General features: G+C 59.8%; 54 protein-coding genes (2 of these 54 running past the window's edge). 18 read left to right on the top strand and 36 right to left on the bottom strand.

Annotated features, from left to right (window positions below):
• The 3 genes from htpG to ACOYXG_RS07775 all read right to left on the bottom strand — a co-directional run.
• On the bottom strand, positions 1-1,370 hold the 5' portion of the coding sequence (htpG, locus tag ACOYXG_RS07785) for a molecular chaperone HtpG (protein ID WP_027614043.1). 535 nt of this gene lie to the left of the window's left edge; the window shows 1,370 of its 1,905 coding nt (coding positions 1-1,370); the start codon lies at positions 1,368-1,370; the stop codon falls past the left edge of the window.
• A gap of 82 nt (positions 1,371-1,452) precedes the next feature.
• Positions 1,453-1,905 carry a PaaI family thioesterase gene (locus tag ACOYXG_RS07780; RefSeq protein ID WP_460356867.1) on the bottom strand — a complete coding sequence of 151 codons (453 nt, stop codon included), beginning with the start codon at positions 1,903-1,905 and terminating at the stop codon, positions 1,453-1,455.
• Positions 1,902-2,378: a PaaI family thioesterase gene (locus ACOYXG_RS07775; RefSeq protein WP_460356865.1), complete on the bottom strand. Its 477-nt coding sequence runs from the start codon at positions 2,376-2,378 to the stop codon at positions 1,902-1,904. Before ACOYXG_RS07775 ends, ACOYXG_RS07780 begins: the two co-directional genes overlap by 4 nt.
• A 158-nt stretch (positions 2,379-2,536) precedes the next feature.
• On the opposite strand from ACOYXG_RS07775, the gene ACOYXG_RS07770 reads away from it, so the two are divergent.
• Positions 2,537-2,773, top strand: coding sequence for a hypothetical protein (locus ACOYXG_RS07770; protein WP_007962865.1), 237 nt, complete (start codon positions 2,537-2,539; stop codon positions 2,771-2,773).
• A gap of 88 nt (positions 2,774-2,861) precedes the next feature.
• Here the strand turns inward: ACOYXG_RS07770 and ACOYXG_RS07765 are convergent, their stop codons facing one another.
• From ACOYXG_RS07765 to sdhC, 12 genes are all read right to left on the bottom strand, one after another.
• Positions 2,862-3,263: an MAPEG family protein gene (locus ACOYXG_RS07765; protein WP_007962864.1), complete on the bottom strand. Its 402-nt coding sequence runs from the start codon at positions 3,261-3,263 to the stop codon at positions 2,862-2,864.
• Positions 3,263-4,000: a DUF599 domain-containing protein gene (locus ACOYXG_RS07760; RefSeq protein WP_027614039.1), complete on the bottom strand. Its 738-nt coding sequence runs from the start codon at positions 3,998-4,000 to the stop codon at positions 3,263-3,265. The genes ACOYXG_RS07765 and ACOYXG_RS07760 overlap by 1 nt, the downstream gene beginning before the upstream one ends.
• A 257-nt stretch (positions 4,001-4,257) precedes the next feature.
• Entirely contained in the window at positions 4,258-5,571 is a 1,314-nt protein-coding gene (gene brnQ / locus ACOYXG_RS07755; RefSeq protein ID WP_027614038.1) for a branched-chain amino acid transport system II carrier protein, read from the bottom strand.
• A 388-nt stretch (positions 5,572-5,959) separates the two neighbouring features.
• A complete protein-coding gene (sucD, locus tag ACOYXG_RS07750; RefSeq protein ID WP_003223019.1) occupies positions 5,960-6,841 on the bottom strand; it encodes a succinate--CoA ligase subunit alpha in 882 nt (293 codons plus the stop codon).
• On the bottom strand, positions 6,841-8,007 hold the full coding sequence (gene sucC, locus ACOYXG_RS07745) for an ADP-forming succinate--CoA ligase subunit beta (protein WP_003223015.1): 1,167 nt from the start codon (positions 8,005-8,007) through the stop codon (positions 6,841-6,843). Before sucC ends, sucD begins: the two co-directional genes overlap by 1 nt.
• Positions 8,008-8,207: 200 nt before the next feature.
• Positions 8,208-9,644 carry a dihydrolipoyl dehydrogenase gene (gene lpdA / locus ACOYXG_RS07740; protein ID WP_007962860.1) on the bottom strand — a complete coding sequence of 479 codons (1,437 nt, stop codon included), beginning with the start codon at positions 9,642-9,644 and terminating at the stop codon, positions 8,208-8,210.
• Positions 9,645-9,741: 97 nt separating this feature from the next.
• On the bottom strand, positions 9,742-10,965 hold the full coding sequence (gene odhB / locus ACOYXG_RS07735; protein ID WP_003223011.1) for a 2-oxoglutarate dehydrogenase complex dihydrolipoyllysine-residue succinyltransferase: 1,224 nt from the start codon (positions 10,963-10,965) through the stop codon (positions 9,742-9,744).
• Between the two features lie 42 nt (positions 10,966-11,007).
• Positions 11,008-13,839, bottom strand: coding sequence for a 2-oxoglutarate dehydrogenase E1 component (locus ACOYXG_RS07730; RefSeq protein WP_027614036.1), 2,832 nt, complete (start codon positions 13,837-13,839; stop codon positions 11,008-11,010).
• Between the two features lie 259 nt (positions 13,840-14,098).
• Entirely contained in the window at positions 14,099-14,803 is a 705-nt protein-coding gene (locus ACOYXG_RS07725) for a succinate dehydrogenase iron-sulfur subunit (protein WP_003223007.1), read from the bottom strand.
• Positions 14,804-14,814: 11 nt separating this feature from the next.
• Positions 14,815-16,587 carry a succinate dehydrogenase flavoprotein subunit gene (sdhA, locus tag ACOYXG_RS07720; RefSeq protein ID WP_007962857.1) on the bottom strand — a complete coding sequence of 591 codons (1,773 nt, stop codon included), beginning with the start codon at positions 16,585-16,587 and terminating at the stop codon, positions 14,815-14,817.
• Positions 16,588-16,590: 3 nt separating this feature from the next.
• Entirely contained in the window at positions 16,591-16,959 is a 369-nt protein-coding gene (sdhD, locus tag ACOYXG_RS07715; RefSeq protein WP_047292833.1) for a succinate dehydrogenase, hydrophobic membrane anchor protein, read from the bottom strand.
• A complete protein-coding gene (gene sdhC / locus ACOYXG_RS07710; protein ID WP_047292829.1) occupies positions 16,953-17,327 on the bottom strand; it encodes a succinate dehydrogenase, cytochrome b556 subunit in 375 nt (124 codons plus the stop codon). Before sdhC ends, sdhD begins: the two co-directional genes overlap by 7 nt.
• A gap of 363 nt (positions 17,328-17,690) precedes the next feature.
• Between sdhC and gltA the strand changes: the two genes are divergently transcribed.
• Positions 17,691-18,980, top strand: a complete 1,290-nt coding sequence (gene gltA, locus ACOYXG_RS07705; RefSeq protein WP_003222994.1) for a citrate synthase — start codon at positions 17,691-17,693, stop codon at positions 18,978-18,980.
• A 1,043-nt stretch (positions 18,981-20,023) separates the two neighbouring features.
• On the opposite strand, the gene ACOYXG_RS07700 is transcribed toward gltA, so the two are convergent.
• From ACOYXG_RS07700 to ACOYXG_RS07690, 3 genes are all read right to left on the bottom strand, one after another.
• Positions 20,024-21,682, bottom strand: a complete 1,659-nt coding sequence (locus tag ACOYXG_RS07700) for a cation acetate symporter (RefSeq protein ID WP_460356855.1) — start codon at positions 21,680-21,682, stop codon at positions 20,024-20,026.
• Positions 21,679-21,990 (bottom strand): DUF485 domain-containing protein, encoded by a 312-nt coding sequence (locus ACOYXG_RS07695; RefSeq protein ID WP_027613950.1) that lies wholly within the window; start codon positions 21,988-21,990, stop codon positions 21,679-21,681. Before ACOYXG_RS07695 ends, ACOYXG_RS07700 begins: the two co-directional genes overlap by 4 nt.
• 243 nt (positions 21,991-22,233) lie before the next feature.
• Positions 22,234-23,085 carry a glycine betaine ABC transporter substrate-binding protein gene (locus ACOYXG_RS07690; RefSeq protein WP_027613949.1) on the bottom strand — a complete coding sequence of 284 codons (852 nt, stop codon included), beginning with the start codon at positions 23,083-23,085 and terminating at the stop codon, positions 22,234-22,236.
• A gap of 288 nt (positions 23,086-23,373) precedes the next feature.
• Here ACOYXG_RS07690 and ACOYXG_RS07685 point away from each other — a divergent pair, with 288 nt between their 5' ends.
• A complete protein-coding gene (locus tag ACOYXG_RS07685) occupies positions 23,374-24,969 on the top strand; it encodes a glycoside hydrolase family 17 protein (RefSeq protein ID WP_460356851.1) in 1,596 nt (531 codons plus the stop codon).
• Positions 24,970-25,084: 115 nt separating this feature from the next.
• Here ACOYXG_RS07685 and ACOYXG_RS07680 read toward each other — a convergent pair whose 3' ends face one another.
• Positions 25,085-25,453 carry a hypothetical protein gene (locus ACOYXG_RS07680; RefSeq protein ID WP_150367869.1) on the bottom strand — a complete coding sequence of 123 codons (369 nt, stop codon included), beginning with the start codon at positions 25,451-25,453 and terminating at the stop codon, positions 25,085-25,087.
• 223 nt (positions 25,454-25,676) lie between these two features.
• Here ACOYXG_RS07680 and ACOYXG_RS07675 point away from each other — a divergent pair, with 223 nt between their 5' ends.
• Positions 25,677-26,975, top strand: coding sequence for a serine/threonine protein kinase (locus tag ACOYXG_RS07675; RefSeq protein ID WP_027613946.1), 1,299 nt, complete (start codon positions 25,677-25,679; stop codon positions 26,973-26,975).
• The gene (locus ACOYXG_RS07670; RefSeq protein ID WP_007969640.1) at positions 26,968-27,756 is read left to right on the top strand and encodes an MlaA family lipoprotein; all 789 of its coding nucleotides are present in this window, start codon (positions 26,968-26,970) and stop codon (positions 27,754-27,756) included. Before ACOYXG_RS07675 ends, ACOYXG_RS07670 begins: the two co-directional genes overlap by 8 nt.
• 176 nt (positions 27,757-27,932) lie before the next feature.
• Here ACOYXG_RS07670 and ACOYXG_RS07665 read toward each other — a convergent pair whose 3' ends face one another.
• Positions 27,933-28,847: a DUF808 domain-containing protein gene (locus ACOYXG_RS07665; protein WP_097090118.1), complete on the bottom strand. Its 915-nt coding sequence runs from the start codon at positions 28,845-28,847 to the stop codon at positions 27,933-27,935.
• A gap of 134 nt (positions 28,848-28,981) precedes the next feature.
• Between ACOYXG_RS07665 and ACOYXG_RS07660 the strand changes: the two genes are divergently transcribed.
• Positions 28,982-29,590 carry a TetR/AcrR family transcriptional regulator gene (locus ACOYXG_RS07660; protein WP_034151540.1) on the top strand — a complete coding sequence of 203 codons (609 nt, stop codon included), beginning with the start codon at positions 28,982-28,984 and terminating at the stop codon, positions 29,588-29,590.
• Between the two features lie 100 nt (positions 29,591-29,690).
• On the opposite strand, the gene ACOYXG_RS07655 is transcribed toward ACOYXG_RS07660, so the two are convergent.
• Positions 29,691-30,149 (bottom strand): REP-associated tyrosine transposase, encoded by a 459-nt coding sequence (locus tag ACOYXG_RS07655; RefSeq protein WP_097090186.1) that lies wholly within the window; start codon positions 30,147-30,149, stop codon positions 29,691-29,693.
• 211 nt (positions 30,150-30,360) lie between these two features.
• Positions 30,361-30,801: a GlcG/HbpS family heme-binding protein gene (locus ACOYXG_RS07650; RefSeq protein ID WP_027613943.1), complete on the bottom strand. Its 441-nt coding sequence runs from the start codon at positions 30,799-30,801 to the stop codon at positions 30,361-30,363.
• 269 nt (positions 30,802-31,070) lie between these two features.
• Here ACOYXG_RS07650 and gcl point away from each other — a divergent pair, with 269 nt between their 5' ends.
• From gcl to ACOYXG_RS07610, 8 genes are all read left to right on the top strand, one after another.
• Positions 31,071-32,846 carry a glyoxylate carboligase gene (gcl, locus tag ACOYXG_RS07645; RefSeq protein WP_096796234.1) on the top strand — a complete coding sequence of 592 codons (1,776 nt, stop codon included), beginning with the start codon at positions 31,071-31,073 and terminating at the stop codon, positions 32,844-32,846.
• Positions 32,847-32,987: 141 nt separating this feature from the next.
• Positions 32,988-33,770: a hydroxypyruvate isomerase gene (gene hyi / locus ACOYXG_RS07640; protein WP_096796235.1), complete on the top strand. Its 783-nt coding sequence runs from the start codon at positions 32,988-32,990 to the stop codon at positions 33,768-33,770.
• A gap of 162 nt (positions 33,771-33,932) precedes the next feature.
• Positions 33,933-34,826 carry a 2-hydroxy-3-oxopropionate reductase gene (locus tag ACOYXG_RS07635; RefSeq protein ID WP_003222962.1) on the top strand — a complete coding sequence of 298 codons (894 nt, stop codon included), beginning with the start codon at positions 33,933-33,935 and terminating at the stop codon, positions 34,824-34,826.
• 154 nt (positions 34,827-34,980) lie between these two features.
• On the top strand, positions 34,981-36,255 hold the full coding sequence (locus ACOYXG_RS07630; RefSeq protein ID WP_183781977.1) for a glycerate kinase type-2 family protein: 1,275 nt from the start codon (positions 34,981-34,983) through the stop codon (positions 36,253-36,255).
• Complete coding sequence (gene pyk / locus ACOYXG_RS07625; protein WP_204895399.1) at positions 36,252-37,667, top strand: pyruvate kinase; 1,416 nt, start codon at positions 36,252-36,254, stop codon at positions 37,665-37,667. The genes ACOYXG_RS07630 and pyk overlap by 4 nt, the downstream gene beginning before the upstream one ends.
• 147 nt (positions 37,668-37,814) lie before the next feature.
• Complete coding sequence (locus ACOYXG_RS07620; protein ID WP_150367865.1) at positions 37,815-38,729, top strand: urea transporter; 915 nt, start codon at positions 37,815-37,817, stop codon at positions 38,727-38,729.
• 21 nt (positions 38,730-38,750) lie between these two features.
• Positions 38,751-39,575, top strand: coding sequence for an ion transporter (locus ACOYXG_RS07615; protein ID WP_096796239.1), 825 nt, complete (start codon positions 38,751-38,753; stop codon positions 39,573-39,575).
• Between the two features lie 105 nt (positions 39,576-39,680).
• Positions 39,681-40,679, top strand: coding sequence for a sulfate ABC transporter substrate-binding protein (locus tag ACOYXG_RS07610; RefSeq protein ID WP_027613937.1), 999 nt, complete (start codon positions 39,681-39,683; stop codon positions 40,677-40,679).
• Positions 40,680-40,804: 125 nt separating this feature from the next.
• On the opposite strand, the gene ACOYXG_RS07605 is transcribed toward ACOYXG_RS07610, so the two are convergent.
• Positions 40,805-41,425, bottom strand: a complete 621-nt coding sequence (locus ACOYXG_RS07605) for a DUF5666 domain-containing protein (RefSeq protein ID WP_097090122.1) — start codon at positions 41,423-41,425, stop codon at positions 40,805-40,807.
• A gap of 243 nt (positions 41,426-41,668) precedes the next feature.
• Between ACOYXG_RS07605 and ACOYXG_RS07600 the strand changes: the two genes are divergently transcribed.
• The gene (locus ACOYXG_RS07600; protein WP_460356838.1) at positions 41,669-42,856 is read left to right on the top strand and encodes an MFS transporter; all 1,188 of its coding nucleotides are present in this window, start codon (positions 41,669-41,671) and stop codon (positions 42,854-42,856) included.
• Positions 42,857-42,914: 58 nt separating this feature from the next.
• Here the strand turns inward: ACOYXG_RS07600 and ACOYXG_RS07595 are convergent, their stop codons facing one another.
• Together ACOYXG_RS07595 and ACOYXG_RS07590 are read right to left on the bottom strand one after the other, a co-directional pair.
• Positions 42,915-43,319 (bottom strand): type II toxin-antitoxin system HicB family antitoxin, encoded by a 405-nt coding sequence (locus ACOYXG_RS07595; RefSeq protein ID WP_007961664.1) that lies wholly within the window; start codon positions 43,317-43,319, stop codon positions 42,915-42,917.
• A complete protein-coding gene (locus ACOYXG_RS07590) occupies positions 43,319-43,531 on the bottom strand; it encodes a type II toxin-antitoxin system HicA family toxin (RefSeq protein ID WP_027613935.1) in 213 nt (70 codons plus the stop codon). The genes ACOYXG_RS07595 and ACOYXG_RS07590 overlap by 1 nt, the downstream gene beginning before the upstream one ends.
• Positions 43,532-43,798: 267 nt before the next feature.
• On the opposite strand from ACOYXG_RS07590, the gene ACOYXG_RS07585 reads away from it, so the two are divergent.
• Positions 43,799-44,686: a LysR family transcriptional regulator gene (locus ACOYXG_RS07585; protein ID WP_097090123.1), complete on the top strand. Its 888-nt coding sequence runs from the start codon at positions 43,799-43,801 to the stop codon at positions 44,684-44,686.
• A gap of 104 nt (positions 44,687-44,790) precedes the next feature.
• Here the strand turns inward: ACOYXG_RS07585 and ACOYXG_RS07580 are convergent, their stop codons facing one another.
• The 10 genes from ACOYXG_RS07580 to ccmA all read right to left on the bottom strand — a co-directional run bounded on the left by ACOYXG_RS07580 (position 44,791) and on the right by ccmA (position 52,173).
• On the bottom strand, positions 44,791-45,195 hold the full coding sequence (locus ACOYXG_RS07580; RefSeq protein ID WP_097090124.1) for a hypothetical protein: 405 nt from the start codon (positions 45,193-45,195) through the stop codon (positions 44,791-44,793).
• Positions 45,196-45,222: 27 nt separating this feature from the next.
• Positions 45,223-46,425, bottom strand: a complete 1,203-nt coding sequence (ccmI, locus tag ACOYXG_RS07575) for a c-type cytochrome biogenesis protein CcmI (protein ID WP_097090125.1) — start codon at positions 46,423-46,425, stop codon at positions 45,223-45,225.
• A complete protein-coding gene (locus ACOYXG_RS07570; RefSeq protein ID WP_097090126.1) occupies positions 46,422-46,892 on the bottom strand; it encodes a cytochrome c-type biogenesis protein in 471 nt (156 codons plus the stop codon). The genes ccmI and ACOYXG_RS07570 overlap by 4 nt, the downstream gene beginning before the upstream one ends.
• Complete coding sequence (locus tag ACOYXG_RS07565) at positions 46,889-47,425, bottom strand: DsbE family thiol:disulfide interchange protein (protein ID WP_097090127.1); 537 nt, start codon at positions 47,423-47,425, stop codon at positions 46,889-46,891. Before ACOYXG_RS07565 ends, ACOYXG_RS07570 begins: the two co-directional genes overlap by 4 nt.
• Positions 47,422-49,410 carry a heme lyase CcmF/NrfE family subunit gene (locus ACOYXG_RS07560; protein WP_097090128.1) on the bottom strand — a complete coding sequence of 663 codons (1,989 nt, stop codon included), beginning with the start codon at positions 49,408-49,410 and terminating at the stop codon, positions 47,422-47,424. Before ACOYXG_RS07560 ends, ACOYXG_RS07565 begins: the two co-directional genes overlap by 4 nt.
• Before the next feature lie 3 nt (positions 49,411-49,413).
• Positions 49,414-49,869, bottom strand: a complete 456-nt coding sequence (gene ccmE, locus ACOYXG_RS07555; RefSeq protein ID WP_096796249.1) for a cytochrome c maturation protein CcmE — start codon at positions 49,867-49,869, stop codon at positions 49,414-49,416.
• Positions 49,866-50,042, bottom strand: a complete 177-nt coding sequence (ccmD, locus tag ACOYXG_RS07550) for a heme exporter protein CcmD (RefSeq protein WP_097090129.1) — start codon at positions 50,040-50,042, stop codon at positions 49,866-49,868. The genes ccmE and ccmD overlap by 4 nt, the downstream gene beginning before the upstream one ends.
• A complete protein-coding gene (locus ACOYXG_RS07545) occupies positions 50,039-50,794 on the bottom strand; it encodes a heme ABC transporter permease (RefSeq protein ID WP_047599963.1) in 756 nt (251 codons plus the stop codon). Before ACOYXG_RS07545 ends, ccmD begins: the two co-directional genes overlap by 4 nt.
• Before the next feature lie 78 nt (positions 50,795-50,872).
• Positions 50,873-51,541, bottom strand: a complete 669-nt coding sequence (ccmB, locus tag ACOYXG_RS07540) for a heme exporter protein CcmB (RefSeq protein ID WP_003222942.1) — start codon at positions 51,539-51,541, stop codon at positions 50,873-50,875.
• On the bottom strand, positions 51,538-52,173 hold the full coding sequence (gene ccmA / locus ACOYXG_RS07535; RefSeq protein ID WP_460356827.1) for a cytochrome c biogenesis heme-transporting ATPase CcmA: 636 nt from the start codon (positions 52,171-52,173) through the stop codon (positions 51,538-51,540). The genes ccmB and ccmA overlap by 4 nt, the downstream gene beginning before the upstream one ends.
• A 197-nt stretch (positions 52,174-52,370) precedes the next feature.
• Here ccmA and fliK point away from each other — a divergent pair, with 197 nt between their 5' ends.
• Positions 52,371-53,951, top strand: coding sequence for a flagellar hook-length control protein FliK (gene fliK / locus ACOYXG_RS07530; RefSeq protein ID WP_460356824.1), 1,581 nt, complete (start codon positions 52,371-52,373; stop codon positions 53,949-53,951).
• Positions 53,948-54,277, top strand: coding sequence for an EscU/YscU/HrcU family type III secretion system export apparatus switch protein (locus ACOYXG_RS07525; protein WP_460356821.1), 330 nt, complete (start codon positions 53,948-53,950; stop codon positions 54,275-54,277). The genes fliK and ACOYXG_RS07525 overlap by 4 nt, the downstream gene beginning before the upstream one ends.
• Before the next feature lie 45 nt (positions 54,278-54,322).
• Here the strand turns inward: ACOYXG_RS07525 and ACOYXG_RS07520 are convergent, their stop codons facing one another.
• Positions 54,323-56,634, bottom strand: partial view of a carbohydrate-binding protein gene (locus ACOYXG_RS07520; protein ID WP_460356818.1) — the 3' portion only. It continues 130 nt past the right edge of the window; 2,312 of the gene's 2,442 nt are visible here — the last part of the coding sequence; its start codon lies beyond the right edge, outside the window — the gene reads right to left on this strand; the stop codon is at positions 54,323-54,325.

Below are 56,634 nucleotides of genomic sequence, written 5' to 3'. Positions count from 1 at the left end.
CGGAAGACTTCCAGGTGCGGGCTGTTCTTGACCTGCGCGTAGGTTTCTCCGGTGAGGTAGTAGATCTTGTCCTGACCTTCCTTGGCGCGCGCCAGGTAGTCAGCCAGACCGACAACTTGCTCGCCGTCGTCGCCTTGGGTCGATGCGAAACGCAGCAGACCGGCAATTTTTTCCTTGTTGGCGAAATCTTCTGCCGGGCCTTCTTTCATGACCTGACCGAAGTTTTTCCAGAAGCCCTTGTATTGCTCAGGCTCGTTCTTCGCCAGTTTTTCCAGCATGTCCAGCACGCGCTTGGTCAGCGCCGACTTCATCGAGTCGATGATCGGATCTTTCTGCAGGATTTCCCGCGACACGTTCAGCGACAGGTCGTTGGAATCGACCACGCCCTTGATGAAGCGCAGGTACAGCGGCAGGAACGACTCGGCCTGATCCATCACGAACACGCGCTGCACGTACAGCTTCAAGCCTTTCGGCGCTTCACGCTGGTACAGGTCGAACGGCGCGCGGGCCGGCACGTACAGCAGCGAGCTGTATTCGAGCTTGCCTTCGACCTTGTTGTGGCTCCAGGCCAGCGGGTTTTCGAAGTCGTGAGCGATGTGCTTGTAGAACTCCTGATATTCCTCGTCCTTCACTTCAGTGCGCGGACGGGTCCACAGGGCGCTGGCGCGGTTGACGGTTTCCCATTCAACGGCAGGCTGCTCTTCGCCTTCAGCGGCAGTGACTTCTTTCGGCAGCTCGATCGGCAGCGCGATATGGTCGGAGTATTTCTTGATGATGTTGCGCAGACGCCAGCCGTCGGCGAACTCGTCTTCAGCGGACTTCAGGTGCAGGACGATACGGGTGCCGCGCTCTGGCTTGTCGATGGTGGCGACTTCGAACTCGCCCTCGCCTTTCGACGACCAGTGCACGCCTTCGCTGGCAGGAGTGCCGGCGCGACGGGAATACACATCAACCTGGTCGGCAACGATGAACGCCGAGTAGAAGCCGACACCGAATTGGCCGATCAGGTGCGAATCTTTCTTCTGATCGCCCGAGAGATTCTTCATGAAATCGGCGGTGCCCGACTTGGCGATGGTCCCCAGGTGGGTGATCACATCGTCACGGTTCATGCCGATACCGTTGTCTTCGAGGGTGACGGTCTTGGCGTCCTTGTCGAAGCTCACACGGATTTTCAGTTCAGCGCCACCTTCGAGCAACTCAGGCTTGGCCAGGGCTTCGAAGCGCAGCTTGTCGACAGCGTCAGAGGCGTTCGAGATCAATTCGCGAAGGAAGATTTCCTTGTTGGAATACAGCGAATGGATCATGAGGTGCAGCAGCTGCTTTACCTCGGTCTGGAAGCCCAGGGTTTCCTTTTGAGTTTCCACACTCATGGTCATCAAACTCCAATCAGATGGCAGTGGCCGCGATCCAGAGGGGTCGGCGGCGGGTTGTTCACTGAGTTGGGGGCAGCGTTCAGGATTTCAAGGGCTCATCGATTTTGAAATGTGCGCGGGCGGTGGCAATCGGTTCGCTCTCGGTGCTTTGCCAGGCCGTGATGGCGACGTTGGCCACGCGCCGCCCCTGGCGACAGACCTGACATTTGGCCCAAGTGTCGCGAAACTGCCCGGCGCGCAGATAATCCAGAGAAAAGTCGATGATCTTCGGCACCCCGGGCGAACCGGTGAAGATCAGCAAATGCAACGCGGCTGCCAGCTCCATGAACCCGGCAATCACCCCGCCATGGATCGCCGGCAATAAAGGGTTACCAATGTTGTCCTTGTTCGCCGGCAGCTTGAACAGCAATTCATCGCCGACCCGGGAACATTCGACGCCGATCAGCCCGGCGTAAGGAATTATCCGCAGCAACGGCGCGTAATCGCCCTGAGCGTGAGCCAGCAGCAGCTGTTGCTTCCAGTCATCGCTCATCGATTCTCTCCTTTGACCTTGCCGGCAAATCCCTGGGTGCCTTTCAGGTTTTTGCCCATGCGCATGAAAGTGCCGACGACATGGGCGATCGGCTGATTCGGGTCATCCTGATAAGCAAAGCCACGAGCGAAGATCACATCGGTGGTGACCCGGTAACACTGGGCAAAGCCATAGACGTCCTTGTTCGGCTCGGCGGCGTGCATGTAGTCGATACGCAGGTCCAGGGTCGGGCAGACTTCGAACTCCGCCAGCACGCACAACGTGGACATGCCGCACGCGGTGTCCATCAGCGAGGTAATGGCGCCGCCGTGGATGACCCCGGTCTGTGGATTGCCGACGATTTGCGCGTTGTACGGCAACCTCACCGTCAGCCCTTCGCTGCTGGCGCTGTGTACCGTCAAACCGAGCACCTGACAATGGCGCAGGGCCGAAAGAAATCGTGTCGCGCGCTCAAAAACGGGGTTTTCAGCCATTTGATAATTACTCTCGTCAGAGCCTTTTGCCAGTAGTAGGAAATGCTGCAAAAGTTCCACTAAAAAACAAACTTATATATCTGAACGAAATGAGGAACTTAACCTTTGGCGCTGCGCTCTTAAGGCCAGTAGTTATTTTCCATAAGGAGAAACACCCCATGCGTAAGACTTTAGCTATTGCCTTGATGTTGACCGCTTCCCTCGGTCTCGCTGCCTGCGATAAAAAATCCGAGGACAAAGCTCAAGATGCAAACCAACATGCTGAGCAAGCTCAGCAAGACATGAACAAAGCTCAGGATAAAGTGAACGACGCAGCAAAAGAAAACGCCGAAGCTGCCAAAGCTCAGGCTGAATCGAATCAAGCTGCTCAGGAAGAAGCTGCCAAGAAGCAATAATTGCGACTTGATGCAGAAAAAGAAAACCCGCCAAGTGCGGGTTTTCTTTTGCCTGTGATTTTTTGTCAGTCTTGGCTTAGAGGCTTTCTTAGAGCAATACGGTTCTAAAAGTCGGACTAATCATCAGCAACAAACTGCAGATCAGGCCGACCAGCCACACCAGGCTGCGCAGGGATGGCTTATCCGCCAGGTATAACCACACGTAAAGAATTCGCGCGATCACAAAGATGATCGCCAGCGCATCGATCAACCAGCCTTGGGTTTGCGTGGTGTGCGCCATCAGCACACCCACGGCGAACAGGATGAACGCTTCGATGCAGTTCTGGTGTGCCGCCAGCGCCCGCGCGCCATAGCCAGTGAGTTGCGCCTGCTGTTGGCGCGGTAGATGGTTGTTGTAACCACCCTGCTCTTTCATGGCTTTACCCACCGGCATGCGCGCGATGTAGATCAACAATGCACTGATAAACACACACCAGAACGGAATACTCATCAAGCGGCCTCTTTATTGGTTTCGGGCAATGGCGCCTCTGTAGGGGTATAGACCATCACATCGAGCACGTCGGAATGAAACTCGCGACGGTACAACACGATGACCACCCCGGCACTCATCAACATGAACAGCCACGGGCTGACAAACCACGCCAGCATGCTCATGCCGAAGTAATAAGAACGCAGACCGAAGTTGAACTGGTTCGCCGCCATCGAAATCACTCGCGCCGCCCGCAGTGCGAACGCCTTGCGCTCCTGCTCCGAGACCTGACGCTCACCGATCATCGGCGCGGAACCGACCAGCACCGCAGCAAAGTTGTACTGACGCATGCACCAGCTGAACGTGAAGAACGCATAGACGAACACCAGCGCCAGACAGAGCAACTTGATCTCCGACATGCCCTGCGATGCCTGCTGCACCATCGGGATATCCGCCAGCAACGACACGGCGCGCTCGGATGCACCGAGCACGGTGAGAATGCCGGCGAGGATGATCAGGGTGCTGGAGGCGAAGAACGAGGCGTTGCGCTCAAGATTGCCGATCACGCTGGCGTCGGCGATACGGTTGTCACGCAGGAGCATGCGGCGCATCCAGTCTTCGCGGTACAGGTGCAGCACACTGGCCAGACACGCGGTATCGCGGGCCTTCCACGACGCATAACGGGTGTAGCCGCCCCAGCAAATGACAAACCAGAGCGCGGCCAGCAGGTGGATCAGATTGGCTTGGATGAACGACATGCAATTCCCTGTGGAGTATGGATGCTACCTGTGGTAGCGAGCCTGCTCGCGAAAGCGGCGTATCACACAACATTGATTGCGGCTGACACAACGCTTTCGCGAGCAGGCTCGCTCCCACATTAGGAGTTCGGCAGTGCTTCGACGTTAGCTCGCGAAAAAAGACACTGCCTGACACCCATAAAAAATGCCCCGTATCGATTGATACGGGGCATTTCTGTTTAAGCGCTGAAGACCCGCTTGTGGCGGGTCAGGCAACGTCAGGCAACGGCTTCGCTGCGCTTGCCCAGCAGGCGATCGCAGACCACGGCGACCACCAGGGTCATCACGCATGGCACCAGCCACGCCAGACCCTGCTCACTCAGCGGCAGGTGCGACAGCTGCGACGGCATCCAGTCAGCCAGACCGGCGCCCTTGAGCGCGTCGATGGTGCCGAACAGGAACGATACCAGCATGACCGGGCCGAGGATCCGACCGTGTTCATGCCAGAAGTCCTTGCAGAAGCTCAGAGCTACCAGAACGATGCATGGCGGGTAGATCGCGGTCAGCACCGGGATCGAGAACGCGATCAGCTTGGTCAGGCCCAGGTTCGACACCAGCAGCGAAAACGCGGCAAGGATGATCACCAGGGTCTTGTAGGACAGTGGCAGCACGCGGCTGAAGTATTCGGCGCAGGCGCAGGTCAGACCGACCGCCGTCACCAGGCACGCCAGCGAGATCAGCACCGCGAGGAAACCGCTGCCCAGCGAACCGAAGGTGTGTTGCACGTAAGCATGCAGCACCGCCGCACCGTTGGTGGCACCGACCGCGACTTCGTGGCTGCCGGAGCCGAGGCGGAACAGGCTGATGTACACCAGCGCCAGACCGACACCGGCGATGAGGCCGGCAATGATCGCGTAACGGGTGATCAGCGCAGGCGACTCGACGCCACGGGAGCGGATCGCGTTGACGATGACGATACCGAACACCAGCGCGCCGAGGGTATCCATGGTCAGGTAACCATTGATGAAGCCCTGGGAGAACGGTGCCGCGACGTATTCAGGTGTGGCCTGACCGATATCACCGGCCGGCAAGGCGAACGCGGCGATGCCGAGTACCGCCAGGGCGATGATCTTCAATGGCGCGAGGAAACGCCCCACGGTATCGAGCAGACGGCCCGGATACAGCGAGATGAAGAACACCAGCAGGAAGTACACCGAGCTGTAGAGGAACAGCGCCAGAGGGCTTTCGCCGGTCAGCGGCGCCAGACCCACTTCGAACGACACGGTCGCGGTCCGCGGGGTGGCGAACAGCGGGCCGACCGCCAGGTAGCATGCCGCGGCGAGCACACCACCGGCGATCTTGCCGATCGGGCTGCTCAGCGCATCCATCGCACCACCGACCTTGGCCAGGGCGACGACGGTGACCACCGGCAGACCGACGGCCGTGATCAGGAAGCCCAGCGCCGCCATCCAGACATTAGGTCCGGACTGCAGGCCGACGATAGGCGGGAAAATGATGTTGCCGGCCCCGACGAACAGGGCAAATGTCATAAAGCCCAGTGCCAGGATGTCCTGACCTTTCAAAACTTTCATTAAGGAAATACCACACTACTGAATCGGAATTTAGAGGGGGATTTCCCTGTGGGGTTAGGGAAATGCTGTCAGTCCGTATAAGACTGACCCGTTTAGCGCGTTGCATGCCTTGTGGGCGGCAGACGCAAAAATGGCTGCTAGCCTAACGAATTTGTCTGACAAACGCACTGTTTGAGGGCGAACTATCCGATACACGACGTGTCCGTGTCGCGTTTACGCATTTAAATTTCATAAACAAAGCAAAGATCAAAAGATCGCAGCCTTCGGCAGCTCCTGCACAGGATCATCTGTAGGAGCTGCCGAAGGCTGCGATCTTTTGATCTTCAGAAACAACAAAGGCCACCCGAAGGTGGCCTTTGTCTGGTGAAGCGTCAGTCAAGCACGAGGCTTACTTGACAGCCCAACCGGTCAGCTCGGCCAGGGCCTTGCCGATGTCTGCCAGCGAACGCACGGTTTTTACGCCTGCGTCTTGCAGCGCAGCGAATTTCTCGTCTGCAGTGCCTTTGCCGCCAGAGATGATTGCGCCAGCATGGCCCATGCGCTTGCCCGGAGGAGCAGTCACACCAGCGATGTAGGAAACAACCGGCTTGGTCACGTGTGCCTTGATGTAGGCAGCCGCTTCTTCTTCAGCCGAACCGCCGATCTCGCCGATCATCACGATCGCTTCGGTCTTCGGGTCTTCCTGGAACAGCTTCAGGATGTCGATGAAGTTCGAACCCGGGATCGGGTCACCACCGATGCCGACGCAAGTCGACTGACCGAAACCGGCGTCAGTGGTCTGCTTCACAGCTTCGTAGGTCAGGGTGCCGGAACGCGAAACGATACCGACCTTGCCTGGCAAGTGAATGTGACCTGGCATGATGCCGATCTTGCATTCGCCTGGGGTGATCACGCCTGGGCAGTTAGGGCCGATCAGGGTAACACCCAGCTCGTCGCACTTAACTTTAGCGTCCAGCATGTCCAGGGTAGGAATGCCTTCGGTGATGCAGACGATCAGCTTGATGCCGCCGAACGCTGCTTCCAGGATCGAGTCCTTGCAGAAAGGAGCCGGAACGTAGATCACGCTGGCGGTAGCGCCAGTGGCAGCTACTGCGTCTTTGACGGTGTTGAACACTGGCAGACCCAGGTGCTCGGTACCGCCTTTGCCCGGAGTTACGCCACCAACCATCTTGGTGCCGTATTCGATGGCTTGCTGGGTGTGGAAACTACCTTGCGAACCGGTAATACCCTGGCAGATAACTTTGGTGTCTTTATTGATCAGGACGCTCATTATTTGCCCTCCGCAGCTTTGACAACTTGTTGAGCAGCGTCGGTCAGGCTGGTAGCAGCGATGATATTCAAACCGCTTTCTGCCAGTACTTTAGCGCCCAGCTCAGCGTTGTTGCCTTCAAGGCGAACAACAACCGGGATTTTCACGCCGACTTCTTTCACGGCGCCGATGATGCCTTCGGCAATCATGTCGCAACGAACGATGCCGCCGAAGATGTTAACCAGTACTGCAGCGACGTTGGTGTCGGACAGAATGATTTTGAATGCTTCGGTCACGCGCTCTTTGGTAGCACCACCACCTACGTCGAGGAAGTTGGCTGGCTTGCCGCCGTGCAGGTTGACGATGTCCATGGTACCCATGGCCAGGCCGGCACCGTTGACCATGCAGCCGATGTTGCCTTCCAGGGCTACGTAGTTCAGTTCGAACTTGGCAGCGTGCGCTTCGCGCGGATCGTCTTGCGACGGATCGTGGAAAGTCTTCAGCTTAGGCTGACGGTACATGGCGTTGGCGTCGATGTTGATCTTGGCGTCCAGGCAGTGCAGATCGCCGTCAGCCTTGATCACCAGCGGGTTCACTTCCAGCAGGGCCAGATCGTGATCCTGGAACAGTTTGGCCAGACCAACGAAGATCTTGGCGAACTGGGCAACTTGCTTGCCTTCCAGACCCAGTTGGAACGCCAGCTCGCGACCCTGGAATGGCTGAGCGCCAACCAGTGGATCGATAGTGGCCTTCAGAATTTTTTCTGGAGTGTCGTGAGCGATTTTCTCGATGTCCACGCCACCTTCGGTGGAAGCCATGAACACGATGCGACGGCTCGAACGGTCAACGACAGCGCCCAGGTACAGCTCTTTAGCGATATCAGTGCACGATTCAACCAGGATCTTGGTGACTGGCTGACCATTGGCGTCAGTCTGGTAAGTCACCAGACGCTTGCCCAGCCACTGCTGTGCGAAGGCCTTGGCGTCTTCTTTGTTGCGAACCAGCTTGACGCCGCCCGCTTTACCGCGACCACCGGCGTGGACCTGGGCTTTGACAACCCACTCGCTGCCGCCGATTTTGTCGCAAGCTTCTGCTGCTGCTTCCGGGGTGTCTACTGCGTAACCAGTGGAAACTGGCAGGCCGTATTCAGCGAACAGCTGCTTACCCTGATACTCGTGAAGATTCATGCTTTTTACCGTCTTCGTTAGGTACTGCGCATTCGGCGCTGCGCTCTTGATGAGTGCCGCGCCACCTGTGACTGCTGCTTGCGTAGCCTTTCCGGATACCCGGTGCAGCTACGCAAGACTGCGTCCAGCGGACATTCCGCGGTGAGACTTGCTCGCAAGGCTCACGACGGGCCGTTACCGCCGTGGTTTCTTATTGTGTCTTAACGCTTCTTGCGGTTGGCAATGTGGATGGCGCCGCCATTCACAGCCAGAGCAGCTTCGTGCAAGGCTTCAGACAGGGTCGGATGGGAGAAAACCATCATGCCCAGGTCTTCAGCGCTGGTGCCGAATTCCATACCGATCGCGCCCTGCTGAACCAGTTCTGCAGCGCTCGGGCCAATCACGTGCACGCCCAATACGCGGTCAGTCTTGGCATCGGCGATGACCTTGACGAAACCACCGGTATCGTTGGCGGCCATGGCACGGCCGGAAGCGGCGAACGGGAAGGTGCCGACGTTAACTTCAACGCCTTCGGCTTTCAAGGCCTGCTCGGTTTTGCCAACCCACGCGATTTCCGGGTGAGTATAAATAACCGAAGGGATCAGGTCATAGTTCATCTGAGCCTTGTGGCCCTTGATGCGCTCGACAACCATGATGCCCTCTTCCGAGGCCTTGTGCGCCAGCATCATGCCGCGGACCACGTCACCGATGGCGTAAACGCCCGGTACGGTGGTGGCGCAGTGATCGTCAACGTGCACAAAACCGCGCTCGTCCAGAGTCACGCCGCTGTCGGCAGCCAGCAGATCAGTGGTCACCGGACGGCGACCAACGGCTACGATCAGCTTGTCGAAAGTGATGGACTGTTCGCCGTTGGCATCGGTGTAGTTAACAACGACTTCGTCGCCGTTCACTTTCGAACCGGTTACGCGAGCACCCAGCTTGATGTCCAGACCTTGTTTGGTCAGGGTTTTCAGCGCTTCCTTGGAAACAGCGGTGTCCGCTGCCATCAGGAAGGTGTCCAGTGCTTCGAGGACAACCACTTCGGAACCCAGACGCGACCAGACCGAACCCAGTTCCAGACCGATCACGCCAGCGCCGATCACGCCCAGACGTTTAGGTACGGACTGGAATTCCAGAGCGCCAGTCGAATCAACGATGACTTTCTGATCGACCGGAGCCGGTGGAATGTCGATCGGACGCGAACCTGGAGCCAGGATGACGTTTTCGGCTTCGATGACTTCAACCGAACCGTCCGGCTTGGTGACTTCGACTTTCTTGCCGGCCAGCAGCTTGCCGTGGCCCTGGATCGAAGTAACGCCGTTGGCCTTGAACAGGGTGGCAACGCCGCCAGTCAGGTTCTTGACGATGCCAGCCTTGCGGCCAACCATCGCAGCGACGTCCATTTTGACTTCGCCGGTCGAGATACCGTGAACGTTGAAGCTCTCTTTGGCTTCCTTGTACTTCCAGGAGCTGTCCAGCAGCGCCTTGGACGGAATGCAGCCGACGTTCAGGCAAGTACCGCCGAGGGCTTGCTTGCCTTCAGCGTCGGTGTACTTCTCGATGCAGGCAGTGGTGAGCCCCAGCTGCGCGGCCTTGATGGCAGCTACATAGCCGCCAGGGCCGGCACCGATCACTACTACGTCAAATTTCTGCGACATTCAAAAAATCCTCTTTAGCGAAAAGCTTCAAGCCGCGCGCTCCAAGCCAAGCTGCCTATTCTTGCAGCTTGAAACTTGAAGCCCGCAGCTGCTTCTATCAGATATCCAGCAACAGACGAGCCGGATCTTCCAGCAGGTTCTTGATGGTCACCAGGAAGGTTACAGCTTCTTTGCCATCGATCAGACGGTGATCGTAGGACAGTGCCAGATACATCATCGGACGGATCACGACCTGACCGTTGATGGCCATTGGACGCTGGATGATGTTGTGCATGCCCAGAATCGCTGCCTGCGGCGGGTTGACGATCGGGGTCGACATCATCGAACCGAAGGTACCACCGTTGGTGATGGTGAAGGTACCGCCGGTCATCTCTTCCATCGACAGTTTGCCGTCACGGGCTTTCTTGCCGAACGTGGCGATGCCGCCTTCGATTTCAGCCAGGCTCATCAGCTCAGCGTTACGCAGAACCGGAACGACCAGACCACGGTCGCTGGAAACGGCAACACCGATGTCGGCGTAGCCGTGGTAAACGATGTCCGCACCGTCGATCGAAGCGTTGACTGCCGGGAAGCGCTTCAGCGCTTCGGTAGCAGCCTTGACGAAGAACGACATGAAGCCCAGGCGCACGCCGTTGTGGGACTTCTCGAACAGGTCTTTGTACTTCGAACGCAGGGCCATGACTTCAGTCATGTCGACTTCGTTAAAAGTGGTCAGCATCGCCATGTTCGACTGGGCTTCAACCAGACGCTCGGCAACTTTGGCACGCAGACGGGTCATCGGTACGCGCTTCTCAACGCGGTCACCGGCAGCGAATACCGGAGCAGCAGCGGCTGGAGCAGCGGCTTTTGCAGGAGCAGCAGCCGGAGCGGCTTTCTTCGCGGCTACAGCAGCCACCACGTCTTCCTTGGTCACACGACCGCCTTTGCCGGTGCCGGCAACGGAAGCGATGTTGATGCCGTTCTCTTCAGCCAGCTTGCGCGCAGCCGGAGCAGCAACAGGATCGTCTTCGCCTTCGGCAGCCGCCGGGGCAGCGGCAGCAGCGGCCGGAGCAGCAGCGGCGGCTGGAGCAGCGGCAGCAGCGCCACCCGCTTCGATGGAGCCCAGGACTTCGTCGGACAGAACGGTGTCGCCTTCGTTCTTGACGATTGCGCCCAGTACGCCGTCGGCGGTAGCCAGCACTTCCAGTACGACCTTGTCGGTTTCGATGTCGACGATCAGGTCGTCACGCTTGACGGCGTCGCCCGGTTTTTTGTGCCAGGTGGCAACGGTGCCATCGGCAACCGATTCCGGGAAAGTGGGGGCTTTGATCTCGATAGCCATTATCTGTGGTTCCTTAAATTCGGTTTCAGGTGCGCGAAGGCGTTAAACGGTAAACGCGTCTTGCAGCAGTTTTTCCTGCTGCTCGGCGTGCATCGATGCGTAACCACATGCTGGGGCAGCAGAAGCCTCACGGCCCGCGTACTCGAGTACGAGAGACTTGTCGAGGTTACCGATGCTGCGACGCAGGTGATGCTGGCTGCAGTACCAGGCGCCCTGGTTCATCGGCTCTTCCTGACACCAGACGGCATGCTTGACGTTGGTGTAAGGCGCCAGGACTTCTTTCAAGTCGTCCTCAGGGAATGGATACAGCTGCTCGATACGCACGATGGCGATATCGTCACGGCCTTCGGCACGGCGTTTTTCCAGCAGGTCGTAGTAGACCTTGCCGCTGCACAGAACAACGCGCTCGACCTTTTTCGGGTCCAGGGCGTCGATTTCCGGGATCACGGTCTGGAACGAACCTTCAGCAAGATCTTCCAGGGTCGAGACGGCCAGCTTGTGGCGCAGCAGCGACTTAGGCGTCAGCACTACCAGAGGTTTGCGCAGCGGGCGAATCACCTGACGACGCAGCAAGTGGTAGATCTGGGCCGGGGTGGTCGGCATGCACACCTGAATGTTGTGCTCGGCGCACAGCTGCAGGTAACGCTCAAGACGAGCCGAGCTGTGCTCAGGGCCCTGACCTTCGTAGCCGTGTGGCAACAGCATGGTCAGACCGCAGAGACGGCCCCACTTGTGTTCGCCGCTGGTGATGAACTGGTCGATAACAACCTGTGCACCGTTGGCGAAGTCGCCGAACTGGGCTTCCCAGATCACCAGCGCGTTTGGCGTGGTGGTCGAGTAACCATATTCGAAGGCCAATACCGCTTCTTCCGAGAGGAACGAGTCGTACAGGTCAAAGCGTGGCTGACCGTCGTACAGGTTCTGCAGCGGAATGTAGGTGCCCGCGTCTTTCTGGTTGTGCAGTACGGCGTGACGGTGCGAGAACGTACCGCGGCCGATGTCCTGACCGGTCATGCGGATCGGGTGACCTTCGAACGCCAGGGTTGCGTACGCCATGGTTTCGGCGTAACCCCAGTTGATCGGCAGGCCGCCGGCTTGCATCTTCTGACGGTCTTCGTAGATCTTCGCGACCTGACGCTGAACCACGAAGCCTTCCGGAATTTCCAGCAGCTTGGCGGACAGTTCCTGCAGGGTTTTCAGGTCGAAACGCGTGTCGTGACGCGCAGTCCAGGCGTGGCCCAGATACGGACGCCAGTCCACGAACAGCTCTTTGTTCGGCTCCTTGACCAGCGACTTCACTACGTGCAGACCGTTGTCCAGCGCGTTGCGGTACTCGTCGACCTTGGCCTGAACACGTTCAGCGTCCAGCACACCGGCCTGAGTCAGGCGATCAGCGTACAGCTCACGGGTGGTGCGCTGCTTGGTGATCTGCTGATACATCAGCGGCTGGGTGCCGCTTGGCTCGTCGGCCTCGTTGTGGCCGCGACGACGGTAGCAGACCAGGTCGATCACCACGTCACGCTTGAACTGCATGCGGTAGTCGATGGCCAGCTGGGTCACGAACAGCACGGCTTCCGGATCATCACCATTCACATGGAGGATCGGCGCCTGGATCATCTTCGCAACGTCGGTGGCGTACTCGGTGGAACGCGAGTCCAGCGGGTTGCTGATGGTGAAACCAACCTGGTTGTTGATCACGATGTGCACGGTACCGCCGGTCTTGAAACCGCGGGTCTGCGACATCTGGAAGGTTTCCATGACCACGCCCTGACCTGCGAATGCAGCGTCACCGTGGATGGAGATCGGCAGCACCTTCTCACCGGTCGGGTCGTTACGACGATCCTGACGGGCGCGAACCGAACCTTCTACCACCGGGGAAACGATTTCCAGGTGGGACGGGTTGAACGCCATGGCCAGGTGAACTTCACCGCCGGTGGTCATCACGTTGGACGAGAAGCCCTGGTGGTATTTGACGTCACCGGAACCCAGCTCGACCTTCTTCTTGCCTTCGAACTCGTCGAACAGCTCGCGCGGGTTCTTGCCGAAGGTGTTGACCAGCACGTTCAGACGGCCACGGTGGGCCATGCCGATGACGACTTCCTTGGTGCCGTAGGAACCGGAACGCTGGATCAGTTCGTCGAGCATCGGAATCAGGCTTTCGCCGCCTTCCAGACCGAAACGCTTGGTGCCCGGGTATTTGGTGCCCAGGTATTTTTCCAGGCCTTCACCGGCAGTCACGCGCTCGAGCAGGTGGCTCTTGATGTCAGCGGAGTACGTTGGACGACCGCGCACGCTTTCCAGACGCTGCTGGAACCACTGGCGCTGCTCGGAATCGGTGATGTGCGTAAATTCAGCGCCGATGGTGCGGCAATATGTCTGCTGCAACGCTTCGTGAATTTCGCGTAGGCTCGCTTCCTCTTTGCCGATGAACAGGTCGCCGGCACGGAAGGTCGTATCAAGATCGGCATTGGTCAAGCCGTAATGATTGATTGACAGGTCTGCAGGTGCAGGACGCTGCCACAGCCCCAGCGGGTCAAGCTGGGCTGCCTGGTGGCCACGCATACGGTAGGCCTGGATCAATCGCAGCACTTCAACTTGCTTCTTCTCGTGCTCACTGCTCACGCTACCGGCGGAAACCGGTTGGGCGCGGCGCTGGTTCTTTGCCAGCAGCACGAAATGATCGCGAATTGTGGAGTGCGAAACATCAGTGGCAGAGCTGCCGTCGGCAGGCAGCTTCTGAAAGTAGGTGCGCCACTCTTCTGGCACAGCGTTAGGGTCGTGCAGGTAGAGCTCATAAAGCTCTTCCACATAGGCAGCGTTTCCACCTGAAAGGTAGGCGCTGTTCCACATGCGCTGCATCACGCTTTCTTGCATGCTTGGTCACCCTCGGTTAGGGGAACACCATCGGCGTCAATACCGAGCAAACTTGCAGAAGTCCGAATGCAGCGACCAAAACAAGCCACTTAGGATCACGCTGATAGTCCGGGTACCAGCCCGGATGCCCCTGCTTGTCTCATTTCTTCAAAATAAGAGCTGCAGCTTGTGGCTACTGCTCTGGTTATAGCCATGACGCAGGTTGAAGCCCGCGCCACAGCCTCTTCGTTACAGCGGTTCTACGGTTACAGCAGCTGAATCACACGCCGCTCGAAAGCAACATGTTACGGATGTGACCGATGGCCTTAGTCGGGTTCAGGCCTTTCGGACATACGTTGACGCAGTTCATGATGCCCCGGCAGCGGAAAACGCTGAACGGGTCATCCAGCGAAGCCAGACGCTCGGACGTCTTGGTGTCACGACTGTCTGCGAGGAAGCGGTACGCTTGCAGCAGGGCAGCTGGACCCAGGAACTTGTCCGGGTTCCACCAGAAGGACGGGCACGAGGTCGAGCAGCAGGCGCACAGGATGCACTCGTACAGACCGTCGAGCTTTTCACGCTCTTCAGGGGACTGCAGACGCTCGATGGCCGGAGCCGGCGTGTCGTTCTGCAGGTAAGGCTTAACCTTCTCGTATTGCTTGTAGAAGATGCTCATATCGACAACCAGGTCACGGATGACCGGCAAACCTGGCAGCGGACGAACGATCAACTTGTTGCCTTTTACGACAGCGGACAGCGGCGTGATGCACGCCAGGCCGTTCTTGCCATTGATGTTCATGCCGTCGGAGCCGCAGACGCCTTCACGGCAAGAGCGACGATAGGAGAAACCCTCGTCCTGCTCTTTGATCAGGGCCAGCACGTCCAGCACCATCAGGTCTTTACCACCGGTATCGACCTGGAATTCCTGCATGAACGGCGCAGCGTCCTGATCAGGGTTGTAGCGATAAACACTGACTTGCAACATGGCGATCACCCTTAATAAGTCCGGACTTTAGGTTCGAAAGTCGGAACAGTCTTCGGCGAGAAGTTTACGGCACGCTTGGCGACGCGTTTCTCACCCGGGAAGTACAGGGTGTGGCACAGCCAGTTTTCGTCGTCACGGTCTTCGAAGTCTTCACGGGCGTGAGCGCCGCGGGACTCTTTACGCACTTCGGCCGCGATGGCGGTAGCTTCAGCCACTTCCAGCAGGTTTTGCAGTTCCAGAGCTTCGATACGCGCGGTGTTGAACGCTTGCGACTTGTCGTTGATCTTCACGTTGGCGATGCGCTTGCGCAGATCGGCCAGCTGAGCGATACCCTTCTGCATGTATTCGCCAGTGCGGAATACACCGAAGTAGTTCTGCATGCAGCTTTGCAGCTCGCGACGCAGGGTAGCCACGTCTTCGCCATCGGTACGGCCGTTCAGCGCGTTCAGACGCGACAGGGCAGCTTCGATGTCGGCTTCGGTAGCGTCGTCGTATTCGATGCCGTCGGTCAGCGCCTTTTCCAGGTGCAGGCCGGCAGCGCGGCCGAATACCACCAGGTCGAGCAGCGAGTTGCCGCCCAGACGGTTGGCACCGTGCACCGATACGCAAGCCACTTCGCCCACGGCGAACAGACCAGGAATGATCTGATCCACGCCTTCGGCGTTCTGGGTGATCGCCTGACCATGAATGTTGGTGGCAACGCCGCCCATCATGTAGTGGCAGGTCGGAACAACCGGAACCGGAGCAACCACCGGGTCAACGTGTGCGAAAGTCTTCGACAGTTCGCAGATGCCTGGCAGACGGCTGTGCAGCACTTCCTCGCCCAGGTGGTCGAGTTTGAGCATTACGTGGTCGCCATTCGGACCGCAACCGTTGCCGGCGATGATTTCTTTAACCATCGAGCGGGCAACCACGTCACGACCAGCCAGGTCCTTCGCGTTCGGAGCATAACGCTCCATGAAACGCTCGCCGTGCTTGTTGATCAGGTAACCACCTTCACCACGGCAACCTTCGGTCACCAGTACACCGGCGCCAGCGATGCCGGTCGGGTGGAACTGCCACATTTCGATGTCTTGTACCGGCACGCCAGCACGCAGCGCCATGCCAACGCCGTCACCGGTGTTGATCAGGGCGTTGGTGGTGGAGGCGTAGATACGGCCAGCACCGCCAGTAGCCAGTACGGTGGCCTTGGCGCGAATGTACGAAGTTTCGCCGGTTTCGATGCAGATCGCGATCACACCGACAAACTCGCCTTCCTGGTTTTTCACCAGGTCGACAGCGTAGTACTCGTTCAGGAACGTGGTGCCGGCTTTCAGGTTGCCCTGATAAAGGGTGTGCAGCAGTGCGTGACCGGTACGGTCGGACGCTGCGCAGGTACGGGCAGCCTGACCACCTTTACCGTAGTCCTTGGACTGACCACCGAACGGACGCTGGTAGATACGGCCTTGCTCGGTACGCGAGAACGGCAGACCCATGTGGTCCAGCTCGAAAACGGCCGCCGGGCCTTCCTGACACATGTATTCGATAGCGTCCTGGTCACCGATGTAGTCGGAACCCTTGACGGTATCGTACATGTGCCAGCGCCAGTCATCGTTCGGGTCAGCGGACGCGATCGCGCAGGTGATGCCGCCCTGGGCGGATACAGTGTGCGAACGGGTCGGGAAAACCTTGGTGATCACCGCAGTCTTGTGACCGCCCTGCGCCAGCTGCAGCGCAGCGCGCATGCCGGCACCGCCACCACCAATAATGATGGCGTCGAAAGAAATCGTTGGAATGTTAGCCATGACTCAGATACCCCAGAGAATCTGCACACCCCAGACGAAGTAAGCGAACATTGCAACGCCGCATACTGCCTGGAAAAGGAAACGTACTGCGGTCGCGGACTTGCCCAGCGCCATTGGCGTCAGGTAGTCGGTCGCGATGGTCCACATGCCGACCCAGGCGTGAGCGCCAAGGGCAACGAGGGCCAGCAGACTGAAGATACGCATCCCGTTGTGAGCGAACAGGCCGTGCCACTGGTCGTAGCCAATGCCCGGATTCACTGCAAGGTATCCGATCAGAAAGATGAAATAAGCCGCGAGAACAACCGCAGACACACGTTGCGCCATCCAGTCATAGAGGCCCGAACGCGAAAGGTTCGTAACGCTGGTTACCATATCCAAACTCCTGCCAGAACGATCAGCACCACGGAAACCGCGATGATAATTTTCGAGCCCAGGCGGCCGCCTTCCAGCGTCTCACCGATGCCCATATCCATGATCAAGTGGCGCACACCGGCTACCAGGTGATACAGCAGAGCGGACAGGAGGCCCCATGCTACGAACTTGGCCAGCGGGCTGGTCAAGCATGCCTTCACGTCGGCAAAACCTTCCTCGGAACCCAGAGACTTGCCCAATGCATAAAGCATGAAGCCGATACCCAGGAAGAGGATGATGCCGGAAACACGGTGAAGAAACGACGTAACGCCGGTGATGGGGAGTTTGATGGTCCTTAGGTCTAGGTTTACAGGTCGTTGGCTTTTCACGGCTTTTTTTTCACACTGAAGAGCCCCTAACAATCAGGGCAAAGTTGTTGGGGAGTGCACTGGTCAGGTAACCACCACCCAGGGATGCGACCCCCAATGAAAGCAAGCCCAAAAGCCCTTGGCGGTCGGTGGCCGAGTATAGACAGTTAGGCTACTAATGACAACGCAATCACCTACCCCCAATAGCTGATTGCACAAGTCGTATAAAAGGCGTAAATGGCAGTCAATTTCGAGGAAAAAGTGCGCTTAAAGCCTTCTGGAGCAAGACTTTAGGCAAATTGACATTCGAATTTATCTCACTATAGTGGTGCGGGCCCTGCGTGGGGGGTCTGTCTGATGGTTCAAGCATAAATAGGAGGCCACATGGCTGACAAAAAAGCGCAGTTGATCATCGAGGGCGCAGCCCCCGTCGAGCTGCCCATTTTAACCGGCACCGTTGGTCCCGATGTAATCGATGTTCGGGGCCTGACGGCCACGGGCCGCTTCACTTTCGACCCGGGTTTCATGTCGACCGCCTCGTGCGAATCGAAGATCACCTATATCGACGGCGACAACGGCATTCTGTTGCACCGCGGCTACCCGATCGAACAGCTGGCTGAAAAGTCGGACTACCTGGAAACCTGCTACCTGCTGCTCAACGGCGAATTGCCGACTGCAGAACAGAAGGCCCAGTTCGTCAGCACCGTGAAAAACCACACCATGGTTCACGAGCAGCTGAAAACCTTCTTCAACGGCTTCCGTCGCGACGCCCACCCGATGGCCGTCATGTGCGGCGTAGTCGGCGCCCTCTCGGCCTTCTACCACGATTCCCTGGACATCAATAACCCGCAGCATCGCGAAATCTCCGCGATCCGTCTGGTTGCCAAGATGCCAACCCTGGCAGCGATGGTTTACAAGTACTCCATGGGCCAACCCATGATGTACCCGCGCAACGACCTGACGTACGCGGAAAACTTCCTGCACATGATGTTCAACACCCCGTGCGAGATCAAACCGATCAGCCCGGTACTCGCCAAGGCCATGGACCGGATCTTCATCCTCCACGCCGACCACGAGCAGAACGCATCGACGTCCACCGTGCGTCTGGCAGGTTCCTCGGGGGCCAACCCGTTCGCCTGTATCGCCGCCGGTATCGCCGCACTGTGGGGCCCTGCCCACGGCGGTGCGAACGAAGCCGTTCTGACCATGCTTGACGAGATTGGCGATGTGTCCAACATCGACAAGTTCATCGCCAAGGCCAAGGACAAGAACGATCCGTTCAAACTGATGGGCTTCGGTCACCGCGTTTACAAGAACCGCGACCCTCGCGCGACTGTCATGAAGCAGACCTGCGACGAAGTGCTGAAAGAACTGGGCATTAACAACGATCCGCAACTCGAACTGGCCATGCGCCTGGAAGAGATCGCGCTGACCGACCCGTACTTCATCGAGCGCTCGCTGTACCCGAACGTCGACTTCTACTCGGGGATCATCCTCAAGGCGATCGGCATTCCAACCAGCATGTTCACCGTGATCTTCGCTCTGGCGCGTACTGTGGGCTGGATCTCGCACTGGAAAGAAATGCTCTCCAGCCCGTACAAGATTGGCCGTCCGCGCCAGTTGTACACTGGCTACGAGTCGCGTGATATCACCAAGCTGGAAGACCGCAAATAGGGCTTGTCTTGCGATAACGTCTTGAAGTTGTATCGGGAACGGCCTCTTATATAGAGGCCGTTTTTGTTTGTCTGGTTGCAGCGGCCTGTGGGCCGACTGGTTTTTTGGTTTTTTGGGTGTATATCCGTTGCTTCGGGTGTTGCTGATTACGGTTCCGCCCTTACGGCGGGTCACTTTTTCCAAACGCCGAAAAAGTAACCAAAAAGGCTTCCCCCGGCGTACGGCACTTCGCTGAGGCTCAGTGTTCCCTCGCTACGGTGTCCATCCGGGGGCATCGCCTCCGGTTTGCTTCGCTGCACCTCCTCTCGATGTATGCGGCTTCGCCGCATGGCGCGGCGCGCCTACCCCCTAATGGACACCTACGCTCGGCCTGCCGAAGGGGCAAAAGATCAAAAGCCACATCAAAAGCCAAAGCCAGAGCCAAAGCAGATCAAAAGATCACAGCCTTCGGCAGTTCCTACATGGGATTGGGTGTATTCAGTTGGAGATTGGTCGGCTGACAGGCCTTCTTCGCGAGCAAGCCCGCTCCCACAGTTGGGCCGGGTGCATCTGCAAGAGATTGATCGGCTGTCAGGCCGCCATCGCCAGCAGAAACAGTTCAGATTGCGCGCTACCCCTGCGGCGAAGCCGCCCCACTCAACACAATGAGCGTTAGCTCGAGCAAAGCTTTTGATCTGAGTGCCCGTCGGCAGGCTGAGTGGAGGGGTTTATCCGGGGGTGGGAGCGCAGCGACCGTTTGGCGCAGCCAAACACAGCGAGAGGAGGTGCAGCGAAGCAAACCGTAGGCGCTGCCCCCCCGGATGAATCCCGGAGCGAAGGAACCCGAGCCTAGGCGAGGGCCGAACGTCAGGGTAAAGCCTTTTTGGTTACTTTTTCGGCGTCTGGAAAAAGTGACCCGCCGTAAGGGCGGAACCCTAAGCAGCCGTTACCGCAGCAACGGATATGTACTCAATAACCACCAGGGCCCGAGCCCGAAACCGCCCACAAAAAAAATGCCCCGATCTCTCAACCAAGGCATTTCACTCAAACCACGTAACCAGAACTTAGTGCGAAACCGCCCCACTCGCCCCCAACCCCGTCTGCGAACGCACAAACTGCGGGAAGAACAGCGCCCGCTCGTTCTCGGCTGCTGCGGACTTGTCGGTAATCGAGAAGAACCAGATCCCGATGAACGCGATCACCATCGAGAACAGCGCCGGGTACTCGTAAGGGAAGATCGCCTTCTCGTGATGCAGAATCTGCACCCAGATGGTCGGGCCAAGGATCATCAGCCCCACCGCACTCACCAGCCCCAGCCAGCCACCGACCATCGCGCCGCGGGTGGTCAGTTTCTTCCAGTACATCGAAAGCAACAGCACCGGGAAGTTGCAGCTCGCCGCGATGGAGAACGCCAGGCCGACCATGAACGCAATGTTCTGGCTCTCGAACAGGATGCCCAGACCGATCGCCAGCACGCCCAGGGCGATGGTGGTGATCTTCGACACGCGAATTTCATCCTTGTCGTTGGCCTTGCCCTTCCTGATCACGCTGGCATACAGGTCGTGCGACACCGCCGAAGCACCGGCCAGGGTCAGACCGGCCACCACCGCCAGAATGGTCGCGAACGCCACCGCCGAGATGAAGCCGAGGAAGATGCTGCCACCCACCGCGTCAGCCAGGTGCACCGCCGCCATGTTGTTGCCGCCGAGCAGAGCGCCCGCCGCATCCTTGAAGGCCGGGTTGGTGCTGACCAGCAGGATCGCGCCGAAGCCGATGATGAAGGTCAGGATGTAGAAGTAGCCAATGAAGCCGGTGGCGTACAGCACGCTCTTGCGCGCTTCTTTCGCATCACTCACGGTGAAGAAGCGCATCAGGATGTGTGGCAGGCCGGCAGTACCGAACATCAGGGCCAGGCCCAGGGAGAACGCCGAAATCGGATCTTTCACCAGACCGCCCGGGCTCATGATCGCTTCACCTTTAGGGTGAACCTTGATCGCCTCGGAGAACAGCATGTTGAAGTCGAAGTTGACGTGTTTCATCACCATCAGTGCCATGAACGAGGCACCGGACAGCAGCAACACCGCCTTGATGATCTGCACCCAGGTGGTCGCCAGCATGCCGCCGAACAGCACGTACATGCACATCAGCACACCGACCAGAATCACCGCAACATGGTAGTCCAGACCGAACAGCAACTGGATCAGTTTGCCGGCACCGACCATTTGCGCGATCAGGTAGAACGCCACCACCACCAGCGAACCGCAGGCAGACAGGGTGCGGATCTGGGTTTGCCCGAGGCGGTAGGACGCCACGTCGGCAAAGGTGTATTTGCCCAGGTTACGCAAGCGCTCGGCGATCAGGAACAGAATGATCGGCCAGCCCACCAGAAAGCCGATCGAGTAGATCAGACCATCGTAGCCGGAAGTGAACACCAGCGCGGAAATCCCCAGGAAGGACGCCGCCGACATGTAGTCACCGGCAATCGCCAGACCGTTCTGGAACCCGGTGATCTTGCCGCCCGCCGCATAGTAGTCGGCGGCCGACTTGTTGCGCTTGGACGCCCAGTAGGTGATGCACAGGGTGGCGCCGACGAACACCACGAACATGGCGATCGCGGAAACGTTGAGCGGTTGTTTGTGGACTTCGCCGGTCAAGGCGTCAGCGGCCCAGACGGCTGGAGCGAACGCTGCGATGCTCAAAAGAGCCAGTAGACGCCGGATCATTGCTGAGCCTCCTTGAGAATCGCATTGTTCAGGTCGTCAAACTCGCCGTTGGCGCGCCGTACGTAGATCGCGGTCAGGATGAAGGCCGAGACAATCAGACCGACACCAATCGGAATACCCCAGGTAATCGACGACCCGGGACTGAGTTTCGCCCCGAGCACTTGCGGCCCGTATGCGATCAGCAGGATGAATCCGGAGTACAGCCCGAGCATGATCGCCGAGAGTATCCAGGCGAATTTTTCTCTTTTTCGCACCAGCTCCTTGAAGCGCGGGCTGTTTTGAATCGAGAGGTAAATGCTGTCGTTCATTGTTTTTATCCTCGCAGCACAGATTATTGTTGGAACGTATCCACTGTATGCGGCTGCGGAACGGGTTCCAGACGACCTTAGTATTAGAACGACATGACGTTTTCGCCAATTTTCAGCACACAAAAAAAAACCGTGGGAGCGAGCCTGCTCGCGAAAGCGTCGGATCAGTCGAAATATGTATCAACTGACAGATTGCATTCGCGAGCAGGCTCGCTCCCACAGTGGGGTACGGCGGTGTTGCTTTTATTTGGTCCAGTCAGCCACGCGATCCGGGTGCTTGGCGACCCAATCCTTGGCCGCCGCCTCAGGCTTGGCGCCGTCCTGGATGGCCAGCATGACTTCGCCGATCTCGTCTTTCGACGCCCACTGGAAGTTTTTCAGGAACTTGGCGACTTCCGGAGCCTTGGTAGCGAGTTCTTTGCTGCCGATGCTGTTCACGGTTTCAGCCGCGCCATACACGCCTTTCGGGTCGTCGAGGAAGCGCAGTTTCCACTTGGCGAACATCCAGTGCGGCACCCAACCGGTGACGGCAATCGATTCGTTCTTCTTCTCGGCACGGGTCAGCTCGGCAATCATGCCGGCGCCGGAACTGGCCTTGAGCGTATATTTGTCGAGGCCGTAATCCTTGATCGCCTGATCGGTTTTGAGCATCACGCCTGAACCGGCGTCGATGCCGACGATGCGGTTCTTGAAGGTGTCGTCGGTCTTGAGGTCTTCGATCGATTTGGCCTTGACGTACTCCGGCACGATCAGGCCGATTTTCGCGTCCTTGAAGTTCGGGCCGTAATCGACGACCAGATCCTTGTTCTTCGTCCAGTAATCGCCGTGGGTCACCGGCAGCCATGCCGAGAGCATCGCGTCGAGTTTGCCGGTGGCCACGCCCTGCCACATGATCCCGGTGGCGACGGCTTGCAGCTTCACGTCGTAGCCGAGTTTCTGCTTGATCACCTCGGCCGCCACGTGGGTGGTCGCGACGCTGTCGGACCAGCCGTCAACGTAACCGATGTTCAGGGTCTGTTTTTCAGCGCTGGCGAATGTGGAACTCATCGCAAGCACCAGAGCGGCACCTGCGCCTAAAAGTCGTCGCATCTTCATCGTTTACTTCCCCGAAATGCTGCGCCCGACGGATGCCGGGCATCGTCAACGTATTGTTATGGTGCACAGCGCCCCCATCACGCCTGACCGCAAACTCGCTCGAATGCCAGTGGAGTACTGACGCTTTCGATCATCGGCCTGACGCCCGCAGCGACCTGCTCTGTCAGCGACCTCAATACACCGAGAAACGACATCAGAAGGCCATTAATCGCCTCTGAATAATTGGCGCCAGACAATCCGCCCGAACTTTGCATGTGCAAATCATGCAGGCCACCAACCCGCGGATAAATGCAGGTAACATGCGTCGCTTTGCAGCCACTCGGCCTGACCATGTCCGCGACTTCCCGCATCCCGTTTGTTCCTTATCTCTTCGCCTGCCTGCTCGGCCTGTTTGCCCTTGGCGGTTTCTGGTACGGCCTCGGCAAACCGGTGATCCTGCCGGATGCCGCGACCCCGACGCACAAGTTGCAATGCGCCTCTTACACGCCGTTCGACAAGGATCAATCGCCGTTTGACGTGCCGTTCAAGCTGCGCCCGGAGCGCATGGACGCCGACCTCGCCCTGCTGGCGACGCGCTTCGAATGCATCCGCACCTACTCGATGACCGGCCTCGAAGCCCTGCCGCAACTGGCGCGCAAGCACGGTTTGAAGTTGATGATCGGCGCCTGGGTCAACAGCAACCCGGCGGACACCGAGAAAGAAGTCGACCTGCTGATTGCTTCGGCCAACGCCAACCCGGATGTGGTCAGCGCGGTGATCGTCGGCAACGAAGCGTTGCTGCGCAAGGAAGTCACCGGCGCGCAACTGGCGAAGCTGATCAACAAGGTCAAAAGCCAGGTCAAGCAACCGGTCACTTATGCCGATGTCTGGGAGTTCTGGCTCAAGCACCCGGAAGTCGCGCCGGCGGTGGATTTCCTGACCATTCACTTGCTGCCGTACTGGGAAGATGACCCGTCAAACATCGACGTCGCTCTGCAACACGTGGCGGATGTGCGTCAGGTGTTCGGCAACAAATTCGCGCCCAAGGACGTGATGATCGGCGAGACCGGCTGGCCCAGTGAAGGCCGCCAGCGTGAGACCGCCCTGCCGAGCCGGGTCAACGAGGCCAAGTTCATTCGCGGTTTTGTCGCGATGGCCGAGAAGGAAGGCTGGCATTACAACCTGATCGAAGCGTTCGACCAGCCATGGAAACGGGGCAGCGAAGGTGCGGTCGGCGGTTACTGGGGCCTGTTCGACGCCGATCGCCAGGACAAGGGCGTGCTCGCCGGGCCAGTGACCAATGTGCCGTACTGGAAGGAATGGCTGGGCGTCGGTGGGCTGATTTTCCTCGGCACGCTGCTACTCGGCGGCCGGGTTCGCACCACGCAATCGGCGTTGGTTCTGCCCCTGCTTGCGGCAGTTGCAGCCTGCTCGATCGGCGCCTGGGGCGATCTGGCGCGAGTGACCACGCGGTTTGCCAGCGAATGGCTGTGGGTCGGCTTGCTGACAGCGTTGAATCTGTTGGTGCTGGCGCATGCCGCGCTGACCTTGAGCAACCGTCAGGGTTGGCGTGAACGCGCGTTCAATCTGCTGGAACGGCGTGCTGGATGGCTGGTTGCCGTGGCCGGTTTTGCGGCGGCGGTGATGATGCTGGAGATGGTGTCCGACGCGCGTTATCGCAGTTTCGCCAGCATGGCGTTCATTCTGCCGGCGCTGGTGTACGTGTGCCGTCCGGTCAGCGTGCCACGCCGGGAAATCGCCCTGCTGACCGTTATCATCGGCGCCGGCATTGCGCCGCAGCTGTATGAAGAAGGCTTGTTGAATCAGCAGGCGTGGGGCTGGGCGCTGGTCAGCGGGTTGATGGTGGCGGCGTTGTGGCGCTGCCTGCGGTTTCGCAAAGGCTGATCTCCAGAGGCCAGTCTGGGCCCTTCGCGAGCAAGCCCGCTCCCACATTTGATCGGGTTCCTCCAGTTGGAATGCAATCGAATGTGGGAGCAGGCTTGCTCGCGAAGGCTGACTCTTAGGCGCTGCGGGACGCCCGGACCAACCGCAATCCGCCAATAACCAGCGCAAACACCGCCAGCGTCGTGTTGTACAACGCCAGCGCCGGCAACCCGAACACCAGCGCCAGCACCGCCAGCCACCACCCTGCCCGTCCGGGCAACACAAAACCGAGCAGCGCCGCACCCAGCGCGGTCCAGCCCAACACCTTGAAGTGGATCATCAGCCCCAGGTTCGAACGCACCGAGCATTCCCAGCGGCTCGCCTCATCGACGCAGATGCCGACCCACTGCCCATCTTCCATGAAGCCATAACGCACGCCATAACTGGCGGCCAGCCACAGCGGCAACAGCACGAGCAACAGAATCACGGGCAAGCGGCGGGACATGAAACTCTCCAATCAACGAAATCGGCGGCCAGCTTAATCTGCCCGCACGCGTTGGCAAGCACTAACAACTGTTAACTGGTCATCCGCGCCTTGCAAAGTGTATCGTCCAGCTACTATTACTCCGAATTCTGCCTGTTTGGTGCCGAGGCATGGCACTTTGGCGCAAGCCCGGTGGTCATAGCCTGCGAACTTCATTCGGCACCTTCCTTTAAGGGATCCAGTCATGCTCCGTTCCTTGCGCTTCGCCGCGCTGTTCAGCGGCCTTATTCTGAGTGCGTCCGCACTGGCGGTGGATATCGATGCCGCCAGTTATGGCTATCCCCTGACCAACCCGTTCGAGGCGACCATCGCCACCACGCCACCGGACCTGCGCCCGGAATTGCCGTCGAACGACGAGATCAATCAGTCCGACCACAGCATCACCCTGCGCCCGGAACGGGCCTTCATCCTCCCGGACAATTTCTGGGCGGTGAAAAAACTCACCTACCGCATCGCCGAGCAGGACAAACCGGCGCCGCTGATCTTCCTGATCGCCGGTACCGGCGCGCGCTATGACAGCACGCTCAACGAGTACCTGAAGAAGCTCTACTACAAGGCCGGCTACCACGTCGTGCAGCTGTCGTCGCCCACCAGCTTCGACTTCATCAGCGCCGCTTCACGCTTCGCCACCCCGGGCATCACCAAGGAAGACGCCGAAGACATGTACCGGGTGATGCAGGCCGTGCGTGCGCAGCATCCGAAACTGCCGGTCACCGAGTACTACCTCAGCGGCTACAGCCTCGGCGCGCTGGATGCCGCGTTCGTCGCGCATCTGGACGAGACCCGACGCAGCTTCAACTTCAAGAAAGTCCTGCTGCTCAACCCGCCGGTCAACCTCTACACCTCGATCAGCAACCTCGACAAGCTGGTACAGACCGAGGTGAAGGGCATCAACAACAGCACCACCTTCTATGAACTGGTGCTGAACAAGCTGACCCGCTACTTCCAGCAGAAAGGCTACATCGACCTCAATGACGCCCTGCTCTACGACTTCCAGCAGTCGAAGCAGCACCTGACCAACGAACAGATGGCGATGCTGATCGGCACTTCGTTCCGTTTCTCGGCGGCCGACATTGCCTTCACCTCCGACCTGATCAACCGTCGTGGCCTGATCACCCCGCCGAAATTCCCCATCACCGAAGGCACCAGCCTCACGCCGTTCCTCAAGCGTGCGCTGCAATGCGACTTCGACTGCTACCTGACCGAACAAGTGATTCCGATGTGGCGCGCGCGCACTGACGGCGGCAGCCTGCTGCAACTGATCGATCAGGTCAGCCTGTACGCACTCAAGGATTACCTGCACGACAGCCCGAAAATCGCCGTCATGCACAATGCTGATGACGTGATCCTCGGCCCTGGCGACCTCGGCTTCCTGCGCAAGACCTTTGGCGATCGCCTGACCGTTTACCCACTGGGCGGCCATTGCGGCAACCTTAACTACCGCGTCAACAGCGACGCCATGCTGGAGTTTTTCCGTGGCTAAATATCTCCTGCTGATTGCAGCGCTCCTCAGTGCAGGCGTGGCCCAGGCCGACAACAGCAAAGCCAACGCGCCGGTGGTGGTCGATAGCGACGGCTTCAAGGAGCCGCTGTCCAAACTCAAGTTCAACCCGGGGCTGGACCAGCGTGAGTTCGAGCGCTCGACGCTCAACGCACTCAACGTCTACGACCCGCTGGAGTCGTGGAACCGCCGCGTCTACCACTTCAACTACCGCTTCGACCAATGGGTGTTCCTGCCGGTGGTCGACGGTTATCGCTACGTGACGCCAAGCTTCCTGCGCACCGGGGTGAGCAACTTCTTCAACAACCTTGGCGACGTGCCGAACCTGGTCAACAGCCTGCTGCAGTTCAAGGGCAAGCGCTCGATGGAAACCACCGCGCGCCTGTTGCTCAACACCACTATCGGCATTGCCGGTCTGTGGGATCCGGCCACCGCCATGGGCCTGCCGCGCCAGAGCGAAGACTTCGGTCAGACCCTGGGCTTCTACGGCGTACCGGGCGGTGCCTACTTCGTGTTGCCGATCCTCGGCCCGTCGAACATTCGCGACACCGCCGGCCTCGCCGTGGACTACACCGCCGAATCGGCGATCAACTACCTGAACGTGTCGGAAGTCAGCTCCAACCACCCGGAAATCTGGGCCCTGCGTGCGGTCGACAAGCGCTACCAGACCAACTTCCGCTACGGTCAGATGAACTCGCCGTTCGAGTACGAGAAAGTGCGTTACGTCTACACCGAGTCGCGCAAGCTGCAGATTGCCGAGTAACCTCGGCGACAACAAAAAAGGGCCATTCGATGCGAGTCGAATGGCCCTTTTTCATGGCACAACCTGGATCAAACGGTGGAAGCGGGCTTGCTCGCGAATGCGGTGAATCAGCCAGCACATTCTTCGACTGACCCACCGCATTCGCGAGCAAGCCCGCTCCCACAGGGGTGATGTGTTTATCCTTTGATCGTGCGCCAGATTTTGCCGACCACCGAAACCACCGCCAGCACTGCCGCGCCCGCGATGATCCCCGCCACGCCATTGAGCAGCACAGGGACTGCGAACCCGGCGCTACCGGCCGCCACACCGACACTTTCAATCCAGTGATGCACCACGGGAATGCCGTGGGTGAGGATGCCGCCACCGACGAGGAACATTGCCGCCGTGCCGATCACCGACAGGCCTTTCATCATGTACGGGGCGGCGCGCAGGATTGCATTGCCGATGTTTTTTGCTGCCGCACCCGATTTCTGTGTCAGCCACAGGCCTAGATCGTCGAGTTTGACGATGCCGGCCACCAGGCCATAAACCCCCACGGTCATGACGATGGCGATGCCCGACATGACGATCACTTGCTGGGTCAGCGAAGCGTCGGCCACGGTGCCAAGTGTGATGGCGATGATTTCCGCCGAGAGGATGAAGTCAGTGCGGATCGCGCCTTTGATCTTGTCCTTCTCGTAAGCCACCAGATCGGTGGTCGGCTCAGCCACCGCCGCGCTCAATTGCGCGTGGTCGGCGTCATCTTCAGCCTTGCTGTGCAGGAACTTGTGCGCGAGCTTCTCGAAACCTTCGAAACACAGGTACGCGCCGCCGACCATCAACAGCGGCGTCACCAGCCATGGCACAAACGCACTGATCGCCAGGGCGGAGGGCACCAGGATCAGCTTGTTGAGGAACGAGCCCTTGGCGACCGCCCAGACCACCGGAATTTCCCGCTCGGCGCGCACCCCGGAGACTTGCTGGGCATTGAGCGCCAAGTCATCGCCGAGTACGCCGGCGGTCTTCTTCGCGGCCATTTTGCTCATCAACGCCACATCATCCAGAACGGTGGCAATATCGTCGATCAGCACCAGCAAACTGCTTCCTGCCATGAATCTTGTTTCCTTATGTGAATAATGCCGCGCAGCATACCGCGACTGCGGGCCACACGGGGCATTCTTGAGCCATGCGCGAGGCCGGTGCTACCATGCGCAACCGCCAGAACAGGCAAGGAACCACCGGGTTTATGAGCACAATCCGCGAGCGCAACAAAGAACTGATCCTGCGTGCCGCCAGTGAGGAATTTGCCGACAAGGGCTTCGCTGCGACCAAAACCAGCGACATCGCCGCCAAGGCAGGATTGCCCAAGCCCAACGTTTACTACTACTTCAAATCCAAGGAAAACCTCTACCGCGAGGTCCTGGAAAGCATCATCGTGCCGATCCTGCAGGCTTCGACCCCGTTCAACCCGGACGGCGTACCGAGCGAAGTGCTCAGCGGCTACATCCGCTCGAAGATCCGCATCTCCCGCGACCTGCCCTTCGCCTCCAAGGTGTTCGCCAGCGAAATCATGCACGGCGCTCCGCACCTGAGCGCCGACCTGGTCGAGCAGCTCAACAGCCAGGCCAAGCACAACATCGACTGCATCCAGAGCTGGATCGACCGCGGTCAGATCGCCCCGATCGACCCCAACCACCTGATGTTCAGCATCTGGGCCGCAACCCAGACCTACGCCGACTTCGACTGGCAGATTTCTGCGGTCACCGGCAAGGACAAGCTGGACGAGGCGGATTACGAGGCTGCGGCACAGACGATTATCCGGCTGGTGTTGAAAGGGTGTGAGCCGGATCAGTGAGACCGTGATGGCGCCATCGCGAGCAGGCTCACTCCTACATTTGGAATGCGTTCCCCTGTAGGAGTGAGCCTGCTCGCGATCGAGGCAACACGGTTTCGGCTCAAACCCAAATCGCATCCCACAGCGGATAATCCCCAAGCTTCTCCACCAGACCAACCCGCAAAGGGTTGGCGACGACATACCTTGCCATCTTCACCAAATCCTCCTCCCGCCGCAGTGCCCGGTCATGAAACCCTCTTTGCCAGAGGCCAACATTTCTACCGGTAGCCTGGTTCACCGCTTTGGTACTTAGCGATTTGGTCTTTTGCATCAGTTCGCTCAAAGACCCGCTCTGCAATTCGATTAACCAATGAAAATGATCCGGCATCACCACCCACGCCAGTGAGTTCGCCAAGCCGAGATCTTGTGCACGGCGAAATTGATGAACCACCAATCGGCCCAAAGCAAAATCGGCAAAGATCGGTTTGCGATCAAGAGTGTTGGTCGTCAGTAGGTAGATTCGATTGGGCTCGGCATAGCGACCGGCTCGCAATCGGTGTGCAGCGGGTAGATCAGGCATTCCTTTGCCTCCCATGATCAGCTCATGAGAAGACTAGTTCTGCGTGCTCAAGTTGATGGGACAGACTCTTGGCTGGATGTTTCTGGGAGAGAGCTATCGCGAGCAGGCTCACTCCTACAGGGGTTTGTGGTGTTCAGACATTTTGTGTCCAACCAAGATCCCTTGTAGGAGTGAGCCTGCTCGCGAAGGCGGTTAATCATCCGCTACAAAATCAAGCAGCCACCCCCGCATCCGCCCTCAAATCCAGTGCCTCCACAGCCTTGATCGCCACCTGCTCATCAATATCCGACAGATCGCCGCTAATCCCGATCGCCCCCAGCACATTCCCCGCCTGATCACGAATCAACACCCCGCCCGGAGCCGGGACGACGCTGCCCTGGCCCATGCTGTTGAGTGCGGCAATGAAGGCCGGGCGTTGTTGGGCGTCCAGCGCCAGCAGGCGTGAGCCCTTGCCCAGGGCGATGGCGCCCCAGGCTTTGCCGATGGCGATGTTCGGGCGCAGCAGGCTGGCGCCATCTTCGCGTTGCAGGGTGATCAGGTGGCCGCCGGTATCGAGTACCGCGATGGTCAGCGGCGCGGCGTTGATCCCGCGCCCGGTGCTGATGGCTTCGTTGACCAGGTTGACTGCGACTTTCAAGGTTAAAGCGCTCATGGTGCCGTCCTCATTTTGTTATTGGGAAAGTCGTGGGGCTGCGCTTAAGTGCCGCAGCCCGATGCCACAAATAGAACACAATGAATTATTTTTTTGTATACAATAATTCTCGAAAAGCGCCACATGCGACGAAAAGCCACAGCAGAACCGGGCTTTCGACGAATGAAACAGGCGCTTGAGAAAATGGATTGACCTGCGCCGTCCGCCGTGAATACACTCTGCGCAAAGCCACTTGTATACAATTACAAAACGTAAAGAGGCACAAAACCATGAGCAAAATGAGAGCAATCGAAGCCGCCGTTCTGGTGATGCGCCGTGAAGGGGTTGATACCGCTTTTGGCATTCCGGGTGCTGCGATCAACCCGCTGTACTCCGCCCTGCAGAAAGTCGGTGGCATCGATCACGTCCTCGCTCGCCACGTCGAAGGCGCGTCACACATGGCCGAGGGTTACACCCGCACCAAGGCCGGCAACATCGGCGTGTGCATCGGTACGTCCGGCCCTGCCGGTACCGACATGGTCACCGGGCTCTACAGCGCCTCGGCCGACTCGATCCCGATCCTCTGCATCACCGGCCAGGCACCCCGCGCCCGTATGCACAAGGAAGACTTCCAGGCTGTCGACATCACCAGCATCGTCAAGCCCGTCACCAAGTGGGCGACCACGGTTCTGGAGCCGGGCCAGGTGCCTTACGCGTTCCAGAAAGCCTTCTACGAAATGCGCTCCGGCCGTCCGGGCCCGGTGCTGATCGACCTGCCGTTCGACGTGCAGATGGCTGAAATCGAATTCGACATCGACGCCTACCAGCCGCTGCCACTGGCCAAGCCAACCGCGACCCGCGTTCAGGTCGAGAAGGCGCTGGCCCTGCTTGATCAGGCCGAGCGTCCATTGCTGGTGGCCGGCGGCGGCATCATCAACGCCGACGCCAGCGATCTGCTGGTCGAGTTCGCTGAACTGACCGGTATTCCGGTGATCCCGACCCTGATGGGCTGGGGCACCATTCCCGATGATCACCCGCTGATGGTCGGCATGGTCGGTCTGCAGACGTCGCACCGTTACGGCAACGCCACCCTGCTGAAATCCGACGTGGTACTGGGTATCGGTAACCGTTGGGCCAACCGTCACACCGGTTCGGTCGACGTCTACACCGAAGGCCGCAAGTTCATTCACGTTGACATCGAAGGCACGCAGATCGGCCGTGTGTTCACCCCGGACCTGGGCATCGTTTCCGACGCTGCTGCGGCGCTGACCGTGTTCATCGAAGTCGCCCGTGAATGGCAAGCCGCCGGCAAGCTGAAAAACCGTAGCGCCTGGCTGCAGGATTGCCAGCAGCGCAAGGCCAGCCTGCACCGCAAGACTCACTTCGACAACGTGCCGGTCAAGCCGCAGCGTGTTTACGAAGAGATGAACCAGGTGTTCGGCAAAGACACTTGCTACGTCAGCACCATTGGTCTGTCGCAGATTGCTGGCGCGCAGTTCCTGCACGTCTACAAGCCGCGTCACTGGATCAACTGCGGTCAGGCCGGGCCGTTGGGCTGGACCATTCCGGCAGCGCTGGGCGTGGTCAAGGCCGATCCGAGCCGGAAAGTCGTGGCCCTGTCGGGGGACTATGACTTCCAGTTCATGATCGAGGAGCTGGCGGTCGGCGCTCAGTTCAAACTGCCTTACATCCACGTCGTGGTGAACAACTCGTACCTGGGGCTGATCCGTCAGGCCCAGCGCGGGTTCGAAATGGACTACTGCGTGCAGCTGTCCTTCGATAACCTGAACGCGCCGGAACTCAACGGTTACGGTGTCGACCACATCGCAGTCGCCGAAGGCCTTGGCTGTAAAGCCCTGCGGGTGTTCGAACCATCGGAAATCGCCCCTGCCCTGCGCAAGGCCGAACAAATGATCGAAGAGTTCAAGGTACCGGTGATTGTCGAGATCATCCTGGAGCGTGTGACCAACATCTCCATGGGGACCGAGATCAACGCCGTCAACGAATTCGAAGACCTGGCACTGGTCGGCAACGACGCGCCAACGGCGATTTCGTTGCTCGACTAACTGCTGACCGCTCTCCCTGTGGGAGCGGGCTTGCCCGCGAAGGCGGCTTCACATTCAACAGAGTTGTTGACTGACCCACCGCTTTCGCGAGCAAGCCCGCTCCCACAAGGGGGATCCTCACAAGATTTACGGGAGACCACCATGCCGCGTTTCGCTGCCAACCTGTCCATGCTGTTCACCGAACAGGATTTCCTTGCCCGTTTCGACGCCGCCGCCAAGGCCGGTTTCAGTGGTGTGGAATACCTGTTCCCGTACGACTTCAGCTCTGCCGAAATCAAGGCCAGGCTCGATGCCAACGGTCTGACCCAAGTGCTGTTCAACCTGCCGGCCGGTGACTGGGCCAAGGGCGAGCGCGGAATCGCGTGTCTGCCGGATCGCGTTGAAGAGTTCCGCGCCGGGGTCGATCTGGCGATTGCCTACGCGCAAGTGCTGGGCAACACCCAGGTCAACTGCTTGGCCGGTATTCGTCCGCAAGGCGTGGACGATGCCACCGTGGAAAAAACCTTCGTCGCCAACCTCAAATATGCAGCCGACAAGCTGCAAGCGGCGGGTATCAAACTGGTGATGGAAGCGATCAACACCCGCGACATCCCGGGCTTCTACCTGAACAACACGGCGCAAGCCCTGTCGATTCGCGAGCAGGTCGGCAGCGCCAACCTGTTCCTGCAATACGACATCTACCACATGCAAATCATGGAAGGCGATCTGGCTCGCACCCTGCAATCGCACCTGGCCGAGATCAACCACGTGCAGCTCGCGGACAACCCGGGGCGCAACGAACCGGGCACCGGTGAAATCAACTACCGGTTCCTGTTCGAACACCTGGATCGCATTGGTTATCAGGGTTGGGTGGGTTGCGAATACAAGCCGCTGACCACCACTGAAGCGGGTCTTGGCTGGTTGAAAACCCACAACGCCATTTAAGAACACTGCAAAAAAACCTGTGGGAGCGGGCTTGCTCGCGAATGCGGTGGTTCAGTCAACATGGATATTGAATGTTCCACCGCATTCGCGAGCAAGCCCGCTCCCACCCAAAGCAACACCCCCTATTTCGCTTGAGCAAGACAAAAACAAGAGGATTTTCTCATGGCTAAAATCGGATTTATCGGCACCGGCATCATGGGCCACCCAATGGCTTCGAACCTGCAGAAAGCCGGTCACAGCCTGTTCCTGTCGGCGCACCACGACGCCGCTCCGGCCGATCTGGTCGCCGCTGGCGCCGTCGCCCTGGCCAACCCGCGCGAAGTGGCGCAGGAAGCTGAATTCATCATTGTCATGGTGCCGGACACCCCGCAGGTCGATGACGTGCTGTTCCGCGCCGACGGCGTCGCTGCCGGCATCGGCAAAGGCAAAGTCGTGATCGACATGAGCTCGATCTCGCCGACCGCCACCAAAGCCTTCGCCAAGAAGATCAACGAGAAAGGCGCGCAATACCTCGACGCGCCAGTGTCCGGTGGGGAAGTCGGCGCCAAGGCTGCGACCCTGAGCATCATGGTCGGTGGCGATGCCGATGCCTTCGAACGCGCCCTGCCGCTGTTCCAGGCCATGGGCAAGAACATCACTCTGGTCGGTGGCAACGGCGACGGTCAGACCGCCAAAGTGGCGAACCAGATCATCGTCGCGCTGAACATTCAGGCCGTGGCTGAAGCCCTGCTGTTCGCTTCGAAAAACGGTGCTGATCCGGCCAAGGTGCGTGAAGCGCTGATGGGCGGTTTCGCTTCGTCGAAGATCCTCGAAGTGCACGGCGAGCGCATGATCAAAGGCACCTTCGATCCGGGCTTCCGTATCAGCCTGCACCAGAAGGACCTGAACCTGGCCCTGCAAGGTGCCAAGGAACTGAACATCAACCTGCCGAACACCGCCAACGCCCAGCAAGTGTTCAGCACCTGCGCGGCCATCGGTGGCAGCAACTGGGACCACTCGGCGCTGATCAAGGGTCTGGAACACATGGCCAACTTCTCGATTCGCGACAAAAAATAAAGCCTGCACAAAACCCTGTGGGAGCGAGCCTGCTCGCGAAAACGGTTGCACATTCAACATCGATGTTGGCTGACACACCGCCTTCGCGAGCAGGCTCGCTCCCACAAGGGGTCCGAGTTGCCCTTTCGAATAACAAGAATTCCGGGAGCCCGCCATGTCGGTCGATCCGCAACAACTGCTGCGCGAGCTGTTTGCCACAGCCATCGACGCGGCCCATCCGAACCAGGTCCTCGAAGCCCATCTGCCCGCCGATCGCACGGGTCGGGTGATCGTCATCGGCGCTGGCAAGGCCGCAGCCGCCATGGCCCAGGTGGTCGAGCGCTGCTGGCAGGGTGAAGTATCCGGTCTGGTGGTGACCCGTTACGGTCACGGCGCTCCGTGCGAAAAAATCGAAGTGGTCGAAGCCGCGCATCCGGTACCGGACGCTGCCGGTCTGGCCGTGGCCAAACGCGTGCTGGAACTGGTCAGCAATCTGACTGAAGACGACCGCGTGATCTTCCTGCTCTCCGGCGGCGGTTCTGCCCTGCTCGCGCTGCCAGCCGAAGGCATCACCCTGGCCGACAAGCAGTCGATCAACAAAGCCCTGCTTAAATCCGGCGCGACCATCGGCGAGATGAACTGCGTGCGCAAGCACCTCTCGGCGATCAAGGGCGGCCGCCTCGGCAAGGCTTGCTGGCCTGCCACCGTCTACACCTACGCAATTTCCGATGTACCGGGCGACCTCGCCACGGTCATCGCCTCCGGCCCGACCGTGGCCGACCCGAGCACTTCGGCCGAAGCGCTGGCGATCCTCAAGCGCTACAACATTGAAGTCCCGGCGTCGGTGCGCAACTGGCTACAAAGCCCGGAATCGGAAACGGTCAAACCCGGTGATCCGAGCCTCGCTCGCAGCCATTTCCAGTTGATCGCCCGCCCTCAGCAATCGCTGGATGCTGCGGCGGTGAAATGCCGCCAGGCCGGTTTCAGCACACTGATCCTCGGCGACCTCGAAGGTGAATCCCGCGAGGTGGCGAAAGTCCACGCCGGCATCGCCCGGCAGATCATCAACCATGGTCAGCCGTTGGCGGCGCCGTGCGTGATTCTTTCCGGCGGCGAAACCACGGTCACCGTGCGCGGCAATGGCCGCGGCGGGCGCAACGCCGAATTCCTCCTCAGCCTCACCGACAGCCTCAAGGGCCAGCCAGGCGTTTATGCGCTGGCCGGCGACACCGACGGCATCGACGGTTCAGAAGACAACGCCGGCGCGATCATGACCCCGGACAGCTACGCCCGCGCCGCCGCCCTCGGTTTGAGCGCCAGCGACGAGCTGGATAACAACAACGGTTACGGCTACTTCGAGGCGCTCGATGCGCTGATCGTCACCGAGCCGACCCGCACCAACGTCAACGACTTCCGCGCCATCCTGATCCTTGAGAACTGCAAATCATGACGCCTGATAAAAAGGTCAAAATCCTCGCCACCCTCGGGCCTGCCGTCGATGGCATCGAAGACATCCGTGAACTGGTCGAGGCCGGGGTCAACATCTTCCGCCTGAACTTCAGCCACGGCGATCACGCCGACCACGCCAAGCGCTATCAGTGGATCCGCGAAGTCGAGCGCCAGCTCAACTATCCGCTGGGCATTCTGATGGATTTGCAGGGGCCGAAACTGCGCGTCGGCAAGTTCGCCGACGGCAAGGTGCAACTGCATCGCGGTCAGGCGTTCCGCCTCGATCTGGATGCGACACCGGGCGATGAACGCCGGGTGAACCTGCCGCACCCGGAGATCATCGCCGCGCTGGAAGCGGGCATGGATCTGCTGCTGGATGACGGCAAACTGCGCCTGCGCGTGGTCACAAAATACACCGACGCGATCGACACCACCGTGCTCAACGGCGGCGAACTGTCGGATCGCAAAGGGGTGAACGTGCCGCAAGCGGTGCTCGACCTCAGCCCGCTGACGGCCAAGGATCGCCGCGACCTGAGCTTCGGTCTGGAACTGGGGGTGGACTGGGTGGCGCTGTCGTTCGTGCAACGTCCGCAAGACATTCTCGAAGCCCGCGAACTGATCGGCGACAAGGCGTTCCTGATGGCGAAAATCGAGAAGCCGTCAGCGGTTGAACAACTGCGCGAAATCGCCGAACTGAGCGACGCGATCATGGTGGCGCGCGGTGACCTCGGTGTCGAAGTGCCGGCGGAAAGCGTGCCGCAGATCCAGAAGAACATCATCAGCACCTGCCGCGAACTCGGCAAACCGGTGGTGGTGGCGACGCAGATGCTCGAATCGATGCGCTTCTCCCCGGCACCGACCCGTGCTGAAGTCACTGACGTGGCCAACGCTGTGGCTGAAGGCGCGGACGCAGTGATGCTTTCGGCGGAAACCGCATCCGGTGAATACCCGCTGGAAGCGGTGCAGATGATGAGCAAGATCATTCGCCAAGTGGAAAACGGTCCGGACTATCAGACTCAACTCGACGTCAGCCGACCGAAAGCCGAGGCAACGGTGTCCGATGCCATCAGCTGCGCGATCCGCCGCATCAGCAATGTGCTGCCGGTGGCAGTGCTGGTCAACTACAGTGAATCGGGCGCTTCGACGTTGCGTGCAGCGCGGGAGCGGCCGAAAGCGCCGATCCTCAACCTGACGCCGAACCTGCAAACGGCACGACGTTTGAGTGTGGCGTGGGGTATTCATTCGGTGGTCAACGATCGCCTGCGTCAGGTCGATGAAGTGTGTTCGACCGCACTGGAAATCGCTCAGGCGCAAGGCATGGCCGAGCGTGGCGATACGCTGCTGATCACTGCGGGGGTGCCGTTCGGGCAGCCTGGTTCGACTAACTCGCTACGGATTGAAACATTGATTTAGCGCCTGTACCGGCCTCTTCGCGAGCAGGCTCGCTCCCACAGTTGATTTGTGTGCATCACAAACTCAATGACTGAACAAAGATTCAATGTGGGAGCCAGCCTGCTGGCGAAGAAAGCAACTCGGTTTCACTGACTTTCAGAACTGCCCATGCCTGCCAATCATTTCAACACCCACTGCCCCGACTGGGCCGAGGCTTTGCTCAACGGTTTCAGTCAGATATTCCTCCAGCGCCACCCGCTATGCGGCCTGTCGTGCCTGCTGGCGATCCTGCTCACTGCGCCGGTGCTGTTTGCCGGCGCGCTGCTCGGGGCGGTCGCTGGATTGCTCACTGCACAGCGACGTAACTATGCCAAGGCGGATCGTCAGGCCGGTTTGTTCAGCTACAACGGCGTGCTGCTCGGCTTGTTGCTGAGTCTGTATTTCCCCTGGTCACCGCTGCTGCCGCCGCTGATTCTGGCGGCTGGCGGCGTCAGTGCGATGCTCACTCAGCAATGGCTCAAACACGTTTACCGCAGTCGATCGATACCGGCCTACACCTCGCCATTCGTGGCCATCGGCTGGATCCTGCTGCTGTTCGCCGAGCCGTCCGCGCCGACAGCGCACATCGAGATGAACACGCTGAATTTGCTCGCCGCTGAGTTGCGTGGACTGGGTCAGGTGATGTTCCTTGATCATCCACTGGCCGGCGCATTGATCGCCATTGGCTTGTTGATCGCTGATCGCCGCGCCTTTTGCTGGGCATTATTCGCGTCAGCCATCGGCCTTGCGTCCAGTCTGCTGCACCACGAAACCGGCGCGGCATTGCTGGGACTGGGCAGTTACAACGCGGTACTCGCCGCCCTCGCCTTCAGTGCGCAGCGCCAGCAACCGTGGCTGCCGCTGCTGGGCATCGTCCTTGCGCTGCTGGTCCCCCCGCTGTTCGTCGCTCTCGGTCTGGCGACGCTGACCGCGCCGTTCATCCTCGCTTGCTGGCTGATCCGCGCCGGGATCCAGATGCTTGGCAAAGCGGCCGTCGACGCCACGCCTTGCGCACAGGGGGACAATCAACCTAGGCTGCGCTGATCTTCAATTCAGGCGTTATCCATGGACAGCAGCAACAGTTGGCGCGAACGGCTTTACGTGATGATTTTCCAGAGCGACACCCTCGCCGGGCGGCGCTTCGACGGCACCTTGCTGTTGATCATCCTTGCCAGCCTGGTGGTGGTGATGCTCGACAGCATCGACAGCATTCACCAGAACTACGCCGATGTGCTGGCCTACATCGAGTGGGGTTTCACCGTCATTTTTCTCGGTGAATACATCCTGCGCCTGTATTGCTCACCGAAACCGTTGCGCTACGCCTTCAGTTTCTACGGACTGGTGGATCTGCTGGCGATCGTGCCCGGAATTCTGGCGCTGTATTACAGCGATGCGCAGTACCTGCTGATCATCCGCATCATCCGGATGCTGCGGATTTTCCGCGTGCTCAAGCTCAGCCCGTACCTCAAGCAAGCCAACTACCTGATGTCGGCGCTGCGTGGCAGCAAGCAGAAGATCGTGGTGTTTCTGGTCAGCGTCTGCACCCTGGTGACGGTGTTCGGCACCCTGATGTACGTGATCGAAGGCCCGGAACATGGCTTCACCAGCATCCCCAAAGGCATCTATTGGGCTATTGTGACGTTGACCACCGTCGGCTTCGGCGACATCGTGCCGAAGACCCCGCTGGGCCAGGTGATTTCGTCGCTGGTGATGATCACCGGTTACTCGATCATCGCCGTGCCCACCGGGATTTTCACTGCAGAACTGGCCAACGCCATGCGCGGCGAACAGCTGCAACATGACTGCCCGATTTGCAAGAAAAACAGCCATGAACAGAACGCAGCGTTTTGCTCGCGGTGCGGCAGTCAGCTGTTTAAGAAAGTGGAATAAGCACAGAGCTTTTTAATCTTTAAACGACTATGCCAGCCCGGCTATAGTCGCTGGCAAAACGGTATCACCCCCGACCGTTATCACCGACACAACAAGGAATGCGCAGTGAAAAAACTCTTTGGCGCCTCACTTCTCGCCGCCGGTCTTGCCTTTGGCAGCGTGGCTCAAGCCGCACCGACCCTGCTCAACGTCTCCTATGACGTGATGCGCGATTTCTACAAGGATTACAACACTGCGTTCCAGAAACACTGGCAGGCCGAGCACAACGAAAACATCACCGTGCAAATGTCCTTCGGCGGTTCGAGCAAGCAGGCGCGTTCGGTGATCGACGGCCTGCCGGCTGACGTCATCACCATGAACATGGCGACCGACATCAACGCCCTCGCCGACAACGGCAAACTGGTGCCGGAAAACTGGGTCAGCCGCCTGCCGAACAACAGCGCACCGTTCACCTCGGCCACCGTGTTCATCGTCCGCAAAGGCAACCCGAAAGCCCTGAAAGACTGGCCGGACCTGCTCAAGGACGGCGTGCAAGTGATCGTGCCGAACCCGAAAACTTCGGGCAACGGCCGCTACACCTACCTCTCGGCCTGGGGCTACGTGCTGAAAAATGGCGGTGACGAGAACAAGGCCAAGGACTTCGTCGGCAAACTGTTCAAGCAAGCGCCGGTGCTCGATACCGGTGGCCGCGCCGCGACTACCACGTTCATGACCAACCAGATCGGCGACGTACTGGTGACCTTCGAAAACGAAGCCGAGATGATCGCTCGCGAGTTCGGTCGCGATCAGTTCGAAGTGATCTACCCAAGCGTCTCCGCCGAGGCCGAACCACCGGTATCGGTGGTCGACAAAGTGGTCGACAAGAAAGGCACCCGCGCCGCTGCCGACGAATACCTGAAATACCTGTGGTCGCCGGAAGGTCAAGAAATCGCCGCTGCCAACTACTTGCGTCCACGGGACCCGGCAGTGCTGGCGAAGTACACCGACCGTTTCCCGAAAGTCGACTTCCTGTCGGTTGAAAAGACCTTCGGTGACTGGCGTTCAGTGCAGAAGACCCACTTCAATGATGGCGGGATCTTTGATCAGATTTATACCGGCCAGTAAGGCTTAGGCCGTAACGAAAAAGGCGACCTCAACAGGTCGCCTTTTTTGTGGGCATTGGAAATCACCACACTTCCCCCTGTGGGAGCGAGCAAGCCCGCTCCCACAGGGGATTGTTTGTCAGCCAGTTACATCGGTGGGGTCACGCCATCCTTGCCGGCGGAAATCGATTGCGCCGTCAACGTGCCGTCTGCGTCCTGGGTCACGAAGCTGACAATCTTCACCCCGACCTTGAGCAAGCTGCGATCCCCCGGCGTCAGGTTAACGATCGGCACGTCCTCCGGTACCAGAATCTTCTGCTGCCCGCCCTTGTAGTTGACGGTCAGCACCCGGCCATTGCTGACCACCAGATCACCGACGCTGCCATTGGTCATGCTGCTGCCCTTGGCCAGATCAAACGGCCGATGACCGTCACCGCTGCCGGCCAGTTCCGGCGGGAATACGTGCACTTCCAGCGCCTTGAGCGTGCCATCCTCCTGCGGCATGGCGGCCGAGCCAATGTAGCTGCCGGGTTTGATGTCTTCGATATTCGCCAGCGTGACGGCACGCACCTTGGTGTCCGCATTCAACCGGATCACCACGTTCTCGCCGCTGTTGACGTGGACTTTCAGCGAATCGGCGCTGACCCCGGTGATCTCACCGCGCACGCCGAGACGCATACCGGGAGCATCAGCGGCCTGCACCGCATTGGCACTGAGTAGGCCGATCAAGGCAATCGTGGTGGTGTGACGCAGCAGCTGGCGCAACATGGCAATCCTCCGGTGATGAACAGTAAAAGCGCAGCGGTAAACATAAGCACGCTATCGAAGAAGATGTAAGTGAATGTATCATCAGCCCTCCCCGGCCGGACGCAAGGTTCGCCGATGGACGACACCGCCGTTGAAGCCAATCATTCCGCAACGGAATAACTGATATCGATACAAGGCTTCTACCGCCGCTTCGGTGCGTCCCTTAGCCTCACCGCATTCCCTTTCGCTGGATCGAGAAACCTTATGAACGCCACAACTCACGCAATGACCCGAGGCATGGTGCTGCTGTTCGCCTTCTGCTGCGGCGCAATCGTCGCCAACATCTACTACGCGCAACCGATCATCGGGCTGATCGCGCCGGACATCGGTCTCTCCGACACCATGGCCAGCTTCATCGTCTCGCTGACGCAGATCGGTTATGCGCTGGGCCTGTTCTTCCTGGTGCCGCTGGGCGACCTGCTGGAAAACCGCCGGCTGATGATCATCACCACTGTAGTGGCGATTGCCAGCCTGCTCGGTGCAGCGTTCACCAGCCAGCCGAATGTGTTTTTGCTGATCTCGTTGCTGGTGGGTTTCAGTTCGGTGTCGGTGCAGATCCTGATTCCGCTGGCCGCGCATCTGGCGCCGGAAGAATCCCGTGGCCGGGTGGTCGGCGGGATCATGGGCGGCCTGCTGCTGGGCATCCTGCTGGCGCGGCCGGTGTCGAGCGTAGTGGCTGACCATTTCGGCTGGCGCGCGATGTTCATGATTGCCGCGGCGTTGATGGCCGCGATCAGCGTGGTGCTGGCGTTGACCGTGCCCAAGCGTCAACCGGATCACAGCGCTTCCTACGGCCATTTGCTCGGCTCGCTGTGGACGCTGCTGCGCCAGCAACCGGTGCTGCGTCAGCGGGCGTTTTATCAGGGCTGCATGTTCGCCACCTTCAGCCTGTTCTGGACAGCGGTGCCGCTGGAACTGGCGCGCAACCATGGCCTGTCGCAAAGCGAGATTGCGATCTTCGCGCTGGTCGGTGCCATCGGTGCCATCGCCGCGCCGATCAGCGGACGCCTGGCTGACGCCGGCCACACCCGCATCGCTTCGCTGCTGGCCATGCTGTTCGCCAGCCTGAGCTTCCTGCCGGCCTTCATTCACCCGGCCTACAGCGTCATCGGCCTCGCGGTGACCGGCGTGGTACTGGACTTCTGCGTGCAGATGAACATGGTTCTCGGCCAGCGCGCGGTCTACTCGCTGGACGCCAAAAGCCGTGGTCGCCTCAACGCGCTGTACATGACCAGCATCTTCATCGGCGGCGCTTTCGGCTCGTCGGTCGCCAGTGCGGTGTATGAGCATGGCGGCTGGTTGTGGATCGTGATTGTCGGTAGCGCGTTCCCGCTGCTGGCGTTGTTGCGGTTCCTGAGTGCGTCGCAGCGTGGTGCTTTGGCAACGGCCTAAGATGTCGAGCAAGCTCGCTCCCACAGGTTGCTCACTGGGCCTGTGAGAGCGATGACGCTTAATACCGAACCAGCTTCTCCATCGCCGCATCTGCCAGAAACGAAGAGCGGCTTTTGACATTGTGTTCACGCACATAGCGATCGATGCGCTGGATCACATAGCCTGGCAACGTCACGTTGACCTTCTCGGTCTTGCCCATGTACGGCGAGATATCCAGCTCGAGCATCCCCCAGCCCATGTCGGCAAACTCCGGATTATTGCGATGCGCCGCTGCCGACGTCGGCATCGGAATCGATTCCCCGTCCGCCGCCATCTCCTGCAACATGAGATGGGCGACTTCAACGGCTGCGTTATAGGCGTCCTCGAAAGTGTCCCCGGCCGTGACGGCGCCGGGAATGTCAGGTATCTGAATACCGATGGCGGTGTTGTCGTCACCCCATTCGATGCAGATCGGATATTGCATTATGGATCTCCCTTGTAGCTGGCTGGCGGGTGGTACAACCCGGCACGCCTCCTGATGCTTTTGACCGTCCCCAGCGGCAAATCCTTTTTAGGGTGAGGAACGGGAATGGTGTACGGGTTGTAACGATGCGTGAAGATGTGATGACTGCCGGTGACTCGATCCAGCGTCCAGCCTGCCTCCTCCAGCTCCTTGATCAATAGCCTGCTTTGCACCTGGCGCCTCCTTGCTCCGGCCGAATAAAAGTAACTCTAGAGTTATCTTTACTCAAGCACATAAATCTGCAGGACGACGTTTGGTTGTTTTACCGCATGTGATTGAATGGACGCGGATTACACTCAGCACCCTATTCCCTGTGGGAGCGGGCTTGCTCGCGAAGGCGTTGGATCAGCCAATACATGTGCTGAATGTCAGACCGCTTTCGCGAGCAAGCCCGCTCCCACAAGGGGACTACGACAACTTTCAGATTTGCAGGAAGAATGATGGACCGCCTCGCCGCCATGGAAACCTTCGTCTACGTGGTCGAAACCGGCTCCTTTTCCGCCGCCGCCCGACGGCTGAATATCGGCCAGCCCGCCGTGTCGAAAACCATCGCTCAGTTGGAAAAACGCCTGGCGGTCAGCCTGTTGCTGCGCTCGACTCGCGGCCTGACCCCGACCGAAGCCGGACTCGCGTTTTTCGAACGGGCCAGACGCGCCATCGACGAAGCCAACGAAGCCGATAACGCCGCCCGTGGCAGCGCCAGCGGTTTAAGCGGCAACCTGCGGATCAGCGCTGCGGTGACTTTCGGCCGCCTGCACGTCGTGCCGCAGCTGGGGCCGTTTCTCGAGCAGCATCCACAGCTGAACATCGACCTGATGCTCGATGACCGCAATATCAATCTGGTCGAAGAAGGTATCGACGTCGCCCTGCGCATGGGCCCGCTCAGCGACTCTGGTCTCACCGCGCGCAAGATCGCCGACTGTCGCCGCGTAGTGCTCGGCAGCCCGGCCTACTTCGCCTGCCACGGCGAGCCGAGCTGCCCTGCCGATTTGGATAAGCACCAAGGCATCGTCTACAACCTCAGCGGCGGCGCCACCTGGACCTTCACTCAGGGCAGCGAACAACAGACGCAAACCCTCACCGGCCGCCTGCGGGTCAGCGCCGCCGAGGGTTTGCGTGCAGCCGTGCTGGCCGATCAGGGCCTGACCATCGCCTCGCAATGGATGTTCGCCCCGGAGCTGGCAAGCGGCGCGGTCAGGGCGGTGATGAACGAATGGGTATTGCCGGATCAGGACTTGTGGGCGGTGTTTCCCACGGGGCGGATGGTCAGTGCGAAGGCGCGGGTGTTTGTGGATTATGTGCAAGGGTTGTTGACCAGCGAACTTTGAAAACAGCAGATCAAAAGATCGCAGGCTTCGCCAGCTCCTACAGGGACATCATCAATGCCCGGCAACACACAAAAAAACGGCGATCCAGAGATCGCCGTTTTTCATTACTGCCCGAACTGTTTGCCCAACCCCGGCGGCACGCCGTGGATGTTGGTGTCTTCCCACGGGCCGTTGGGGCTGACGGAGCGAGTCCAGCCGTTGTTCCAGCGGAAGTAGGTGCGCTGGCGGTAGAAGGTGTTGGGCTGGTCGTCGAGGACGTAGACGCCGAGCTTCTGGTCCCAGTGGCTGTTGCCGCCCGGTGGTGGGGCGAAGCTGGCTGAGGTGCGTGGGACTGGCTTGGACGGTTTGGACGGGATGCTTTTGCCCGGTGTCGGCGAGGTCGACGGGGTCGGGCTCGGTTGTGACGGCGGGATCGGCGGTAGGTTGGTGGTCGGTTCCGGCCGGTGCACCGCACATGCGCTCATGCTCAAGGCCAATGTGATGACGGAGATGCGGGCGAGGCTGTGCATGGCGGTGCTTTCCTGTGGGTTCCGGGGTTATTGGTCCGGGCTGTCGATGGTCAGTGTTTGCGGCGCGGTGGTGCTGCTGGCCAGCGGGCCGCTGCGACCTACCCACTCCCCGGCGGTTGGCTGACCGGCGCGAGAGATGCGTGCAACCAGTTGGACTTCAGGAAAGTTCGACAGTTTCAACTGCGGCATCATCGCGTCAGCATCGCCCAGTTCGACGGTCACCGGCAGATCGGCCACGGTCAGACGCTTGGCCGCCAGCGGTGCCGGTGGGCCGGAAACGGCGCGGGCGAAGATGAACACGCTGTCGCCCGGTTGCACCTTGCCTTTGAGTTCGCTGGCCAGATCCACGCGCACCTTGAGCAGAGCGGCGACCTTGGCGGCTGGCGTGGCGGCGACCTTGCCACCGCTGGCTTGCAGGCGCTCGGTGGCTCGCTCGATCCCGCCCTGCAAGGCGGCGCGGGAGTTGTCGCCCTCTGGCAACTGCGCCAGCAGCCGGTTCCAATAGTCGATTGCCTGCTGATAACGCTCACCCTCGAACGCGGCGATGCCGAGCAGGCCGAGGCTGGTGACTTCTTTCGGATCGGCTTTCAGCGCTTCATCGGTCAGGGCCTGGATCTTCTCCGACCACTTTTTGCCATCGGCAAAGTATTGCGCCTGCGCCCACTGGCCGAGCAGCTCCGGCTGGCGACCCGCAAGGTTGGCGGCGCGTTCGAACATCTTGGCCGCATCTGCCGGACGATCCTGGGCCATGTAGGTGCGCCCGAGGAAGTACAGGCCTTCCGCCGAATCCGGTTGCGCGGCGACGGCACGCTCCAGACGCCGGGTCATCTCTTCCATCGACTGCGGCGCCTGGGCGAATTCGCGGGTCAGTTCGACTTTATCGGCAGCACCGAAATGCAGGTACAGACCCAGGCCCAACACCGGCACCAGCACCGCCGCCAGCAGCGGCAACGGCTTGCCCAGTTTCGACACACGCGGTGCGGCAACGCCTTCTGTATCGGCGAGCAGCTCACGCGCAGCTTCCGCGCGACCGCTGTCCATTTGCGCGGCATCGAGTACGCCTTCGGCCTGCTGCGCTTGCAGCTCGGCGACACGCTCCTGATACAGCGCCACGTTCAGGGCAGTTCGATCCTCTTCACGCTGGGCGCGACGGCCACGCAAAACCGGGATCAGCAGAAAACTCAGGGCGACCAGAAGCAACAGCCCTGCGGCAAGCCAGAAATCAATCATTCTTGGTTTTTATCCAACAGTTGGTCGAGGCGCTGACGCTCTTCGGTGGACAGCGATGGCGGGGTCTCGGTGCGTTGTGCGCGGCGTCGGCGAACGATCACTGCGATCACCACCAGACCGCCGAACAACAGGCCGGCCGGGCCGAACCACAGCAGTGCAGTCTTGGCATTGAGCGCCGGTTTGTAGCGGACGAATTCACCGTAGCGATCGACCATGAAATCGATGATCTGCTGATTGTCCTTGCCCTCGCCGAGCATGCGGAAAATCTCTTTGCGCAGGTCGGCCGCAATCGGAGCGTTGGAGTCGGCGATGTCCTGGTTCTGGCACTTGGGGCAGCGCAGTTCCTTGGTCAGTTCACGAAAGCGCTCGCGATCACCTTCCTTGGCGAACTCGTAGGTGTCGATCGCGGCATGCGCCACACCGGCCAGACTCAGGCCCAAGACCACGGCAGCGATAAAGCGCTTCATGGCTTGGCCTCATCGACCAGCGCCTGATATTTGGCTGCAAGTTTTTCGCGCCAGACCTGCTCGTCGATCACACCCACGTACTTGTCACGGATGATGCCCTTGGCGTCGATGAAGAAGGTTTCCGGCGCGCCGTACACGCCGAGGTTCAGGCCCAGCGAACCTTCGTCGTCACGGATATCCAGCAGGTACGGGTTGTGGAATTCGGCCAGCCACTTCAACGCATCGGCGTTGGTGTCCTTGTAGTTGATGCCGTAGATCACCACACCGCGCTCGGCCAGCTTGTTCAGCACCGGGTGCTCGACCCGGCAGGAAATGCACCAGGTGCCCCAGACGTTGACCAGTGCCGGTTTGCCGAGAATGTCAGCCTTGGTCAGGTTCTTGTCGCCCTGCACGTTCGGCAGGCTGAACTCCGGGAATGGCTTGTTGATCATCGCCGACGGCAGCTCCGCCGGATCGAGGTACAGACCGCGATACAGAAACACCGCCATCAGCAGGAACATCGCCAGGGGTACCAGCATCAACCAACGTCTCATGCAGCCGCTCCTTGCAGGCCGAGGGCTTCACGCACCCGGGCTTTGACCTTGACTCGATAACGCCGATCCAGCGCCGCCAGCAATCCGCCCAGACCGGTCAGCAGACCGCCGAACCAGATCCAGCGCACGAACGGTTTGACGTGAACCCGCACCGCCCACGCGCCGTTTTCCAGCGGCTCGCCCAGTGCAACATAGAGATCGCGGGTGAAACCGGCGTCGATCCCGGCCTCGGTCATCATCGAACTCTGCACGGTGTACAGGCGTTTTTCCGGGTGCAGTACGCTGATTTCCTTGCCGTCGCGGATCACCCGAACGGTGCCTTTGTCGGAGGTGAAGTTCGGCCCTTCGAAGTGCTTGGCACCTTCGAAAACAAACTGATAGCCGGCCAGGGACATCGACTCGCCCGGCGCCAGACGCAGGTCGCGCTCGGCACTGTTCTGACTCGACAGCACCACGCCGAGGGCGCACACGGCGATGCCCAAGTGAGCGATCTGCATGCCCCAGTAGCTGCGGGTCAGGGTTGGCAGGCCTTTGATCAGGCCCTTGTGGCGAGTCTTGTCGAAGATGTCGCGCACACCGGCGAGCAACACCCATGCAGCAAGCAGGAACGTCGCGATCACCGCCCAGTTGAAATCGCCGTAAGCGACACCGGCCACCACGGCCAATGCGACGCTGCCGAGCAGCACCGGGGTCAGCATGTTCGCCAGCCACTTCACCGGGGTGTCTTTCCAGCGGACGATCACGCCGACCGCCATCACCACCATCAGCAACGCCATCAACGGGATGAACAGCGCGTTGAAATACGGCGGGCCTACCGACAGCTTGGCGCCGCTGATCGCATCAAGAATCAGCGGATACAACGTGCCGAGCAGAATCATCGACGCCGCCACCACCAGCACCAGGTTGTTGCCCAGCAGCAGGGTTTCCCGAGACCACAGGTTGAAGCCGACCTGGCTCTTGACCACTGGCGCGCGCAACGCAAACAGCGTCAGCGAACCGCCGACCACGAACAGCAGGAAGATCAGAATGAACACGCCGCGCTCAGGGTCCGAGGCAAACGCATGTACCGAAGTCAGCACGCCGGAGCGCACGAGGAACGTACCGAGCAGGCTCAACGAAAATGCGGCAATCGCCAGCAACACCGTCCAGCTCTTGAACACGCCACGTTTTTCCGTGACCGCCAGCGAGTGAATCAGCGCGGTACCGACCAGCCACGGCATGAACGAGGCGTTTTCCACCGGGTCCCAGAACCACCAGCCGCCCCAGCCGAGTTCGTAGTAAGCCCACCACGAACCGAGGGTGATGCCGATGCCGAGGAAGGCCCAGGCGACAATCGTCCAAGGGCGCGACCAGCGTGCCCACGCGGCGTCGAGACGACCACCGAGCAAAGCGGCGATGGCGAAGGCGAAGGCCACCGAGAACCCGACATAACCCATATAGAGCATCGGCGGATGGACGATCAGGCCGATGTCTTGCAGCAGCGGATTGAGGTCACGCCCGTCGGCCGGAATCTGCGGCAGGATCCGCGAGAACGGGTTGGAGGTGAGGATCAGGAACAACAGGAAACCGGTGCTGATCATGCCCATCACCGCCAGCACACGGGCGAGCATGACTTGCGGCAACTGCCGGGAGAACACCGACACGGCGAACGTCCAGCCACCGAGGATCAACGCCCACAGCAGCAGCGAACCTTCGTGGGCACCCCACACCGCGCTGAACTTGTAGTACCACGGCAAGGCGCTGTTGGAGTTCATCGCGACATAACCGACCGAGAAATCGTCGGTCATGAACGCGTAGGTCAGGCAACCGAAGGCAAACAGCAGGAACGCAAACTGACCCCACGCCGCCGGCTGGGCCAGGCCCATCCACATACGATCGCCGCGCCACGCACCGAACAGCGGCACCACGGCCTGCACCAGCGCAAAACACAGCGCCAGAATCATCGCCAGATGGCCGAGTTCGGGAATAAACAGTGCAGAAGTCATTGATCAACCCTCCTTCGCTTGGGTCGGTGCCGATTGACCACTGTCTTTCAGCGCTTTGGTCACTTCCGGCGGCATGTACTTCTCGTCGTGCTTGGCCAGCACTTCATCGGCCACCACCACGCCGTCGGCGTTGAGTTTGCCCAATGCGACGATGCCCTGCCCTTCGCGGAACAGATCCGGGAGGATCCCGCGGTAGGTGATGGTCACGGCTTTGTTGAAGTCGGTGACAACGAATTTGACGTCCAGCGAGTCCGGCGAACGCTGCAGCGAGCCCTTCTCGACCATGCCGCCGGCGCGGATGCGCGTGTCGTGCGGCGCTTCACCGTTGGCGATCTGGGTCGGCGTGTAAAACAGGTTGATGTTTTCCTGCAGGGCGCTGAGGGCCAGGCCGACGGCAGCGCCGACCCCGACCAGGATCGCCAGAATGATGGTCAGACGTTTTTTGCGCAGCGGATTCACTTGCCGTTCTCCCGGCGCAGACGACGCGCCTCTTGTTGCAGATAGCGCTTGCGGGCCGCGATCGGTGCGACCACGTTGAGGATCAGCACCGCCAGACAGATGCCGTAGGCCGTCCAGACATACAGACCATGGTGGCCCATGGCGAGGAAGTCGCCGAATGAAGCAAAACTCATCGCGCGGCCTCCAGGCTGTTCTGCACTTCTTCTTTCACCCAACTGGCGCGGGCTTCGCGCTTGAGCACTTCAAGGCGCATGCGCAACAACAGCACGGCGCCGAAGAAACAGTAGAAACCCAGCACCGTCAGCAACAGCGGCAGCCACATTTCAGCGGGCATTGCCGGTTTTTCCGTGAGGGTGAAGGTCGCGCCCTGGTGCAGGGTGTTCCACCACTCCACCGAGTATTTGATGATCGGAATGTTGATCACCCCGACGATCGCCAGCACGGCGCAGGCCTTGGCGGCGCTGTCGCGGTTGCTGATGGCATTGCCCAGCGCGATCACGCCGAAATACAGGAACAGCAGAATCAGCATCGACGTCAGCCGCGCATCCCAGACCCACCACGAGCCCCAGGTCGGCTTGCCCCAGATCGCCCCGGTGACCAGCGCCACAGCGGTCATCCACGCGCCGATCGGCGCCGCACATTGCAGGGCGACGTCGGCCAGTTTCATTTTCCACACCAGCCCGACCACGCCGCACACCGCCAGCATCACGTAGATCGACTGCGCCAGCATTGCCGCCGGCACGTGAATATAGATGATGCGGAAGCTGTTGCCCTGCTGATAATCCGGCGGCGCGAAGGCCAGGCCCCAGACGACGCCAATGCTGATCAGCAGCAACGCGGCAATGCTCAGCCACGGCAGAAACCTGCTGCTGATGCCGTAGAACCACTTGGGCGAGCCGAGCTTGTGAAACCAGGTCCAGTTCATACTGTTTCCATCACGGGTGCCGCTCATCGCTGTGAGCAGTCTCAGGGTCTTTGCTGGTTAAATTTTAACCAGACCTCATTATTCGCCGACGCTGATCTTCAGGCCAGCCGCTATTGCAAAAGGTGTCAGGGTGATCGCCAGGGCGGTCAGGCTACCCAGCCACAGCAGATACCCGGTCGCCGGCATGCCTTGCAGGGCGGCCTGTAAAGCGCCACTGCCAAGGATCAACACCGGGATGTACAACGGCAGAATCAGCAGCGCCAGCAACAGGCCGCCGCGTTTCAAACCAACCGTCAGCGCCGCGCCCACCGCACCGAGCAGGCTCAGCACCGGGGTACCCAGCAGTAACGACAACAGCAACACCGGCAGGCAGGCGACCGGCAAACCGAGCATCAACGCCAGCAACGGCGAGAGCAGAACCAGTGCCAGTCCCGAGAACAGCCAGTGTGCCAGCACCTTGGCCAGCACCAGTAGGGGCAGCGGGTGCGGCGAAAGGACCCACTGTTCCAGGGAGCCATCTTCGAAATCACTGCGAAACAGTCCGTCCAGCGAAAGCAGGACCGACAACAACGCGGCCACCCAGACTAACCCCGGGGACAGGTTTTGCAAGACTTGAGTTTCCGGGCCGACGGCCAGCGGGAACAAGGCGATGACGATGGCGAAGAAAATCAGCGGATTGGCCAGTTCCGCCGGGCGACGAAACAGCAAACGGGACTCACGGGCAACCAGCAGGCCGAACACACTCATACTGCCCAGTTCCCCAGATCGATATCGCGATAACCGGCCGGCATCCGGCTCAGTGTGTGGTGCGTGGTCAGCACCACCAGACCGCCGCGCTCGCAGTGCCCGGCCAGGTGTTCTTCAAGCTGCGCCACGCCCTGTTTGTCGAGCGCGGTGAACGGCTCGTCGAGAATCCACAGCGGCGGGCTGTCCAGATACAGCCGCGCCAGCGCCACGCGGCGTTGCTGACCGGCGGACAGGGTGTGGCAGGGAACATCTTCGAATCCGCGCAATCCTACGGCTGCCAGCGCCTGCCAGATCGCCTCGCGCCCGGCCGGCCGATGCAGGGCGCAGAGCCAGGACAGGTTCTCTTCCGGGGTCAGCAGGTCCTTGATCCCGGCAGCGTGGCCGATCCACAACAGGTTGCGCGCCAGTTCGCTCGGTTGTGCAGTCAAGGGCTGGCCGTTGAGCAGCACTTGACCGCTGGTCGGCTGCATCAACCCGGACAACAGGCGCAGCAGACTGGTCTTGCCGCTGCCGTTGGGGCCGCTGATCTGCACCATATCGCCACTGGCCAGTGTCAATTCGAGATTTTCGAAGAGCAGCCGCAGGTCTCGCTCGCAGGCAAGGGCAACGGTTTGCAGGACAGGACTGGTCAAGGGATCACGGGCCTTATACGGTTCAAGTCGGCTCTGGCGCGGCCGTTAAAGAGATGCAGGATAAATGCAATGACGGTGCGAAGCAGAGAGCTGGATCAAACAATTGCTATGTTTTCTGAACGAAGCGCAAGACGCGCGACATTATACATGCCGTGCCTTACTCCCAAGAGCGCAATTTCCTCAGGTTGTGTCCGCGTATGACAGGCGAAATGAACATCCTCCCGCTGCCGCCCACCACCCCGGCGAACACGCGTCCGCTGGTGATGAGCGGTGAGTTGCTCAAGCTGTTGACCCCGGTCGAAGGCCTGATCGGCGCCGGGCAAAGCGCCCAGGCCGAGGTGTTGTCACTCAGGCAGGCGGATCAGACCTTTCAACTGCTGCTCAAGGTGACCGTCGACGGCGGCCGGCAGACCACCGTGCAAGCCAGCAGCAACCTGCCGTTGCCGACCGGCACCAACCTGGCCGTCACTCAGCCGTCGGCGGGCAATCTGGCGATCACCGTGCAACAGGCGATTGCCAGCAGCGTCGCCGCCCTCACCCGCATCGACACCGCGCAGTTGCCGGTCGGCACGCTGCTGCAAGGCAAGGTGCTGACCTCGCAGACACTGCCGCAAGTGCCGGGACAGCCGACGGTGTACCGCTCGCTGGTGAGCCTGCTCAACACCGCGCAGAGCGGTGCCACGCTGGACATCGACAGCCCGACGCCGCTGCGCATCGGCACCCTGCTCTCGGCACTGGTCGAAGATTCGCAAACCCTCAAGTTCGTGCCACTGAGCAGCCGTCAGGAGCAATTGGCGGTGAGCCAGCAACTGCTCGGCCAGCAGACTCGCCAAGGTTCGCTGGACGGTTTGCTCAATGCTCTGCAAAACCTGCCGAGCGACGACGATCAGACCTCGCAGGATCTGCGCGCTGCCGTCACGCGCCTGCTCGCCAACCTGCCCGATGTGCAGCAAATGAGCACCGCCAAAGGCGTGGCGCTGGCCCTGGCCAACAGCGGCGCTTTCCTCGAAGCCAAATTGCTGACCGGACAGAATCCGGCGCTGGCCCCGGACATGAAAGCCGATCTGCTCAAACTGATCGCACAGCTGTCGCCGGGTGCGCCGGGCAATGCCAGTTTCAACGCGATCATCGCCGCCAACACCCTGGCACAGGCGCTGCCGAGTTTCGTGCGCAACGCCCTCGGCACCCTCGGTCAGGTCAGCGCCAAACCCGTGCCGAGCAGTTTCCCCCTGCCCGACCGTCTGCTGCAAAGCCTCGACGGCGAAGGCGATCTTGAGCATCTGCTGCGCCTCGCTGCAGCCGCCGTGTCGCGCCTGCAAAGCCATCAGTTGTCGAGCCTGGAACAGACCGGTGTCACCGATGACGGCCGTCTGCTCAGCACCTGGCAGCTGGAAATCCCCATGCGCAACCTGCAGGACATCGTGCCGTTGCAGGTCAAGTTTCAGCGCGAAGAAGCGCCGGAAAGAGAACCGCAACCCAACGAACGCCGTGACGAACGCGAGCCCAAACAGCAGCTGTGGCGCGTCGACCTGGCGTTCGACATGGAGCCGTTGGGGCCGATGCAGATTCAGGCGCAGTTGATTGCCGGCAGCCTGTCGAGTCAGCTCTGGGCCGAGCGCCCATACACCGCCGACCTGATCGAAACCAATCTGTTCGCCCTGCGCCAGCGCCTACTCGATCGCGGGCTGAATGTCGGCGATCTCGATTGCCACCTCGGTACCCCGCCGCAAGGCAACCAAACCCGCCTCGAACATCGCTGGGTCGATGAAACCGCATGAACGATTCCACTGCTCCACGCCAGGCCATCGCCCTCAAATACGACGGCAACCACGCCCCGACCCTCACCGCCAAGGGCGACGAGGAACTGGCCGAAGAAATCCTGCGCATCGCCCGCGACTGTGAAGTGCCGATCTATGAAAACGCCGAGCTGGTGCGGCTGTTGGCGCGGATGGAACTGGGCGACAGCATCCCCGAGGAGCTGTACCGCACGATCGCCGAGATCATCGCGTTCGCGTGGAGTCTGAAGGGGAAATTCCCCGAGGGGCAGGACCCGGATGCGCCGATGGTCGAGAAGGACGTTACCGAACGCGGGGCTGATTACTAGTCCGCGCCGGATACAGGCTCAAGTGCACGCGTTCCCGCTCGACATTCAATTCAAGCGCGCTCGCCACTGCAGGTTCGCCCATTCAAACCGCTGTGAACGTCCATAATCCCTGATCCCGACGGGCCTACCTTGCTCGGACAGATTCAGTGCCTTGAAGCCGACTTTCCCGATTCGCCAGTAATACTCATGCACAGGATCGTTGACGCGATAGGGAAGCAGGATCTGCCTGCCCGTCCCCAGCCCGTAAGGCCGCACGTCGGCCCAATTAAGCACGCTCGTCTCGAAAGCCGGAGACGAAGGCTCTTCGAACTCTCCGCCGCCAGGATTTGCGACTTTCCAGAAATTGATATCACTACCGTCTGATCGAGCGTGCAGCACCCATACATCGGTCAGTTTGGTAATCGGCGAATCCAGCACTGCGGTCTTTGAACGCGCAGAATAGAAGCCCGGCAATTCCAAGACTTTTTCAAAATCCAGAGAACGGCCACTGCTCCTGTAGGTGAGCAGCTTCAAGAACTGCTCACTTGAATCAACAGCGAGCACATCATCCTTGCCATCGTTGTCCAGCCTGGCGCTGTAGAAATGGACCGGCAATGGGTTTTTTCGAGCATCTCCCCAGTGAGCAGGAACGCCCAGACTCGCCCCTTTATTCTCCATCAGCCAGAAATCGGACACTGTGTTATTCAGGGTTTGCACAATCAACACATCTTGCTTGCCGACGCCTCTGAAGTCGCCAGCCAGATATTGCTGAGCTTGCCGGTAGGCATGTCCTTGCGGAACCGAACGCCAGATAACCGGATCAGCAAAATGCCCGCCTTCATTCTTCAATAGCCTGAAAATGGTTTCGTCAGCGTTTCCGGGCGATATCGCCATCAGATCAGCCTTGCCGTCACCTGTGAAATCCGCCAGCAGATAGCGCGTAGTGTCGTAGCAAAGGGCTGTAGCACACCCGGAATCAAAAGAGTCTGGATCAAATGGAAGTCTGTCCTCATACCATTTCTCGGATGCAATCGCGTCTGCGTCCAGCGACGTGACCCAAATATCGACACCTGGACCATCCTCCCGGCGCTGCACTTGTACCGTCCGGTTCGTCCCGTCACCGATGACATCCCCCGTCAGCGCCACTTCCATCGAATCATTGCTGTCGATGTTATCGATGCTGCGCACCCACAACGTAGAACCCGCAAACTCCCTGCAATCCGCTATCAAGCTCGGCTGTACTCCGTCCAGGCATTGCCCCTGCGCTCCGGGAACATAGATTTTCCCGAAATCCCACGGAGTCCAGTGTTGAGAGGGCTCATTGCTTTCACATGCGCGTTCGATCAATTGGCCATTCTGACGCGCTATGCAATGGCCAGAGGCTGTTTTCAGCAGTGCAACTCCCCTGCTCGCGCCGACTGCAATGTCGGAGGGCACAAACGCCCAGCGCTGGTCAGCGTCTGGCTCACATCCATCCAGTGTCACCTGCTGCCCCAATCCATTGGCAACCAGGCACTGTTGCGTCTGGAAATTGACTAGCGGTCTGAAAGGGATATTGACCAGTGGCCCGGCAGCGTGAGCATGGCTGAGCGTGAAATTGAGTCGCGCCACCCAATTGCCATTCCAGGTGGCTTCACTGTACGCACTGCTGACTGGCTCAGCCCCTTCAAAATGAAAGTAACTGGCGACAACATGCCGTTTCGCCTGCACCGCTGCCGGGTCCACGTTAGGAGCGACGGCCGCCGAGGGATAGGTCTCGTGATAAACCACCGGGATATCTGCACTGATCCCGCGCAAGGCCAGGCGCGTCAAACGTGCCGAATAAATATGGTCAGGATGCTCCGTGTACGGGACGGTGTCCGGATTGAGTGCATACACCCGGGTGGCTCCTTCATTGACGATCAGCTCAGTCAAGAGCTGCACAAAAGATGTTCGACTGTAGAGGTTTACCGGACCAGAAGCCGAGTCCAGATAGGGCCAACTCCGAACAGTTTTATCGAGGTCGAGCAAATCGGCCAGCGGCACATCTCCACCACGAACGTCCCCTCCCGGCACACGCAAAAATATGAGCTTCAATCCAGGTCGCTCATTGGCCTTGACGCTCATCACAATGGCTGAATCAGTGAATATCAGGTAAGGCGTCCATCCGGTCGCAAAACCCAGCATTTTCTCATAGGCTTTTGTCGATGCGCTTTCGCGCTTCAGTACATAGTCGAAGCCGGCGCCAGAACTGCCACCGTTCATGAAGATACTGGTCACACAGCCGCCGGCAGCCAGAACTTGCGAAATCCGCGGATCAATAAACAGCAGATCGTCGTCCATATGCGCAACGACATTGACCAGGTGGACACCGTGACAATTTTGCCGGTCGGCCATAT

This window comes from Pseudomonas sp. G3-39, from assembly GCF_054790485.1.
The sequence above is the reverse complement of the archived record's forward strand: the minus strand, read 5'-3'. Positions and strand labels throughout refer to the sequence as shown.

Bases quoted from the DNA above. Each gene is read 5' to 3' on its own strand.
- ACOYXG_RS07565 (WP_097090127.1), bottom strand. From the start codon at position 47,425: ATGAGACGTTGGTTGATGCTGGTACCCCTGGCGATGTTCCTGCTGATG.
- brnQ (WP_027614038.1), bottom strand. From the start codon at position 5,571: ATGAAAGTTTTGAAAGGTCAGGACATCCTGGCACTGGGCTTTATGACA.
- ccmD (WP_097090129.1), bottom strand. From the start codon at position 50,042: ATGAGTTTTGCTTCATTCGGCGACTTCCTCGCCATGGGCCACCATGGT.
- ACOYXG_RS07570 (WP_097090126.1), bottom strand. From the start codon at position 46,892: ATGAAGCGCTTTATCGCTGCCGTGGTCTTGGGCCTGAGTCTGGCCGGT.
- ccmB (WP_003222942.1), bottom strand. From the start codon at position 51,541: ATGAGTGTGTTCGGCCTGCTGGTTGCCCGTGAGTCCCGTTTGCTGTTT.
- ACOYXG_RS07630 (WP_183781977.1), top strand. From the start codon at position 34,981: ATGTCGGTCGATCCGCAACAACTGCTGCGCGAGCTGTTTGCCACAGCC.
- ACOYXG_RS07560 (WP_097090128.1), bottom strand. From the start codon at position 49,410: ATGACTTCTGCACTGTTTATTCCCGAACTCGGCCATCTGGCGATGATT.
- ACOYXG_RS07660 (WP_034151540.1), top strand. From the start codon at position 28,982: ATGAGCACAATCCGCGAGCGCAACAAAGAACTGATCCTGCGTGCCGCC.
- ACOYXG_RS07680 (WP_150367869.1), bottom strand. From the start codon at position 25,453: ATGTCCCGCCGCTTGCCCGTGATTCTGTTGCTCGTGCTGTTGCCGCTG.
- ACOYXG_RS07760 (WP_027614039.1), bottom strand. From the start codon at position 4,000: ATGTCGTTCATCCAAGCCAATCTGATCCACCTGCTGGCCGCGCTCTGG.
- ACOYXG_RS07695 (WP_027613950.1), bottom strand. From the start codon at position 21,990: ATGAACGACAGCATTTACCTCTCGATTCAAAACAGCCCGCGCTTCAAG.
- ACOYXG_RS07615 (WP_096796239.1), top strand. From the start codon at position 38,751: ATGGACAGCAGCAACAGTTGGCGCGAACGGCTTTACGTGATGATTTTC.
- lpdA (WP_007962860.1), bottom strand. From the start codon at position 9,644: ATGTCGCAGAAATTTGACGTAGTAGTGATCGGTGCCGGCCCTGGCGGC.
- sucD (WP_003223019.1), bottom strand. From the start codon at position 6,841: ATGAGCGTCCTGATCAATAAAGACACCAAAGTTATCTGCCAGGGTATT.
- ACOYXG_RS07580 (WP_097090124.1), bottom strand. From the start codon at position 45,195: ATGCACAGCCTCGCCCGCATCTCCGTCATCACATTGGCCTTGAGCATG.
- ACOYXG_RS07620 (WP_150367865.1), top strand. From the start codon at position 37,815: ATGCCTGCCAATCATTTCAACACCCACTGCCCCGACTGGGCCGAGGCT.
- ACOYXG_RS07685 (WP_460356851.1), top strand. From the start codon at position 23,374: ATGCAGGTAACATGCGTCGCTTTGCAGCCACTCGGCCTGACCATGTCC.
- ACOYXG_RS07690 (WP_027613949.1), bottom strand. From the start codon at position 23,085: ATGAAGATGCGACGACTTTTAGGCGCAGGTGCCGCTCTGGTGCTTGCG.
- ACOYXG_RS07665 (WP_097090118.1), bottom strand. From the start codon at position 28,847: ATGGCAGGAAGCAGTTTGCTGGTGCTGATCGACGATATTGCCACCGTT.
- ACOYXG_RS07600 (WP_460356838.1), top strand. From the start codon at position 41,669: ATGAACGCCACAACTCACGCAATGACCCGAGGCATGGTGCTGCTGTTC.
- ACOYXG_RS07650 (WP_027613943.1), bottom strand. From the start codon at position 30,801: ATGAGCGCTTTAACCTTGAAAGTCGCAGTCAACCTGGTCAACGAAGCC.
- ACOYXG_RS07700 (WP_460356855.1), bottom strand. From the start codon at position 21,682: ATGATCCGGCGTCTACTGGCTCTTTTGAGCATCGCAGCGTTCGCTCCA.
- gltA (WP_003222994.1), top strand. From the start codon at position 17,691: ATGGCTGACAAAAAAGCGCAGTTGATCATCGAGGGCGCAGCCCCCGTC.
- ccmI (WP_097090125.1), bottom strand. From the start codon at position 46,425: ATGATTGATTTCTGGCTTGCCGCAGGGCTGTTGCTTCTGGTCGCCCTG.
- odhB (WP_003223011.1), bottom strand. From the start codon at position 10,965: ATGGCTATCGAGATCAAAGCCCCCACTTTCCCGGAATCGGTTGCCGAT.
- gcl (WP_096796234.1), top strand. From the start codon at position 31,071: ATGAGCAAAATGAGAGCAATCGAAGCCGCCGTTCTGGTGATGCGCCGT.
- fliK (WP_460356824.1), top strand. From the start codon at position 52,371: ATGACAGGCGAAATGAACATCCTCCCGCTGCCGCCCACCACCCCGGCG.
- ACOYXG_RS07725 (WP_003223007.1), bottom strand. From the start codon at position 14,803: ATGTTGCAAGTCAGTGTTTATCGCTACAACCCTGATCAGGACGCTGCG.
- ACOYXG_RS07595 (WP_007961664.1), bottom strand. From the start codon at position 43,319: ATGCAATATCCGATCTGCATCGAATGGGGTGACGACAACACCGCCATC.
- ACOYXG_RS07675 (WP_027613946.1), top strand. From the start codon at position 25,677: ATGCTCCGTTCCTTGCGCTTCGCCGCGCTGTTCAGCGGCCTTATTCTG.
- sdhA (WP_007962857.1), bottom strand. From the start codon at position 16,587: ATGGCTAACATTCCAACGATTTCTTTCGACGCCATCATTATTGGTGGT.
- ACOYXG_RS07780 (WP_460356867.1), bottom strand. From the start codon at position 1,905: ATGAGCGATGACTGGAAGCAACAGCTGCTGCTGGCTCACGCTCAGGGC.
- ACOYXG_RS07775 (WP_460356865.1), bottom strand. From the start codon at position 2,378: ATGGCTGAAAACCCCGTTTTTGAGCGCGCGACACGATTTCTTTCGGCC.
- ACOYXG_RS07635 (WP_003222962.1), top strand. From the start codon at position 33,933: ATGGCTAAAATCGGATTTATCGGCACCGGCATCATGGGCCACCCAATG.
- hyi (WP_096796235.1), top strand. From the start codon at position 32,988: ATGCCGCGTTTCGCTGCCAACCTGTCCATGCTGTTCACCGAACAGGAT.
- ACOYXG_RS07765 (WP_007962864.1), bottom strand. From the start codon at position 3,263: ATGAGTATTCCGTTCTGGTGTGTGTTTATCAGTGCATTGTTGATCTAC.
- ACOYXG_RS07545 (WP_047599963.1), bottom strand. From the start codon at position 50,794: ATGAACTGGACCTGGTTTCACAAGCTCGGCTCGCCCAAGTGGTTCTAC.
- ACOYXG_RS07525 (WP_460356821.1), top strand. From the start codon at position 53,948: ATGAACGATTCCACTGCTCCACGCCAGGCCATCGCCCTCAAATACGAC.
- pyk (WP_204895399.1), top strand. From the start codon at position 36,252: ATGACGCCTGATAAAAAGGTCAAAATCCTCGCCACCCTCGGGCCTGCC.
- ACOYXG_RS07605 (WP_097090122.1), bottom strand. From the start codon at position 41,425: ATGTTGCGCCAGCTGCTGCGTCACACCACCACGATTGCCTTGATCGGC.
- ACOYXG_RS07655 (WP_097090186.1), bottom strand. From the start codon at position 30,149: ATGCCTGATCTACCCGCTGCACACCGATTGCGAGCCGGTCGCTATGCC.
- sucC (WP_003223015.1), bottom strand. From the start codon at position 8,007: ATGAATCTTCACGAGTATCAGGGTAAGCAGCTGTTCGCTGAATACGGC.
- sdhD (WP_047292833.1), bottom strand. From the start codon at position 16,959: ATGGTAACCAGCGTTACGAACCTTTCGCGTTCGGGCCTCTATGACTGG.
- ACOYXG_RS07585 (WP_097090123.1), top strand. From the start codon at position 43,799: ATGGACCGCCTCGCCGCCATGGAAACCTTCGTCTACGTGGTCGAAACC.
- ACOYXG_RS07730 (WP_027614036.1), bottom strand. From the start codon at position 13,839: ATGCAAGAAAGCGTGATGCAGCGCATGTGGAACAGCGCCTACCTTTCA.
- ACOYXG_RS07770 (WP_007962865.1), top strand. From the start codon at position 2,537: ATGCGTAAGACTTTAGCTATTGCCTTGATGTTGACCGCTTCCCTCGGT.